Here is a 56,047-nt window from a genome sequence, read left to right as displayed (position 1 = left end):
AGGTGCTCGGCGCGATCCGGGCCGGCGGTGGCCCGCAGCGGGCCTTTCGGCCATATGTACTGACCGTGGTCCGCCGGCTCGCCGCCGGCGACATGGCACGGGAGAAACGCGCCACGCCCACGCCGGAGGTGGAGCTCTACGCGCCGTTGCTCCCCTTCGAGGACCCGGTGCTGGCCGAGCTGGAGGCGTCGCTGATCGGGCGCGCCTTCGCCGCGCTGCCCGAGCGGTGGCAGACCGTGCTGTGGCACACCGAGGTGGAGGGGGAGAGCCCGGCGCAGGTGGCGCCACTGCTGGGGTTGTCCGCCAACGCGGTTGCCGCACTGGCCTGTCGCGCGCGCGAGGGACTGCGCAAGGAGTATCTCCAGGCACACCTGTCCGAGCAGGAGATGGCACGGGAGTGCCGCAAGTGCGCCAGGAAGCTGGCCGCCTATCTGCGCGGTTCCCTGGGGCCGCGGGACCGGCGCCGGGTCGAGGAGCACCTGGACACGTGCGAACGCTGTCCCCGGCTGCTGCTGGAGCTGCGCGAGGTCTCCGGCCGGCTGCGCGCCTTTGTGGCCCCTTTGCTCCTGGGGCCGGCGTTCGGCGGGTACTTCGCCTCGCTGGTCGAGGCTTCACCGGACGGGACGGCGGAGGGAGCGGAGAACGGACCGGCACATGAGCAGGCGGACGGACCGCAGAGTCCGGAGGGGCAACGGCCGGACAGCGGGCACCTCGTGGACGACGATGGCGAACAAGGGCTGCTACGACACGGCGGAGGCGCGTGGAGCTCGGCTCCTGGTGCCGTCGTCGTCACCCTTGCCGTGGTGGGCGGTCTCACCGTCGTGACCCTGGGCGCCGCGCTGACCCTGGCGCCCGAAGACCCTGCACGTCCCCGTACGCATGGCGGGGCGCCCGTCGCGACGCCTGCCCCCTCGTCGGAACAGCCGATGACGTCCGGTCCGGCACCGGCCCCGCCGACAGGGCCCCCGTCGAGCAGCAGGTCGTTCGGGCCGGGGCCCGGCCCGGTGAAGAAGACCCCCGGAGGCGCCTCCGGTCCCGGAGACGGCGGAGCGACCACCCCCTCGGCATCCCCGTCACCCCCGGCATCCCCGTCACCCCCGTCAGCCCCGGCCCCTCCCACCAACTCGCCCCAGCCGACGCCCGGTTCGCTGGTGGCCGACGGAGACTTCGAGTCGCCGGCCGCGAAATCCCCGGTGGTCCTGTACCGCGCGGGCCAAGCCATCGGGCCGTGGCAGGTCGTCCAGAACACCGTGAATGTGGAACGCTCGGATGCCCTGCGGGCGGCGGACGGCCAGCAGTCGATCGACCTGAACGGCGATGCGCCCGGCCCCATCAACGGAGCGATCGCCCAGACCTTCACCACCACGGCCGGCCGGCCGTACACGGTCAGCTTCTACCTCGCGGGCAACGTCACCTGCGCGCCGGTCGTCAAGACACTGCGAGTCCAAGTCGACACGGTGACACGGGACTTCTCCTTCGACATCACGGGGCATTCGGCAACGAACATGGGGTGGCGGGTGGAGACGGTGCGGTTCACCGCGAAGAGCGACCGGACCACGCTGCGGTTCACGAGCACCACCGATCCCAGTAGCCAGTGCGGACCGGAGATCGACAGTGTCAAGGTCGTCAGGGCATAGATAACAGGACGCCACGGCACACCGTCCGGTCAGCAGCCGTTGGCAAGGCCGGGGCCGTCGGTCTCGATGCCGAGCGACGCGAGCATCGCGGCGTACCGGCGGCGCGCCCGCTCCGCGGCGGCGGGTGCGCCGAGGCGCCGGTAGGCACCGACCAGCAACTGCCACCCCGTGTCGTGGAAGGCATCGATGACCAGGCACTTCTCTGCGGCGGCCACCGCTTCCCGAGGATTGCCGGCGGTGAGTTCCGCGGCGGCCAGCTCCGCGGCGGCGTTGGCCGCCTGCCGGCGGTACATCTCCCGGTCGTGCTGGAGCCATTCGGCGGGGCCGTCCTCGGGCAGCAGCTCACCGTTGTACGAGGCGAGCGCGTCCCGCAGGTCCCCCACGGCCGTGTCGGTGTCCCCGACCGCCCTCGCTCGTCTGCTCCGGGTCAGCGCGGTCTGGAACGCGAGGGTGTCGAGGTAGGCGTCGGCAGGCAGATTGAGCAGGTAGGCATCGCCGCTGCGGACCACCAGTTGCGCCTTGCGGCGTTCCCGGTCCGGTTCCACCAGGCCTCGCAAACTGGAGATGGCCACCTGCAAGTTGGCGGTGGCCGACGAAGGTGGGGCGTCCGGCCACAGTGCCTCGATCAGCGCCTCCCTGTGCACCGGCCGACCTGCCCGCATGGCGAGCAGACGCATCGCGGCGCGGGCGCGGGGACGGATCTTCATCCAGTCGACGATCCGGTCCCCGATGGCCATACGGAATCCGCCGAAACACCAGATCGCCACGCGGGGAGCGCGCTCCGCACGGTGCGTGGCGGCCGGCGTCTGCGACCGTCGCGCGTCGGCGGAGGATGCGGGAGCGGTCGGCGTGACCGCACGGTGCTGATACCGGCGGGCGCCGGATTCAACGGCCGTCGGCTGGTCGGCGGCGTCGCACTGGGCGAGGAGGCGTCGGACCGCCGCGCCGAGGGCACCGGCACCGGGTTCATCGCCGTCGGCCCTCTCTGCCCCCTCGGTCCCCTGGATCAGGTGCAAGGCGATCCCGAGCAGCCACAGCCCGACATCGATCGTGGGCATGTCGGCCGGCTCAGGTCCGGTGGTGCGGTGATCGGCCCCCTTGCCGACCAGGTGGTGTCCGGGTCCGTCCGCGGCGGGCTGGGGCGCGGCGGCACTCATCTCTGCGGGCTGGAGTGCGTGACAGTTCGTATCCACGCCTATCAGTGGCGCGAAGCGCCGCCCTATGACGGCAGAACTCCAAGATTTTTTTCGGCGCCGGGTAATCGGCGCCGGCGCCCTGCGGCGCCACGTCGATCGGATACCCACCTTAGAAGCGGGCCCGGTCGCCGACAGCCGACGGGCGGGCGCACTTTCGGGCGGCCCCCGCCACCCCTTGGACCGTTCGGATGACCGCTGTGGAAGCACCGCCCGGTCGCCGAAGATATCGACAGACGCTCGGTCGGCGTGGTCCGGTGACCGCGGAGGCGCGATGACCGGGCGCGGACGACTTCGACCAAGCCGTACCAGACGTCGGTCCAGCGCGGGCCGCGTGGGTGAGAGGACGATCCGCTGTGCTTCTTGCAACCTCCCGGCGCTCCGCCCTGCCGAATGCGGTGGACTGCTCGTTACTGGCGGCCGGCATCGACTGGGACGCCGTCCGCGTGCCCCGCAGCGTGGGCGAGTGCTGCCTGGACCTCCTCGGCGGGAGCTGCGCCGCCGTGGTCGAGGATCCCCGCGAGGCGGCCCTCTATTGGTTCATCGCCGCGGGCGCGTCCGCTGGTTGGGATGTCGCCCAGACCCGTCCGCTCGGCATGACCCAGTACCTGGTGGTCCCGCCGCTGCACCGGGTCGCAGGGCCTGGGCTGCACTGGCGGATCCGTCCCCTGGAGGGACGGCTGATCACTGATGTGCGGGCACTGCGAGCGGCCGTCGAGGGTGTGATCGGGCAACCCGGCCACTCCCGGCACGCTGCCCGCTGACCGCTCCCCCGCCGGCTCCGCGCGTCTCGCCGCCCGAGGCGCCCGGAGCGCCCCGAGCGCCGTCCCAACCCCCGGGGACGGCTGGTCTGCCCGAATCCGGGCGGGCGGACCGGAAGGCCGTCCCGTCCCGCTTCCCCCGCCTCCACAGGGGAAGCGGGACGGGACGGTACGCGGTTGCTCGGCTCCGGCGCATCGAAGGGGATACGGCACCGCCCGCCGACGAGCAGTGCCACCCGCCCGGCATCGGGCAGGTGCTGCCGGCGCGCCTGCCCGCAGCGCGCTCAGCGCTTTCTGTGGACTCCGCTCGCCCTCGGCAGCCGATGAGCGGTGGCGAAGGCGCCCATGCCCTGTCTGACGGCTTTCCGGTTCGGGCTGCCCCAGGTACGCAGCGGAGGTCGGCCGACGAAGGCGCCGAAAAGCAGCGCGGAGGCCGTGGCGGCGATCACCCCCGGCACCATCTCGTAGAGGCCGGTCCGGAACGGGCCGAGCAGCGGGTCGATGAACTTCCAGAGCGCCACGGTGAGCGCACCCGCCACGATGCCGGCCATGGCTCCGGCCTTCGTCATCCGCGGCCAGTACAGCGACAGCAGGAGCACCGGGCCGAAGGAGGATCCGAACCCCGCCCAGGCGTAGGCGACGATGTCCTGTACGGCGCTGCGGCTGCTGAGCGCGATCACATAGGCGACCAGTGCGACGACGACCACGGTCCCGCGGGCCACCCACACGAGCGCCGTGTCCGAGGCCCGCCGCTTGCGGAACGCGTGGAAGAAGCCTTCGGAGAGGGACGTCGCCGAGACCAGCAGTTGACTGTCCGCAGTGGACTTGATCGCGGCGAGTACGGCCACGAGGAGAACACCGGTGACCCATGGGTTGGACAGCTGAACGGACAGGGCGATGGAGACCAACTCCGGCTCTTTGAGCGCTGGTTGGACCTGCGCGATCCCGATGAGTCCCGTGAGACTGGCACCGGTCAGGGCAACGATCACCCAGCCCACACCGATACGCCGGGCCAAGGGGATGTCGTTGGTGCTGCTGATGCCCATGAAGCGGGCCAGGATGTGGGGCTGCCCGAAGTAGCCCAGACCCCAGGCAAGCATGGAGATCACCGCGATGGCGCCGAGGGGCTGGCCGGCGCCCCACTGGCCGTGGGCGTAGCTTGCCTGTGCGCCCATGTCGAGCAGCGACGGGGTCTTGGCGGCGAGCGCGTGGAACAGCGGGCCGAAGCCCCCGAGCTGCCAGATCCCGATCAGGGGGAGGGCGACGGCCGCGAGGACCATGAGGGTGCCTTGCACCGAGTGCGAGGTACTCACGGCGCGGAAGCCGCCCAGGACGGAATAGGTGACCATCACCACGGCGAAGACCGTCAGCCCGAACGCGAAGCCGGTGCCGAAGAGTTGGCCGACGAGCAGGCCGCCCGCGATGAAGCCGCTCGCCACGTAGACGGTGAAGAACACGACGGTGACCGCCGCCGAGACGGTGCGCAGCACCCTGCTGTCGTCCTCGAACCGTTCTCCCAGGTATGCGGAGAGCGTCACGGAGTTGTTCGCCAGCTGCGTATAGACACGCAAACGGGGCGCGACGAGGCGCCAGTTGAGGTACGTACCGATGGCCAGTCCCACCGCGATCCACGTGGCACCGATCCCTGCCGCGTACACGGCACCGGGCAGGCCGATGAACAACCAGCCGGACATATCGCTGGCTTCGGCGGAAAGCGCGGCTATGAAGGCACTGAGCCGCCGACCGCCGAGGGCGAAGTCGGTGAAGGTCTGGGTCTCCTCGTATACCGCGATACCGAAGACGATCATCACGAGGAAGAAGGTCCCGAAGACGAGCATGACCGGCACCATCTGCGTGAGCTCAAGTTTCATCTTTTCTCCGTCGGCGGAGACCGGTCCTGGCCGGTGCGCGCCGAACTCTCATCGGGTCCTGGGCGGGAAGCATGTCGACAAATCGTGGAGAATGCCGCACTCCATGATTCCGGGACTCTAGGAGCACGCCCGCCCCGCGGCCAGCCTGCGGGAGGGAGCACTTTCGCGCATCGCGGCTGCCCGAAGAACCGCCCCCAAGGCGGGTGCGCGGAGCAGCACCGGACGTGAGCATGTGACGGACCGCGCAACGCGGTGATGCCCTTCCGACGGACCTGCCCGGGAGAACCGCATGACGGACACGAACACCTGCGAGCAGACACCCGGCGGCAGCGACCGTCCGCCCGTACCGGACTCGGCGCGCCGTGCTCTCACCAGCGACCTCATGCGTCTGGGCAGAATCGACGGCCCCCGGGCCGGCGTCTCGCCCGCTGCGGTCGCCAGGGGCTACGAGAAGGCGTGGCGCATCACGGAGCGGTGGCTGCCGCTGGCCGGGCAACGCCGCCTGGCCGCGTCGGGCTCGACGGCGGATCAGGCGCGGTGGGAGCGACTCATCACGGCCACTGCCCGGCCCGTCCGGCCGGCGGGGCGCCCCTCGTTCCTCGGCCTCGTGGAACTGGCAGGGAACGCCCGCGACCTGCTGCGCAGCCTGCGCGACACCGAACCGCCCTACGTTCCGGTCGTGGACGTCGCGGCACGGATCACCGAGGCCATCGAGGACGGCCACTACCTGGCCGGTGCATCGCTCAGCCCGGCCACGATCGCGGCGGACCTGCATCTCCCCGTCGGCAGTGTGAAACTCGCGCTGACCGACATGGCCGAGCAGAACGTCGTCGAGCTGAGCGCGACCGGCCGCGCCCGCCTGGCCGGGTCCGGCCGTACCGACCGCCCGCAGCAGATCGCGGACTGGCTGCGGGAACTGATCGCCGTGGGCGCCTATCCCCCCGGGACACAGCTGCCGATCCGGTCGGTACTCGCCCGCAATCTGGTCTCCGCCGAACCACCGATCTCCGCCGCGATCCGCCTCCTCATCGACGACGGAACCCTGATCTGCTACCCGGGACAGCGACCCATCGTGCGACCGGGGCACCCCCACGCGGGGACAAAGGTAACCGCCTTCGCCCGCGCGTTCGCTCAACTGCCGGGCCCCGGCGGGCCGGTGGATCCGAGCGACACCCGCATCCGCGAGGTCGTCCGCGTGGCCCAGTCCTGGTGGAAAGCCCGCCTCTCCCCGCATCCCACCACGCTGGAGCACTACCTCGCCCAACTCATCGGCATCGCCCGCCACCTCATGACCCGGGCCGGTGTCCCGGATCTGCGCATACCGGCGTACGGCGACCGGCAGAGCCCCCTGGATCGCCGGGCAACCCAGGAACGCCCCGACTCCGTGATCGTGCGCATCATCGTCGGCGCGACCAGTGCCACCCAGGCCGGCCCCGAGCACCGCGTCTGGCACACCGCGTGTCTCGCGGCGGCCGTCCACGACCTGTTGAAGCTCACCGAGGCCACCGGCGACGACGCCCCGCGGTCCTCATTTGACGGCGCCGAGTGACAGACCCTGGACGCGCTTGTCCTGGGGGCGAACCCGGCGGCGAGCACCGGGAGGGGGATGACGGTAGAAGCCGCGCAGACCTTGGCGAGGAACAGACCTTGACCGGTGACGAACCCGGTCAGGAACACCGCCTCGTCTGCGGGCCGGTGACGCCCCCTCAGACGCGGTGCGTTGCGGGCTGCGGGGGCGGGGGTCCGCGGAGCGCTCATTGCTTCCGGTACTTCTGGGCGACGTTCTCGGCCCATTCCTGTGAGTTGTGCAGGGCCTCGTCGACGGTTTCGGCTCCGGCGATGGCGTTGCTGATCTCATAGGAGACCTTGGTGCCGAGATCGGCGAACTCCGGGATGTCGACGAACTGAACGCCGATCGTGGGCCGCGGCTGGCGACCGGGGTTGCGGGGATCGGTGCCCTTGATCGCACTGCGGGTGACATCGGCGAACGCGGATGCCGCGGCACGGTAGTGCGGGTTGACGTACATGGAGGCGCGGGTACCGGCGGGCACATCGGCCCATCCGCTGGTCCGCCCTACGAGCTGCTGGTACTGCTTGCCCGAGGCCCAGGAGAGGAACTGCCAGGCGTCGTCGGGGTGTGCGGACGTCTTCCGCACACCCCAGGCCCAGGTGTAGAGCCAGCCCGAACTGGTGGTCTTCTCGACCGGGGCGGGAGCGTAGCCGATCTTGCCCTGCACCTGCGAGTCCGCGGCCTCCAGCGAGCCGGCCGCGGCCGTGGAGTCGTACCACATGGCGGTCCCACCGTGCGTGAAGTCCTTCAGGCACTCGGCGTACCCGGCCTCGGCAGCACCGGCCTCACCGTGCTTGCGGACCAGGTCGACGTAGAAGTCGGTGGCGGATTCGAAGGCGGGGGCGCTGAGTTGCGCCTCCCAGTCCTTGGTGAACCACGTTCCGCCGAAGGTGTTGACGACGGTGGTGAACGGAGCGACCAGCTCGCCCCAACCCGGCTGGCCACGCAGGCAGATGCCTTTCATACCAGGCCGGGCGCCGTCGGCCTGAGCCGCCAGATCGGCGACCTGTCGCCATGTGGGATGGGCCGGCATGGTCAGCCCCTTGGCGGCGAACACGTCCTTGCGGTACATCAGGAAGGACGACTCGCCGTAGAACGGTTCCGCGTACAGCTTGCCGTCGTCCGCCGTCAGCGACTCCCGCATCGGCACGAGAATGTCTGCCTGGTCGAACGCCGCATCCTTCGACGCCCGCCCGTCGAGCGGCAGCAGCCACTGGTTCTTGGCGTAGAACGGCACCTCGTAATTGCTGATGGTGGCGACGTCGTACCTCCCGGCCGGACTGGAGAAATCCTGACCGACCTTGTCCCGGACATCGTTCTCCGGCAGCACGGTGAAATTGACCTTGATACCGGTCTCTTTGGTGAAGTGCTCCGCGGTGAGCTTCTGCACCTCCAGCATCTGCGGATTGTTCACCATCAGCACGTTGATGACGTGGTCCCCCGACGAACCACCGGCACCCCCGGCACCGGCACACCCCGCAACAAGCGCCCCGACTGCTAACGCCACGACCGCGGTGCGTACCCGGAGTTCCCTGCGAACGGTTCGGCTCACCCTGATCGGCTCCTCTGATCGGCCCACCTGATGGTGACCGCCCCGTCCCTCTCCGTCCGTACGGAGAGGGAAGACGCCCGGGGCAGCCTTGAGAAGACTTGCCCGTTCGCCCCACCACCACAACCGGGCAGAAACCGCCGTCCCCCTCGGGGGAGAGGGACGGCAGTCGGGGCAGGGCATCAGCGCGCGCCGCAGTCGCTCCCGCTACGGCCGCCCCTCAGCCATGCCCCAACAGCATCGACCTGGCGGGCGCTGCCGGAAACGGCCGTGCGGGCGGCCGATCGGGCAGCTCCGTGCGGACGATCGGGCGGCAACGCAGGCAGGCCGACTCGACCGCCGAGGCCTGTTGCGTCACGCCCCCTAGTTGCCCTCGTGCGTCCGGCATACACCCGCGGGCGACCAGAGCCGGGCATGCAGCACCACGGCGGCCAGAACTCCCGTTCGCCATGCCCTCGTCCGAGTGAGAGTGCCGCTCGCGGTGGCAGGTGGCTGATAGGGGTGTCGCCGACAGAACACTTCAAGGGAGGCTGACATGGCCGCAGGCCGGTGGACGGACGAACAGCTCAACGCGTTGCGGCGTACGGGAGACCCGTTGGCTGACGCCGCGATCAGCGAGACCTACGCGCTGGGGCGGCAGGAGCAGGTGCGTCAGACGCTGCTCGGCTTCGGGCGCAACAGCGACGCGATCCCCGACGGCCTGCCCCCGCAGTTGCAGCGGTACTTCGAGGAGAGCGCCGTGCTCCCGGGCTGGGCCGATGCGGCACTGCTGGACCGCAGTCATGTGCTGCTGGGCCGCTACCAGTCGCAGATCGTCTCCACGCTGCTGTGCGGCTCGCTCCCGCTGTGCTACGGGTGTGGCAACGGGGCCCAGGTGCTGGCGCGTTCACAGCGGTTGACCTCGGGGGTGTACCGGCGGCTGATGGAAACCGCGCAGTTCGTCGTCGATGTGCTCGACAAGGGCGGACTGGGCCCGGACGGCCGGGGGCTGCGCTCGGCGCAGAAGATCCGCCTGCTCCACGCCACCATGCGGTACCACACCAGTCAGTTGGGCGACTGGGACGCCGACACGTGGGGCCTCCCGGTCAATCAGGAGGACCTCGCCGGAACGCTGATGAGCTTCTCGGTGGAGATCCCGCGCGGCCTGGCACGGCTGGGGGTCGAGCTGCCGCGCCAGGACCGGGACGCCCTCTTCCACACCTGGCGGGTCATCGGGCACGTGCTGGGCGTCACGGGGGAGGTCAATCCGGCGACCTTCGACGACGGCACCCAGATGTTCGACACCATCCTGGCGCGGCAGCAGCGCCCGACCGAGGCGGGGACCGCACTCACCAAGGCCGTGCTGGACTTCATCCGCGACGTGCTGCCCGGCCCGGCGTTCGCGGGTGTCGGCCCGACACTGATCCGCCATCTGATCGGCGACGAGGCGGCCGACCTCGTACAGGTCCCGGCAGCCGACGCCACCAAGGCGCTGTTGCAGGCGCAGTCCGCGTTGAACCTCGGCTACAGCAAGGGAAGCGACGCGGTGCCGGTAGTCGCGAACGCGGCCGGCGAGTTGGGCACGGTGATCTTCAAGTCGGGCCTCCGGCTCACCAACAAGGGCCGCCGCCACGAATGGCAGGTACCTACCGGACTCACCGCCGCTACCTGACCGGTCGGGGGGAGGCACACCGGTGCTCGTCCCCTGACTTTCAGGTGCCTACGAGTGGCCAGGCGATTGCGGTTGGGGCGCACCGGTCCAGGCCATGCTCGATCCGGAAGGCAACGAGTTCTGCTGCGTCACCGCCTGACCAGCGGGCGGCCTACGGCCACTCCCCTTTCATCGGACACCGAACAGCAACTTGGGTTTTCCAAGTAGTTACTTGGAAAACCCAAGCGCGATGGGTACGCTACTTCTTCATGACCATCAGCAGGGAAGACGGATACGAGCTGTCCACGGACCCGGACCGCCTCGATGTCGACCTGGTGCATCGCTGGCTCTCGACGGACGCGTTCTGGGCGTTGGGCCGCAGCCGGGAAACGGTCGAGCAGTCGGTACGCGGCTCCGTGAACTTCGCCGTCCATGACGCCGCCGGATCCCAGGTCGCTTACGCACGCGTCGTCACCGACCGGGCCACTTTCGCCTGGCACTGCGACGTCTATGTCGCTCCTGCGCACCGCGGCAAGGGCCTCGGCACCTGGATAGCCGGCGCGGTTCGCGACCACCTCGCCCCCTACCAGCTCAAGCGCGTCCTGCTCTCCACCCGCGACGCTCACGAGGTCTACGCGAAGGCGGGCTTCGCGCCCGTCCCGAACCCCGAAGACTTGATGATCTTGAATCGGCGCCGTGAACCGACCGGACACAGGGCCAACTGATGGCTGCGCAAAGGCACTCAGTCGGCCGGCTCGGGTTCGGGTTCGGGTTCGGGTTCGGGTTCGGGTTCGGGTTCGGGTTCGGGTTCGGGTTCGGGTTCGGGTTCGGGTGCGAAACGGTGCGAAGAGGGGCGAGGAGTCAGGTATGCGAGTGGTGATCCTGTGTGGTGGGGGGAGCTCCGAGCGGGACGTCTCCCTGGCCTCGGGCCGGTCCGTAACCCGGGCTCTGCTCGATCGGCGGCATGAGGTGGTGCTCGTCGACCCGGCTGCTGCGGTCCCGGACCTGGCCGGGCCGCTGTATCCCGGTGATGTGGTCGACGGGCTCACGGTGGGGAGGGAACCACCGCCCCGCTCGGACCGGCATCGGTTGAGGCGGCGCATGCACGCCGCCCTGACCGGCGGTACGGTCCTGAAGCTGCTACGCGGCGCCGAGTTGGTGTTCCTGGCGTTGCACGGCGGCTGGGGCGAGGACGGGCATGTACAGGCACTGCTCGAAATGGCGGGCGTGCGGTTCACCGGTGCGGGCAGCGGGGCCTGTGCGGCGGCCTGGCACTAGGGACGGGCGCGAGCGTCGGTGGGTGCGGCCGGTGTACCGGTCGTCGAGCGGGTGCTGTGGCGGCCTAGGGCTTGTGAGGTGCCGCCGGACGTCGAGCGGCTGGTTGCGGACGGGCCGGTGGTGGTCAAGCCGGTTGCGGACGGTTCGAGCGTCGCGGTCCACCGTGTCGACTCGCTCTCACAACTGGCGAAGGTGACTGCCGGGGCGCGCTCCCGGGACGTGGAGCTACTGGTGGAACCGTTCCTTCCCGGGCGGGAGTTCACCGTGGGCGTGGTCGGCGGCCACGTGCTCCCGGTGGTCGAGATCGAGCTGACGACTGCGGTGTTCGACTACACGGCCAAGTATCAGCCCGGGGCGGTCGGCGAAGTGTGCCCGGCGCGGGTGCCGGCCGACTTCGCCTCCCGACTCCAGGAGTTGTCCCTGCGCGCGCACCAGGCACTCGGGTTCGGCGAGGACGCGTACTCACGCACCGACTTCCGTTGCGACACCGGCGGCGAGCCGATGTGCATCGAAGTCAACGCGCTCCCCGGCCTGACGGCGACGAGTCCGCTGCCGCTCGCGGCGACCGGAGCCGGCTGGACCTACCCCGACCTGATTCAGCGCATCATGGACCTCTCGACCTGCTGAGCACGGACGGACATCCCGAACCGTCGGCGTGGGCTGCCGGCGCTGCCAACGCCGTACACGTGGCCGAAGGCGCCGAGGCTGCCTGCCGTAGGCCATCCCCCGGCGCATTGCCCCTCCGCGGCCCGTGGTCGTGCCTGGTGTCCTGTCCGCCCGTTCGCACCAGGCCGTACCGACCTGCCCGTCGTGCTGTCGAGTTGGGCCCACTGCCGTTCGGCGGCTGCCCGGCGGTCCTCCGCGATCACCTGGATCGTGAAGTCGGGGAGCAGTGAGATCTGGTGCAGAATGCCGTCGCCGCCGCCCAGTTGAGGGAAGTCCTTTGTCAGCTCCTTGTCGGTGCACAGTTCCATGAGCACCTGCTTGGGCGGCGCGCCGTTGAAGTCGTAGTAGCCGAACGTGGGCCCGGCGTTCCTGCCGGCGTTCGGGCCGCTCTTGATGGGCGCGCTGACCAGGATCTTGGCGACGGGAGAGAGGACTCCCTGCATGGCGGCGATGAAACCGCGTTCGAGGCCGTACCGCTCGGACGTCGGTTTCGGCAGATGCTGCGAGGGGTCGGGGTCGTCCGCCGGGGCCTGGTAGAGCGCGTCCAGCAGCGCCAGCACGTAGCAGCAGGCCGCGTCGGAGAGTTGAGCCGGCTTCCCGAGCGATCCGGTGAAGTCGCTCGCCTTCGGGTCCGTCATCACCGGCCAGACGGCCTCCGAGCTGTCGATGGTGTACTTCTCCTGTCCGGAGGCGTCGCACACCACACCGATGCCGTCGACGTGGTCGCGGATGCGTGTGAACTTCTCGTAGTGGGAGTCCTCCTGCTCGTCCGGGGCGCCTTCGCCCTGGGACACGATGATGTAGCAGGCGTCGAGGGCGCTGCTCTGGTCCACGACGGCGAGGGGCGGGGCGCGCCTCCCCACTGAGTGTCCGGCGGGTGGCCCGGCGGCGGGCGCCGGAGGGGAACCGCCGGTGCGTTCACCTTTGCCGGCGGTGACGGTCCGCAACCTCACGAGGGTCCCGCCACCGACCGCTCCGCTTGGGCATCCGGTCCGGGAGTAGCCGCTCGTTTTTGTCCTCGACCGTTCGCCGAGCCGCTGGACATCATCGCCCGCGCCCCCCGCTACCATTCCGTCTCGGCGCGGGTCGGTGGATCTTGCCGTGCACCGTCGGCCGGCCAGGTCGGCCGGGAGCGCCTCGGCCGGGATGCCGACCGGCCCCGGCCGTCGAGGATTCGCCGAGGCCGCTGACGAGCCGTCCGCCCGTGGCGGCACGCTCGTTCACGCGGACCCTCGGTCGGAGAGCAAGGTGACTGTGGTGCGGGTATTGCTGGGTATCGCCGGTGCCGTCGTCGTGCTCGGGATCTTCTCCTCGGTACTGCGCACCCTGGTGATCCCCCGGCCGACGCGTTCCGGCTTCACCCAGGTCGTGCAGCGCCTGGTCCACCACGCGTTCCAACTGGTCGCCGACCGGTCGACGAACGCGGAGACCAAGGACCGGGTGCTCGCGCCGGTGGCGCCGCTGGCCATCGTGGTGACTCTGATCAGCTGGCTGGCGTCGTTCCTGGTCGGCTTCGCCCTGCTGGAGGCCGCCGTCAGCCAGCTCGGCGCACGGGAGGCACTGACCGAGTCCGGTTCGTCGCTGCTCACGCTCGGCTTCGCCAGCGGCAACCGGGCCACGTTGACCGTCATCGACTTCTGCGCCGCCGCCACCGGCCCCATCGTCATCGGCCTCCAGGTCGGGTACCTGCCCACCCTCTACAGCGCCTACCAGAGCCGCGAGACCGAGGTCACCCTGCTCCAGGCCCGTGCGGGCTCGCCGCCCTGGGGGCCGGAGATCCTGGTGCGATACGCGCAGGTCGAGCTACTGGACAGCCTCATCGAGCTGTTCCGCAACTGGGAGCGGTGGAGCGCCGCGGTGAGCGAGAGCCACACCACCTACCCGGTCCTGATCCACTTCCGGTCACCCAAGGCCACCCGCAACTGGCTGATCGCGCTGCTCGCCGTCATGGACGCCGCGGCGCTGCGGATGGCCTTCAACCCGTCCCAGCCGAAGTCGCAGATCCGGCTGGCGCTGCGGGCGGGCTTCGTCTGCCTACGCGACATCGCAGACATACGCGGCATCCCGTACGATCCCGATCCGCGTCCCGACGACCCTGTCCAACTCACCTACCAGGACTTCCTGATGGGGGTCGAGCGACTGCGGGAGCGTGACTACCCGATGGAGCGCACCCCCGAGGAGGCGTGGCCGCACTTCCGCGGCTGGCGGGTCAACTACGAGTCGATCGCCTACCGGCTGGCTCAGGACATCGACGCGGTTCCGGCCCCGTGGTCCGGGCCGCGCCGCACCCCCGTGAGCATCCGGACCCCGCGCACCCCGATCGACCGGCGCCCCGTCGCCTAGGCAGTTTCGTTTGGATCGGCAGGCCGTCATCCGGGTGCGCCGTTGACCGGTGTGCGGTGGGCGCGGAGCGAGCCGTGGTTCCCGGACCGGACGCCCGAGCGGGATGGCCGGTGGTGGGACCACCGGCAGGCGATCGAGGAGGAGAGGCTGCACCGTGCCTGGACGGCCCGCGACCGGTACGGCCCGGCGCGCGCCTCGGTGCGCACCTGGCTGTACCGGATGGCCGTACTCGTTCATGCGTGAGGTGTGGGAGTACGACGCCGACGAGTAAACGTCAACGCTACGGTGTCCACCCCCGAACCCGGGGCGGACGCCGTGCTGTTGCCGTACCGGTACGCGACCGCCGCTACTTCGACGGGGCGGTGGTCCTGGGCGCCGTCGTCTCCGTCCCCTCCGCCCACCGGTTCAGGCCCTTCCCGGTGGACGCCTCCGGAGACATCGATGACGGGCGGTGACCGTCCTGCCATCGAGGGGCCAGGACGGTGATGGTGGCGAGACCGATCGCAAGAGGAAGTTCGCACACGGCGGCCATGGCCACTGCTTCGAGATGGTCGGTGCCCTTGGCGGCGGTGGTCACATCGAACCAGGCATCCACGGCGAAGAGCGTGGCGGTCACCGCAGCGATGGGACCTGCTGCGGCGCGCCGGTGCCATATCAGGAGGCCGGTGAGCAGCAAGCCGACCACTTCCATGGCGTCCAGCCCGATCCAGGCGGTGTCCCAGTGGCGAACCCTGGCATGGCTTTTCAGGGTCAGTCCAAGGAACACCATCCAGACGGCCAGCGCCACCGCCACGCCGACCAGGCCCCAGACCACTCGCCGCCGGTTACCCCCCACGCGCCCGAACACGATCGCTTCCTGCCTTTCCCCTGTGCGTCGCGGCACCGCCGTCGCGACGTCTGCCCTTGCCGGCCTCATGGGCCGGGAGCAGATCACGCACGGTACCTCCCGTTTCCTGTGGAACGGACGGCCTCCCCGCGCCTTCCGCACCATCGTGGGGAGAACATAACCAGACATCTTGTGGGTTGTCTGTGGAAATGCTGGGTGCGCCGGCAGGGCCGGCCGGCACGGGCGCAGCGTCGTGGGTCGGGCGCGGCGACTCCCGGAACGCCGCGGCGGCCGGTCGCTTCGCCTACCGCCTGGAAAGTCGCCGGAAGCAGGAGCGCGTCAGGTGAGTGCAGGGACGAGCTGCCTTGTCGTTTCGGCGATCAGGTCGTCCCGGGATGAGAGGGAGTCGACGTCGACTGCGGTGTAGGTGACGCACCGGTCCCGGCCGCCGAGTGGGGTGCGGTGCAGGACCGCCACGGCGGCGAGGGGCTTGAAGGTGGAGCAGCGTGAAGGGGCCGGACGTCACTCGCCCGGGGCGAGAGTGCGCGCGACGATGCGCGCTGCGGCGGCGATCGGCGCGTTGTCGACCGGAGCGTCCCGGGTGGGCTTCGACGTCAGTACGGCCAGCACGATCGGTGTCTTCCTGGTCGTCCAGGCAACGCCGACGTCGTTGGCGCTCGCGTAGTCGCCGGTGCCCGTCTTGTCCCCGACCGTCCAGCCCTTCGGCAGCCCGGCGCGGAACCGTTCTCCGCTGGTGGTGTTGCCCTTGAGCCAGGTGACGAGTTGCGCGCGATCGGCATCTGCCAGTGCCCGCCCCACCGTCAGCCGCTCGTAGCTCCCGCCGATCGCCTCGGGGGTGGTGGTGTCGCGCAGGTCGCCGGGGACGGCGAGGTTCAGGTCGGTCTCCCAACGGTCCAGTCGGCTGACGTGGTCGCCGATCGAACGGAAGAACCGCGTGAGGCCGGCCGGGCCCCCGATCTGGCGCAGCAGGAGGTTCCCCGCCGCATTGTCGCTGTACTGGATCGCCGCCGCGCACAGGTCGCCCACCGCCATGCCGGTGTCCACGTGCTGTGCGGTCTTCGGAGAGTGCGGCAGGATGTCCGCGGGCGGGTAGTGGATCACCTTGTCCAGTGGCGCGCAGCGCGCCTGATCCCGCAGGACCGCTGCGGCGGCGACCGTCTTGAACGTCGAGCACATCGCGAACCGCTCCTGCGCGCGGTGGGCGACGACCTGCCCGGTGCGGACGTTGCGGGCGTACACGCCGAGGCGCAGCCCGTACCGCTGCTCCAGTTCGCGCAACTCGCCCTCGGCGCCCCGCCGTTGGGAGGCTGCGGTCGCCGAGGCGGCCGGCGATGTCGCGGCGGTCGTGAGCAGGGCGGTGGACACCACGAGGCCGGCCTTCAACAGGCCGCGTCGCGGCAGGGGGGTGGCACTGGTCATGTGCAGAGGTCTCCCGTACTCGTCGTCGGTTCCCCGAAGCTCCGCCTCCGCGGAGTTCGACGAGGACAGCGAAACAGCCGGACTCCACCCATGTCCAAGAGTGAACTTTGAAGGACTCATAACTTCTTGATATGACTGCTGCGTGGACCTACTCGCGCACCTTGAGGCCTACGTCGCGGCCGTCGACGAGGCGAGCTTCTCGCGCGCGGCCGAGCGGCTCGGAATAGCCCAGCCGCTCCTCAGCCGGCGCATCAAGACGCTGGAGGAGCACTTCGACGGCCAGCTCTTCGACCGTTCGCGGCGCCAGGTCACGACCACCGAACTGGGTCACCTCCTCCTGCCCTACGCCCAGGACGTGCTGGACCGGGCACAGCGGTTGGGCCATGTCGCACGGTCGGCACGGCAGTCGGCGGTACATGGCGTCGGGGTGCCTGCGGACTGCGGGCCTGCCGCCCTGGCACGGGTCATCCGCGCCGGGGCCGAGCGCGGCATCACGTTCGGTGTGCAGGAGCTCCCGCCGGACGAACGCGAGGCGGGCCTGGCCGACACCTCGCTGGCGTATGCGCTGGTACGCGTCCCCCCGGAGCACGCCGCGCTTCGGGTACCGCTCGGCCTGGCGTCCGCACCGCCGCCCGCACCGGAAGGTGCCTGTGCCGACCGGCCCGAGGTCCGGCAGCGGACTCGTCGCCGCGCGATCCATCTGGAGGATCTGCGGCCCCCGCGCGGTAGCGGTGCGACCCGCGGGCGGCCGGCTGCGGTGCCGCTCCTCACCATGATCGAGGACCAAGTCCCCTTCGCGCAGGACCGGTTGCGTCGCGCGGTCGCGCGGGCCGGGCTGCCGGAAGGTACGGTCCGGCCGGCCGGACCGATGGCGACCGCCCTCGCCGAGATGCTCGCGGGACAGGTGACGCTGCTGTGCACCGAGCCGTTCGCGCGGCGGCACGGGGCGAACTGGGCGCCGCTGGGAGACGCCTCGCTGCACCGGGGGTACGACGCCGGCGCGGCACGCCGCCGCGGGGACGAGGCGAACGTACCGGACTGGCTGGCCGCACTGCTGGCCGCCGCGGTCGGCGCCGCGGCGACCGCGCCCACCACGGCACCCGATGCCGCGGGCGAGGACGCCCCGTCCCGACTGGCGGCGCGCGGATGAGCGCCGCCCCGGCAAACCGCCCGGTCTGTGTCGCCGACGACGTGGACCTTCTCGACGTGGCCGAGGCCATCGCCGCCGACTGGGCCGCCCTCGGTGTCCGCGGATCGTTCCTCGCCCGCCACATCGACACCGGCGAGCAACTCGGCTTCGCCGTCGACGAACCGGTACCGCTCGCGTCGGTGGTCAAGGTCCCGCTCGCCCTCGTCGCGCTGGACCGGATCGCGGCCGGGAAGCTCGACGCGGCGCAGCCCGTGTTCGTCGACCCGTCCACGAGCAGTGTCGGACCCACCGGGCTTGCGGCGTTCCGCCACCCGGCCACCGTGGCCGTCGGCGACCTCCTCCATCTGATGCTCTCGGTGAGCGACAACGCCGCCGCCGACGCGTTGCTCGACCTGGTCCCGGTGGTGGACGTCGACGCCCGTCTGCGCGCCTGGGGGTGCTCCGGCATCCGGATGCGGCACCGGCTCAACCGCATGTACGAGTGCGCCGCCGGCGCCGCGGGCAAGGACTTCTCGCTCGCCCTGGAACTGGCCATCCGCGACGACCACTCGGGGCGGCACACCATCGAGACCCTGGACCCGGAACACGCCAACCTCGGCAGCGCAGCGGCTCTGGTCGACCTCCTCCGGCGCGTGTGGCAGGACGACATCGCCCATCCCGAAGCGACCGCGGAACTACGACGGTTGATGGGACGGCAGGTCTTCACACAGCGCCTGGCGAGCGAACTGCGCGCGGACACACTCCGGTTGCACGGCAAGACCGGAACCTTCCTGCACCTGCGACACGAGATCGGCGTGGTCGAGGCCGCCGGCGGCGACCGGGTGGCGATGGCGGCCCTCACCCGCTCCGACCGCCGGGCCAACCTGGCGCCCGACATCGACCTCGCCATCGGCACAAGCGCACGACACGCCTTCGAGGCCCTTCGCCGCTGACCGCGTCAGCACGGTTCGGCACCGAATCGCCCCGCCGTGGCAGAGTTGCCCGCATGTCTCTCTCCACCGTTCGACAGCGAAGACATCTCGCCGCTCTGCTCCTCCTCGGCGCCGTCATACCCCTGACCGCCTGCGGTCAGCAGCGCGTCGCCGCCGGCGCCCCCAGCGCACCCCACAGCGCCGGCCCCGCCGGCCCCGGCGCCTCCCCCTACAGGGAACCCGGAGCGCACGACGGAGCCCCCCACTACCGCGAGAACAACGCCGGCCGCCAACCCCGCGACATGTCCCCCGGCAGCAAAAGGGACGCCCAACGGGAAGCCGACCGCATGGAACCCGTCCTCAAAAACCTCTGGAATCAGGGGAAATGGGACCCCGACAGCGTCCGCTCGGCGATGCTCGCACTCGGATACCAGCAACAGCGGACCGGTCCCGAAGGCGAGCACCTCGGCGGACAACTCGACGTGCGGAGCATGGAACCGCGCTTCGAAAGCGACCACTACGTCACGGCTCCAGGTGCCCGAATCGGTCTCCGCGTGCACAACGACGCCTGCGTCACCGCATTCATCCAGAAGACCAACTACCAGGTCCAGGTCAACGGTCCGTACCTGGAAACCGGCTGTTTCGAACCGCCCTTCGCGCACTGACAACCACGCCGGGCCGGGTCGGCGGCAGCCGGTCCGGGGATGTCAGACGCGGCCCGCGGCCAGGTCCATCAGGCGGGCGAGGACCCGGTCGCCGGAGGCGGCGAGCCCGTCGTGTTCCCATTCGTTGGTGACCCAGGCGCGCGCGGTGCCGATGGTGCGGGCGGTGTCGAGGGACAGGCCGGCGTCCACATAGATGTCGTCGTGGTAGACGACTGCGGCGAGCGGGACGGTGTTGGCGGCGAGGCGGGCCGGGTCGTACAGGGGCGGCCAGTCGGTGCGGCGCGCGAGCCTGTCGGCGGCGTCCGCGAAGGGGCGCAGGCCGCGGATGTCCTCGAACATCCAGGGGTAGATCATCTCGCCGGTGAGCAGCAGGGGATCGGCGTCCTCGGCGAACTCGGGGAGGGCGGCGTGGGTGCGGGAGGCCGACCAGCCGGTGGGGCCGGCGCCCTGTCCGTAGAGGGTTTCCTGGAGGACGGCGTAGAGCGGGTTGTCGGTGAAGCCGGTCAGGGCCATCGCCTGGTACAGGAAGGTGTCGGTCAACTCACCGTTGCCGTCGAGGGCTTCGTCGAGGAGCCAGTGCAGGCGCTCGAACCCGTCGCCCATGCCGAGGACCATGCCGAGGGTGCGCAGGCGGCGGACGGTGAGGCGGTCGCCGTCGGGCAGCCGTATGTCCTGGGACGCGAGCAGGTCGGCTATGTGGCGCAGGCGCGGGGCGTCGTCGGGGTATCGGGCGTAGTGGTCGCGGACCCGGTCCCGTACCCGGGGGAAGGTGCGTGCGTAGACGTCGTCGGCGGTGGCGGTCAGGCCCGGCAGGCCGCCGGCGACGTAGCACGCCCTGAGCCCTTCGGGTGCCTGGGAGAGGTAGGTGAGGGTGAGGAAGCCGCCGTAGCTCTGACCGAGGGTTTCCCAGGGTTGTCCGTCGGACAACTCGCGGCGTATCAGTTCGGCGTCGGCCACGATGGAGTCGGCCCTGAAGTGGCCGAGATGTGCGGCGAGTCGGTCGGGATCGGGGAAGCGTGCGGCGGCTCGTGCGGTGAGCGGGGTGGAGCGGCCGGTGCCGCGCTGGTCGAGGAGGAGGACGCGGTGTGTCTTCAGAGCGTGGGCCAGCCAGCCGGGCGACTTTCCCGATGGGCGGGGGGACTTGCCGCCCGGGCCGCCCTGAAGAAAGAGCAGCCAGGGCAGTTGCTCGCCGGCGCGGGACGGGTCGGCGATCTCGCGGGCGAAGACCTGGAGGGTGTCGCCGCCGGGGTCGGTGTGGTCCAGCGGGACGGTGAAGACGTGGTCGACGGTGGCGTATGCGGGGTTCATGGCTCTCGCATTCGGTCAGCGGGGCTTCAGGCGGGCGTGCAGGCCGCGCCGGGCGGGCTTCTGTTCCTGGGCACTCTCGGCCCACAGGGAGCGGACGTGGCCGAGGTGGCGGGTCATGCACGCCTCGGCGGCCTCGACGTCCCCGGCCACCATCAGGTCGAGGAGTTCGAGGTGCTCCTCGGCCGAGGGGAGCAACTGGTCGCGTTCGTCCAGGGCGGTCAGGCCGTAGAGGCGGGAGCGTTTGCGCAGGTCGCCGACGGTCTCGACGAGCCGGTCGTTTCCGGCCAGGGCGAGCAGGGAGAGGTGGAACCGGCGGTCGGCTTCCAGGTAGCCGATGAGGTCGTGGTCGCGGGCGGCGCGCACGATCTCCTCGGCGACCGGGCGCAGCTCCTCCAACTCCGCGCGGGAGTCGGTACGCGTGATCCGGCCGACCATCGGGACCTCTATGAGGGTGCGGATCTCCGTGTACTGGTCGAGGTCGCGTTCGTTGACCTCGGTGACCCGGAACCCCTTGTTGCGGACCGGCTCGACCAGTCCCTCCCGGGTCAGGTCGAGCATCGCCTCGCGCACGGGGGTGGCGGAGATCCCGAAGTCCTCGGCCAGGACGGGCGCCGAGTACACCTCGCCGGGCCGGAGTTCACCCGAGATCAGAGCCGCCCGCAGGGCGTGGGCCACCTGGTCGCGCAGGCGCTCCCTGGTGGTGTTGAGGTTGCGCTGCTCCAGATGGCCCATGGTCGCGGTGTTCCCTTCGTGCCGGTCGCCCGTGGCCGAGCGGATGACCAGCGTACAATGTCACGTTGTTTTCGCAGGTGGCTATGGGTGTGCGGGGACGAGAGCGTAGGTCCGGGTCGAGGTGTAGAAGTCCAGGGCGGCGCGGCCCTGTTCGCGCGGTCCGCGGCTGGATGCCTTGGTGCCGCCGAACGGCAGATGGAAGTCCACGCCGGTGGAGGGTGCGTTGAGGCGGATCATGCCGGTGTCGAGCTGGTCGAGCCCGTTCAGGACCGCGTCGAACGATGCCGTGTGCACCGAGGTGACCAGGCCGTACGGGACGGAATTGGCGATCCGTACCGCCTGGGCGAGGTCGTCGGCGGCGAGCAGCACGGCGAGCGGGCCGAAGACTTCCTCGCGCAGCAGCCGGTGGCCTGGGGGCACGTCCTCCACCAGGGTCGGCGCCGCGAACCAGCCGCCGCTCTCGCCGGGCACGCGGGCGACCGCGACTTCCGGGAGTCCCTGGGCCACCTCGACCACCCGGCTGCGGGCCGGTTCGCCGATGAGGGGGCCGCAGACGGTGGCGGGGTCGGCGGGGTCGCCCACCGGCAGCGCCCGCAGATGCTCGGCCAGTGCCTCGCGCAGCGGGCCGCGGGCGGCGCCCACCGCGATCACGCGGCTGGTTGCGGTGCACTTCTGACCGGCGTATCCGGCGATCGCGGCGGAGAGGTGGGCGGCGGCGGTGTCCATGTCGGCGTCCGGCAGGACGATCGCCGCGTTCAGCCCGCCCATCTCGGCCTGTACGGGGATACCGCGTGCGGTGGCGGTCCGTGCGACGGTCTGGCCGACCACGGTGGAGCCGGTGAACGAGACGGCGTCGGCGGCCGAGGCGACGGCGTCGCCCTCGATGGCGCCGCCGGGCAGCACCGTGAACACCCCCTCCGGGAGGGCCTGTTGGACGATCTCGGCGAGGCGCTGGGCACAGGCGGTGGCTTCGGGTGCGGGTTTGAGGACGACGGTGTTGCCGGTCGCGAGCGCTGGGGCGGCCTTCCAGCTGGGGATCGCGAACGGGAAGTTCCACGGGGTGATCAGGCCGGCGACGCCGTGCGGACGGCGGCGGGTGAGCAGCAGTCCGGGGCCGGCGGCCGGCTCGTGGACGGTGCCGGTGGAGTCGTAGGGAGCGGCGGCGTAGTAGCGCCAGATCGCGGCGGTGCGGGCGACCTCGGCGCGGGCTTCGGTGACGGGCTTGCCCACCTCGCGGACGGCGAGGGCGGCCAGTTCGTCCGCCGCTGCCTCGACGGCGGTGGCGATCGCGGCGAGCGCGGCCGAGCGGGCCGCGGCGCCGCCGCGCAGCCAGCCGGACTGGGCGGTGCGGGCGCGCGCGACGGCGATGGCTACGCCGGACACGCCGGTCGCGGGGGTCTGTACGAGGAGGTCGGAGGGGTCGGCCGGGTTGCGGGAGACGACCGGGGCCAGGTCGGTGGTCACAGGAGGAAGCCTCCGGGGAAGGGGTCGTCGGGGTCGAGGAAGTACTGGGCGGTGCCGGTGATCCAGGCGCGTCCGGTGATGCGGGGCACGACGGCGGGGATGCCGCCGGTCTGCGTCTCGGCGACGAGGCGGCCGGTGAACCGGGTACCGATGAACGACTCGTTGATGAAGTCCCGTTCCAGCGGCAGCTCGCCGCGGGCGTGCAGCTGGGCCATCCGCGCGCTGGTGCCGGTGCCGCACGGGGAGCGGTCGAACCAGCCCGGGTGGATGGCCATGGCGTGGCGTGAGCGCTGGGCGTCGGAGCCGGGAGCGGCGAGGTAGACGTGTTTGACGCCGGCGATCTCCGGCTGGGTGGGATGCACGGGCCGGTCGGGCGAGGCGTTGACCGCGTCCATGATGGCGAGTCCCGCGGCGAGCAGGTCGTCCTTGCGGGCGCGGTCGAACGGCAGCCCCAGCGCATCGAGTTCGACGAAGGCGTAGAAGTTGCCGCCGAAGGCGAGGTCGTAGGTGACCGTGCCATGGCCCGGTACCTTCACCTTGCGGTCGAGGCCGAGGCAGAAGGCCGGCACGTTGGTGAGCGTGACCGCCGTGGCCTGTCCGTCCTCGACCTGCACCTCGACGCCGACCAGGCCGGCGGGTGTGTCGAGGCGGACGGTGGTGACGGGCTCGGTGACCGGGACCATGCCGGTCTCGACGAGGACGGTGGCCACGCCGATGGTGCCGTGTCCGCACATCGGCAGGAGACCGGAGACCTCGATGAACAGGACGCCGTAGTCGGCGTCGGGGCGGGTCGGGGGCTGGAGGATGGCGCCGCTCATCGAGGCATGGCCCCGCGGCTCGTACATGAGCAGGGTGCGCAGGTGGTCCAGATGCTCGATGAAGTGCAGCCTGCGTTCGGCCATGGTGGTGCCGGGGATCACCCCGACACCGCCGGTGATCACGCGCGTGGGCATGCCCTCGGTGTGCGAGTCGACCGCGTGGAAGACGTGGCGGGTGCGCATGGGTCTCCCTCCGGGTCAGTGGTGGCCGGCCGCGACGGCCTTCTCGGTGATGGCCCGTACCTCGGCCGCGATCCCCGCGGGCAGCGGCAGACGCGGCGGCCGGGTGGGACCCCCGTGGCGGCCGACGATGTCCATGGAGCACTTGATGGCCTGCACGAACTCGGTCCTGGAGTCCCAGCGCAGCAGGGGGTGCAGGGACTTGTACAACGGCAGGGCGGTGTGCAGGTCGTGGGCCACGGCGGCGCGGTAGAGCTCGGCGCAGGCGGCGGGGAAGGCATTGGGGTATCCGGCGATCCAGCCGACGGCACCGGCCAGTGCGAGCTCCACCAGTACGTCGTCCGCGCCGATCAACAGGTCGAGTCCAGGGGCGAGTTCGGCCAGTTCGTATGCCCGGCGGACGTCTCCGGTGAACTCCTTGACCGCGACGATGCTGCCCTCGCCGTGGAGGTGGGCGAGGTGCCCGGGGGTCAGGTCGACCTTGGTGTCGATGGGGTTGTTGTAGGCCACGACGGGCAGGCCGGCCTTCGCGACCTCGGCGTAGTGGCCGCGCACGGCGGACTCGTCGGCGCGGTAGGCGTTGGGCGGCAGCAGCAGGACGCTGCCGCAGCCCGCTTCGGCGGCCTGCTCGGCCCAGCGGCGCGCCTCGGCACTGCCGTACGCGGCCACGCCGGGCATCACACGCGCACCGTCGCCGGCCGCCTCGACGGCGGTGCGCACCACACGGGCACGTTCCTCGTCGGTCAGCGTCTGGTACTCGCCGAGGGAGCCGTTGGGCACGACCCCGTCGCAGCCGTCGTCGACGAGGCGGCGGACGTGTGCGGCATACGCGTCGTAGTCGACGGACAGGTCCTCCCGCAGGGGGAGGGCGGTGGCGACCATGATGCCGCGCCAGGGGCGCTCTGCGCTCCAGTCGGTGACGGCGGAGGTGGTGGTCATGGAGGGAGCCCTTCTTATGAGGCGGATGCGGTGGGGCGGGGCGGTTCCTGTGGTGGGTGGCAGTTGTTCTGTGGTGTGTGGCAGCTCATCCAGGAGGCTGTGGTGCCTTCGAGGGCGGGTTTTCCCGGGCGGCCGTTTCGGCGAGGGCGGCGAGCATCTCCAACCGGACCGGTACGGCCAGCGGCCGACGCTCCGGTGACGGCGGCAGCTGCGCGCCCTGCCCCTCCCCCACCAGGCAGGCCACGGCCGTCCCGCACATCCGGCCCTGGCACCAGCCCATGCCGGCGCGGGTGAGGAGTTTGACGGTGCGGGCGTCCCGGGCGCCGTAGTCGGTCACCGCCTCGCGGATGCGGCCCGCGGTGACTTCCTCGCAACGGCACACGTCCGTCGCATCGTCCAGCCACCGGCTCCATCCGGGGCCGGGTGCGTGTGCGGCGGCCATCACGGCCGCGAAGGCGCGCATCCGGTCGCGGCGGCGGCGCAGCGCACGGACGCGCCCGCCGGCGGTGAGCGCAGGCCGCTCGCGCAACCGGGCCGCAATCGCGACACCCGCCAACTCACCCTCCACGCAGGCGAGTCGGACGCCACCGACGCCGCCCGTCTCGCCTGCCGCCCAGATGCCGGGGACGGAAGTCTGCTGGTCCGCGTCGAGGTCGAGGGCGGATGTGCCGTCCTGGGTACGCCGGGTGGCACAGCCCAGGCCGGTGGCGAGTTCGAGCTGCGGGACCAGGCCGTGCCCCACCGCCAGGGCGTCGCAGGCGATCCGCCGGCCGGTCCCCGGTACGGGCCGCCAGTCACGGTCGAGCCGGGAGACCGTGACGGCCTCCACACGGTCGGCCCCGTGCACCTGGGTCACCGCGCTGCGGGTGCGCAGCCGCACCCGGTGCCGCAGCAGCGCCGTGCCGTGCACCGCGGCCTCAGCCAACTTGTGCACGTCGGCGGCGAGGGCGCGGGGGTGGCGGGCGTAGCCGAGGTAGCCGGACGCCTCGACCACCGCCGGGACGCGGGCCCCCGCCGTGGCGAGCGACGCGGCGACGGCCAGCAGCAGCGGACCGCTGCCCGCCACCACCACCCGCCGTCCGGGCAGCACCAGACCGGACTTCAGCATCGCCTGCGCTCCCCCGGCACCCACCACTCCTGGCAACGTCCAGCCGGGGAAGGGCAGTTGACGCTCGTACGCGCCGGTGGCGAGCAGGACCGCGCGGGCCCGCACCCGGACCGGGCGCTCCCCGTTGCCGTCCGCTCCGGTGGCGGCGTGCACCTCCCACCGGTCCCTCCTCGGCTCCGTCCGGACGACCGTCCAGACATGGTGTCCGGCCAGATACCTCGCGTCACTGTCCGCCAGGCGGCGGCGCAGCTCGTCGAAGGTGGACCAGTCGTGGTGCAGGGCCTCGGGACGGGTGGCGCCGAGTGCTGGGGCGGGATGCCGGTAGAACTGCCCGCCCGGGTGTGCTGCGGTGTCCAACAGGGCGACGGACAGGCCGAGTTCAGCGGCGGTGACGGCACCGGCGAGGCCCGCGGCGCCGGCACCGATCACCGCGAGGTCGTACTCCGGTTCGTCAGACGGCGAGCTCGTCATGGCCGTGTCCTTCCTGGGTGGTGACGGTGTCGCCGGGATGCGCCGGGACCAGGCAGGCCCGGCGGTTGGGTTGCCCGTTGACGGTGGCGAGGCAGTCGAAGCAGTGCCCGATGCCGCAGAAGGCGCCGCGCGGCCGGCCACCGGCGCGGGTGGTGCGCCAGGCGAGAATGCCTGCGGCCCACAGTGCGGCGGCCACGGACTGGCCGGGCAGTGCGGTGATCGGCCGCCCGTCGAAGGTGATCTCGAATGCGGTGTCGGGCGCCGCACCCACGAGCTCGGCGGGGCTGCGGTCACGCGCCATGGCGCGGCTCCTTTCGCGGGACGTCGGGGCGAGGGCCGGGGGCAGAGGTCATCGGGCCTCTCCCCCGCCGAACCGGTCGGGACGGAACGGTGCGATATCCAACGGGAGTTGTCCGTCCGTCAGACTCTCCGCGATGATCCGGCCGGTGGCCGGGGCGAGACCGATGCCCGCTCCTTCGTGGCCGCAGGCGTGCAGCAGCCCCGGTCTGCGCGGGTCGGGACCGATCGCGGGCAGGTGGTCGGGCAGATAGGGGCGGAAGCCCGCGTACGTGCGCAGGGCCCGCACGGTGGCGAGGACCGGGAAGAGCCGTACCGCCTGCCCGGCGAGGCGGCGCAGCGCCTCCACCGACAGGGAGCGGTCGAAGCCGACGCGTTCGCGACTGGCACCGATCAGGACGGGGCCGGCCGGGGTGCCTTCGACGACGGCCGAGGTCTGGAGGGCCGCGGAGTCGCTGGCGACGTCGGCGACATAGTCCGCGGCGTACACCTTGCGCCGCACCACGCGGGGCAGCGGCTCGGTGACGAGCACGAAGCCGCGCCGGGGAAGCACCGGCAGTTCCACGCCGGCGAGCCGGGCCAGTTCGCCGCCCCAGCTCCCGGCCGCGTTCACGACGTACGGGGCGTGCAGTTCACCGGTGGATGTCCGCACTCCCCGGACCTCTCCGGAGGGCCCGGTGAGGATCGCGGTCACTTCCTCGCCGAGCCGCAGTTGCAGCCGGTCGCCGGCCGCGCGGAGCAGGTGGGCGGCGGCGAGAGCGGGCTGCACCTGCGCGTCCTGCGGATAGTGCACACCGCCCATGAGGTCCGGCGCCAGGTGGGGTTCCAGTTCGCGGAGCCGTTCGCCGGGCACCGTTTCGGTCGAGACCCCGTGCTGCGCCTGGCGTGCGGCGAAGTCCCGCAGGGCGGCCATGGCCTGTCCGTCGGAGGCGACGACGAGGCCGCCTTTGGCCTCGTACTCGATCCGCGGCGGCAGGACCTCGGCCAGTTCGCGCCACAACTCCGCTGAGAACAGGGCGAGTTCGAGTTCGGGGCCGGGCTCCTTGTCGGACACCAGCAGGTTGCCCTCGCCGGCACCGGTGGTTCCACCGGCGACGGAGCCGCGGTCGATCACGGTGACGGTCAGGCCGGCGCGGGCCGCGTAGTACGCACAGGCGGCGCCGACCACGCCGGCACCGACGACGATGAGATCCGGGGGGTTTCTCATGGGCACGTCAGTAATATTTCACATTGCACTGCCGTTGCCAAGGGACCTCGCGGCGCCAATCCCCTTGCGTCCGAGCCGATTTGACCCTTGAGCACAGCTGGGTAACGGGAGCGGTCGACATCTTGTCAGTGCAATTTCACATTACTATTTTACGGGCTTCCGGCCTGCGCGGCTGTTCGACTGCTCACGGAGTGGACTTGCTCATGAACAAGCGCACCTGCACCGCCCTCGCCGTCCCACTGACGGCCGTCCTCGTCCTCGGCACCGCCGGCTGCTCCGGCGGCAAGCGCTCCGCGGACGGCAAGAACCCCGCTCTCGCCAACCAGGGCGCGGTCGTCGGCGGCACCCCGAAGCGGGGCGGCACCCTCACCGTCCTGTCCGACCAGGACTTCGACCACCTCGACCCGGCCCGCAACTGGGTCGTCAGCACCATGGACTTCGGCACCAGGCTGCTCTACCGCACCCTGGTGACCTACCGAGCGTCCCCCGGCACCGCGGGCGGCACACTCGTCCCCGATCTCGCCACCGACCTCGGCACCTCCTCCAACGGCGCCCGGACCTGGACCTTCCATCTGAAGAAGGGCGTCAGATACGAGGACGGGACGCCCGTCACCGCCCAGGACGTCAAGTACAACGTGGAGCGGTCCTTCTCACCCGACCTGCCCGGCGGCGCCGACTACGCGGCCCGCTACCTGGTCGGCGCCGAGGGGTACAAGGGGCCCGCACAGGGCGGTCACCTCGACTCCGTCAGGACACCGGACGACCACACGATCGTCTTCGAACTCCGCAAGCCCTTCGCCGAGTTCCCCGACGCCACGGTGCTGCCGACCTTCGCCCCCGTGCCCACGTCCCGGGACAGCGGACCGCGCTACGACAACCGGCCGTTCTCCTCGGGCCCGTACAAGATCGAGTCGTACGGGCGGGGCAAGCGGCTCGTGCTGGTCCGCAATCCGTACTGGGATCCGAAGACCGACCCGGTCCGCAAGGCATACCCGGACAAGCTGGTCGTGGTGATGGGACTGAAGGCCAACCAGATCGACGACCGGCTCATCGCCGGCCAGGGCGCGGACGCCTCCGCTGTCCCCTGGTCCGCGCTGCGGCCGGAGAGCGCGGCCAAGGTGCTGCCGCACCCCGAGGTCCGCAACCGCCTGCTGGCGGAGTCCCAGAACTGCACGGACATGCTCCAGATGCACACCGGGCGGGCCCCGTTCAACGACGTGAAGGTCCGTCAGGCGGTGCAGTACGCCCTCGACAAGGACTCCGTACTGACCGCATCCGGCGGCCCGGCCTTCAACGACCTGTCCACCGCCTACATGCCCGCCACGCTCTTCGGCGGCAAGCAGCCGGACACCCTCGGTATCCCCGCGACCGGAGACACCGCCAAGGCCAGGCAACTGCTCAAGGAGGCGGGCAAGCCGGGCGGCTTCGCCACCGAGATCACCGTCTCGACCGGTGACAAGGGCCGTGCCGAGGCCATCCAGCAGTCCCTGGCCAGGGCCGGCATCAAGGTCACCATCAACACCGTCGACCCGTCGGCGTTCTACGCCACCATCGGCGACACCACCAACCGCACCGATCTCGTCTATACGGGGTGGTGCCCCGACTACCCCTCCGGATCGACCTTCCTCCCCTTCGTCTTCGACGGCCGCTACATCAAGGAGAAGGGCAACTCCGGAAACCACTCCCTCTTCCGCGACCGTCCGACCATGCGGCGGATGGACGAGATCGCCGCGATGACCGACACCCGGCAGGCCAACGACGCCTGGCGGCAGCTCGACGGCGAGATCCTCAAGAAGGCCCCCGCCGTCCCGGTCCTGGTGCGCCGCTGGCCCCTGGTACTCGGCAGCAACATCGCGGGCGCATACGGCCAGACCTCCTTCGGCGGGCAGCTGGACTACGCCTCCGTGGGCCTCAAGGACCCGTCCAAATCAGCGAACTGAGGGGAGTTCGGTCCCATGCACCCGTCCGCACCCGCACCGCCCGCCGCGACGGCGGCGGCGGTCCCCACCTCCGCCGTGCCCAGCAGCCCGTGGCGACTGGCCCGCCGTGAACTGAGCCGGCGCACCTCCGTCAAGATCTCCCTCGCCGTCGTCGGGCTGTTCCTGTTCATGGCAGCCGCCGCCCCGCTGCTGAGTGCGCTCGCCGGCTGGTCGCCCGACGACTTCGACAGAACCGCCGTCGATCCCTACCTGGGCGGCACCCCCGTCGGGCCGCTCGGCGGGATCTCCGCACAGCACTGGCTGGGCGTCGAACCGGTCACCGGGCGCGATCTGTTCGCCCGCGTCGTGCACGGCGCCCAGGTCTCCCTGCTCATCGCCCTCACGGCCACCGCGATCGTCGTGATCGCCGGGACGGCGGCCGGGATCGCGGCCGGCTACTTCGGCGGCCGTACCGACGCGGTCCTGAGCAGGGTCATGGACCTCACCATGTCCTTCCCCTCCCTCATCTTCATGATCGCCATGATGTCGGTGGCCAAGGACGTCAACCGGATCGTGCTGATGACCGCGGTCATCGGCCTGTTCGGCTGGCCCGGCGTCGCCCGCGTCGTCCGTGGCCAGACACTCTCGCTCAGACACCGCGAATACGTCGACGCGGCCCGGGTCGGCGGCGCCGGCTCCTGGCGGATCCTCACCCGCGACGTCCTGCCCGGCGTCGCGGGACCCGTCATCGCCTACACCACCCTGATCGTTCCCGGAATGATCGCCACCGAGGCCGCCCTGAGCTATCTGGGCGTCGGCGTCCGCCCGCCCACTCCGTCCTGGGGCCAGATGATCGCCGAGAGCGTCTCCTTCTACGACACGGACCCCATGTACTTCGTCATCCCGAGTGCCTGTCTGTTCCTGACCGTGCTCGCGTTCACGCTGCTCGGCGACGCCCTGCGGGACATCCTCGACCCGAGGGGAAGCCGGACATGATCCTCTACACCCTGCGCCGACTGGCCGGCGTCATCGGTGTGCTGATCGCCGTCGCCGCGGTCACCTTCACCATTTTCTACGTCCTGCCCTCCGACCCGGCCGCCGCGGCCTGCGGCAAGGCGTGCAGCGCCGACCGCCTGGCCGCGATCCGCTCGCACATGGGGCTCGACGAGCCCCTGTGGCGGCAGTTCTGGGACTTCCTCTCCGGCATCTTCACCGGCCGCACGATGGGCAGCGGCCACTACGCCCTGCACTGCGGATTTCCGTGCCTGGGCTACTCGTACGAGAACAGCGAGGCCGTCTGGGACCTCCTCATGGACCGCCTGCCGGTCTCCGCCTCGCTCGCCCTGGGGGCCGCGGTGCTGTGGCTGGCCCTCGGCCTGAGCGCCGGGGTGGCCGCGGCGCTGCGCAAGGACACCCTCACCGACCGGGTCCTGATGGTCGGCGCGGTCGGCGCCGCCTCACTGCCCGTCTACTTCACCTCGATGATGCTGATCTACGGCCTCATCCGGGTGGCGGGCCTGCTCCCGTACCCCAGTTATGTGCCCTTCACCGACGATCCCGCACGCTGGGCCTCGAACCTGCTGCTGCCGTGGCTGGCACTCGCCATCCTGTACGCGGCCATGTACGCCCGCCAGAGCCGCAGTTCGATGATCGAGACGATGGCGGAGCCCTACATCCGCACCGCCCGCGCCAAGGGCCTGCCCCGCCGCACCGTCGTCGTCAAGCACGGCCTGCGCTCCGGCATGACACCGATCCTCACCCTGTTCGGCATGGACCTGGGCGGACTGCTCGCGGGCGCGGTGATCACCGAATCCATCTTCGGGCTCCCCGGCATCGGGCGACTCTTCTACGGCGCCCTCTCCACCGGTGACCAACCGGTGATCCTCGGCGTCACCCTCCTCGCCGCCACCTTCATCGTCGTCGCCAACCTGGCCGTCGACCTCCTCTACGCCGTCGTCGACCCCCGAGTGAGACTGTGATGCCCGCAGACACCGAACCCCTGTTGTCCGTAAGGGACTTGACGGTGACGTTCGCCACCAAGGACGGCCCCGTGCGGGCCGTCGACGCGCTCTCCTTCGACATCCACCGCGGCCGGACCCTCGGCATCGTCGGGGAGTCCGGCTCCGGCAAGTCCGTCACATCGCTGGCCGTGATGGGGCTGCACAACGGGGCCGAGGTCACCGGCTCGGTCGTCCTGGACGGCCGGCAGCTGGTCGGGCTCGCCGAGCGCGACCTGAGCCGGCTGCGTGGCCGCCGGATGGCGATGGTCTTCCAGGACCCGCTCTCCAGCCTCCACCCCTACTACACGGTCGGCGAGCAGATAGCCGAACACCACCGGGTGCACTTCGGCTCGCGCCGCTCCGCCGCCCGGAGCCGGGCCATCGACATGCTCGCCGAGGTCGGGATCCCGGAGCCGCGGCGCCGGGCCGGCGCATACCCGCACCAGTTCTCCGGCGGTATGCGGCAGCGGGTGATGATCGCCATGGCCCTGGTCTGCGAGCCCGATCTCCTCATCGCCGACGAGCCGACGACCGCCCTGGACGTCACCGTCCAGGCCCAGATACTGGAGCTGATCGCCCGGCTCCAGGAGGAACGCTCCCTCGCCGTCGCCATGATCACCCATGACCTCGGCGTGGTGGCCCGGGTCGCCCACGACGTCCTGGTCATGTACGGCGGCCGGGCTGCCGAACAGGCCCCGGTGGACGCCGTGTTCGCCTCTCCGGCCCACCCCTACACACGTGGTCTGCTCGACTCGCTCCCCCGGCTCGACGACCCCGAGGACACCCCGCTGCGCGCGGTTCCCGGCAGCCCGCCCTCGCTGCTCACCCCCGCCCCGGGCTGCGCCTTCGCGCCCCGCTGCCCACGTGCGGCAGCCGCCGTCGAGGAGGACCGGGAGCGCTGCGCACACCTCAGACCCCGCATGGCCACCACCTCCGGCAGCCACACGGTCGCCTGCCACCTGCCCCTCGGCCCGGCCACCGCACCCGGGCGCCCACGTCCCGAGCACCCGGACCAGATCCGAAAGGCCACTTCCCCATGACGTCGACCAGCACCTCCCCTCCCGCGGCCGCCGGCTCACCACGCCAGGACGCGGCACCGCTGCTCGCCGTCCACGACGTGACCAAGACCTTCCCCGGCAAGCGCGGCCGGACGGCTCCGGTCCGGGCCGTCGACGGCGTGCGCTTCGAGGTCGCGGCGGGCGAAACCCTCGGTCTGGTCGGGGAGTCGGGCTGCGGCAAGACCACCACCGGCCGCATGATCGTGCGCCTCCTGGAGCCGACAAGCGGCTCGATCACCTTCGGCGGACGGGACATCAGCCACCTCGGCCCTCGGGAGCTGCGCCCGCTGCGCCGCCACCTCCAGATGGTCTTCCAGGATCCGTACTCGTCCCTCAACCCCCGCCAGACCGTGGCCAGGATCATCTCCGACCCCCTGCTGGTGCAGGGCAGTTCGGCGGCCGACGCGCGCTGCCGGGCCGCCGAACTCATGGAACTGGTCGGGCTCATCCCCGAGCACCTCGACCGCTATCCGCACGAGTTCTCCGGTGGGCAGGCCCAGCGCATCGGCATCGCCCGCGCCCTGGCCACCCGCCCCCGCCTGATCATCGCGGACGAACCGGTCTCCGCACTCGACGTCTCCGTACAGGCACAGATCGTCAACCTCATGGAACGCCTGCGGAACGAACTCGGCCTCGCCTATCTCTTCATCGCGCACGACCTGTCGGTGGTCAAGCGGGTCTGCGACCGGGTCGCCGTGATGTACCTGGGCCGCATCGTCGAGATCGGGCCGAAGCACCAGGTGTACACGGCCCCCGCGCATCCCTACACCCGGGCGCTGCTGTCCGCCGTACCGCTGCCCGACCCGGTCGCCGAACGGACCCGGGAGCGCATCACGCTGCTCGGCGAACCTTCCCCCAGCTCTCAGCTTCGTTCGAGCAGGGGAGACCCCGGTCGTCCTGCCGCACCCCCGCCCGGCTGCACCTTCCATCCGCGCTGTCCCAAGGCCCAGGCCCGCTGCCGGACCGAGGCCCCGGTCCTGACGGACACGGTGCCCGCGACCGGACGCCGCGTCGCCTGCCACTTCCCCGAGCCGGCCTGACCCGCCGAAGCCGGCGGACGTGGTGGTGCCCTGGAGCCGCAAGCCGCTCCAGGGCACCACCACGTGACGTACCGGGCGGGTTACGTCTTGGTGATGCGTACGGTGTCCGAGTGGCCGTCCGCGCTCAGCACGTCGATCCGCACCCCCGCGCCCGCGTCGGTGAACGACTGGCCGGCCTTGTAGGGCGCATCGTCCAGGGGCCGGCATCCGCTCGGCGGGGTGGTGCCGGGGTGGGCGTCCATGACCCGGATCGGGCCCTTGCCGGTCTCGACGGACGAGTCGACCTTGTAGACGAGTGCCCCGGTCGCACACAGCCCGGTGTCCGCGAGCGCCGCCCGCCTGGACTCGACCACATACGCCGTCGTCGGACCGGTGCGGACCACGGCCAGTTTCGTGCCGCCGCCGTACTCGACGGCGGAGAGCCGGACGGTGTCACTGCCCGCCGACGCCCGGCAGACGACCTGGCTGTCGCCGGTCCAGCCGAGCTTCCACGACTCCCAGCCGAAGTACTGCGGCCCGGCCCCGCTGATCAGGCCCATCACATCCCAGCCGCCGACGAAGCGGTGGGTGTCGCTGCCCGCGTCGAAGGCGTACAGGTCGGGCAACCCGAAGGTGTGCGCGGTCTCGTGGCCGACCAGTTTGGGCCCCCAGTGCCACATGTCCTGACCGAAGGTGACGGCCCACTTGATGCGCTTGCCGTCGGCGACAACACCCTTCGTACCCGGCTCGTACACATACGTCGGCGTGAAGGAGATGGCCGGAGCGTTCCTGGTCGCCACCACGTACACCATGTCGTACCGGGAGAAGTCCACCTCCGGATCCGCGGCGGCCACCGCGTCCTTGATGTACGCCTCGTGCGTCTCGTGGCTGAAGCCGCGCTGGAAGTGGTAGTCCGTGGACTTGTGGGGCATCCGCACCCAGCGCCGATGCTGGGTGATGGCCAGCCATGCCTTGCCGTACGACGACCGCCACACCCAGTCCGCGCCGGGCGTGATCTGAGCCGCGTCGTCGGCCGGGGACTCGGTTGCGGGGGCGTCCGGGAAGTCCACGAAGATCATGCCGACCCTGATGGTCCCGGCGGGTCGCTGGAAGACGGAGTAGTCGGTGCGGTGGCCCTCGTCCGTCCAACCGGTGCGCCCCGGCAGCGCACAGGCGTCCGCACGGTCTCCCGCCTTCGGCCTGTCCGCCGCCTTGCGACCGTCGGCCGTGTGGGAACTCCCTGCTGCGTCGGGACCTCCCGCCGCCCTGGATGCGAGGGATGCCTGGGCGGACGGGATCCCGACAAGAGCCGGCAGCAGGACGGCGAGCACCCCCGATATCAGCGCCGCACGCCTACCGCCGGCGACAAACCGCAAGAGCTTCATAGGGCGTGAACCTCCATCTGAACGACGTGTGACATGTCACATAAGACTGAGGGGCGCCGGCCCTGTAAGGAACCTCCCGCCGGTCCATAACATCCGCGCCATGGATCTGGAGATTCGGCACCTGCGGGTGGTGTGCGCCATCGCCGAGGCCGGCAGCCTCACCCGGGCCGCCGCAGCGCTGAGGACGACCCAGCCCGGCCTGAGCGCCCAACTACGGCGGATCGAAACCCTCCTGGGCGGCGCGCTGTTCGACCGCAGACGGGCGGGCACCTCACCGACGCCGCTCGGTGAGCTGGTACTGTCCCGCGCCCGCGCCATCCTTCCGGGAGTCGACCAACTCCTCGTCGACACCGATCGCGCCACGCGTCCCACCGCGGCACCCACCCGCGTACGCGTCGGCTCGGTAGGAGCCCCACTCCTCGGCCATCTCCTGCTCGCCATACGGGAGTTGCTCCCCGCATCGAGCGAAGTGACCGCACGCTGCCAGTACGCCCCCGGCCCCCTCCTGGACGATCTCTGCGCCGGCCGCCTGGAGGCCGCGGTCCTCGGCAACCACCCCGGCCAGGATCCGGCGCCCCGCCACGGCGTGGTCCTGCACCCACTCGTCACGGAGCCCGTCTTCGCGCTGCTGCCCGCCGGCCATCCCCTGGCCGCCCTGGAGGAGGTGAGTCTGGCCCGGCTCGCCGAGGAGGACTGGGCCGCGCCCCGCCCGGACAGCGACCGCACCCGCGAGTACTGGTCATCCGTCCTCTCCCTGACCATCCGTCACCCCCGAATTCCCTACGAGGCCGAGGGGCGGCAGCTGATCGAGATCGTCCGCGCGGGCCTGGCCGTGAGCCTGTGCCAGGCCACCTTCATCGACGTGCCGGGCATCGCCGTACGCCCGCTGGCCGGCAACCCTCTGTGGTATCGCCACGTTCTTGCCTGGCACCGCGACGGCCCACTCGCCGGGCACAGCGAGGCGCTGCTCCGGCGCGTCCGCGACGGCTACCTCAAGGTCTGCGCCGCCAGCCCCGCATACGCGCGCTGGCGGCAACGGCATCCGGACGCGGCACAGCCGTCGCTCTGAGAGGAGAGGGCGGCTTCGCCGGTGCGGCCCACACCGCTTTCCCGCCACCCGTCATACGTCACCCGGCACGACTCAGCGTGGGCATCACCCGGCACCGGCTACCCCGACCCCTCCCCGAATCCCTCGGGAATATCCCCGCCCACCAGGGAATTTGAGACGGAGTCGGACCGTTGATCAACAGACCTGGAGGCACACATGGCGAACGAACGCGCACTGGTACTCGGAGGCGGCGGCGTGGCCGGAATCGCCTGGATGACGGGCGTACTGGCCGGCCTCGCCGACGCCGGGGCCCAGGTCGGCGACGCGGAATACCTGCTCGGCACCTCGGCGGGTTCGGTGGTCGCCGCGCAGATAGCCAGCGGCGCCCCGCTGGCCGCGCTCTACCGCACCCAGGTCGAACCGGCCCTCCAGAGCCGCGAGTTGCAGCCCCGGGAGGGAGCGCTCACAGAACTCTTCGAGTTCGGCGAAAAGCTCGACACGGAGGTCTTCGACCCCAGGGAACGACGCCGGCGCATGGGCGAGATGGCGCTGGCCGCCGACACCGTCCCGGAGCCCGACCGCCTGGCCGTCATCGAGGCCCGGTTGCCGTCCCACTCCTGGCCGGAACGCCCCCTCGACATCATCGCGTTGGACGCTTCCACGGGTGAGACCCGACGCTTCGACCGCGCCTCGGGCGTCTCCCTGGTCAGCGCGGTGGCCGCGAGCTGTGCGGTCCCCGGCGTCTGGCCCCCGGTGACGATCGGCGACGCCCGGTACATCGACGGAGGCATCCGCTCGCTCACCAACCTCGACCTCGCGGCCGGCCACTCCCGCGTCCTGGTCATCGCCCCGATGCCCGACCCGGTGCTGGAGGCCGACGCCGCGGCCATCGCCGAGCACGGCCGTATCGAGGTCATCACCCCCGACGAGGCCGCTCGCGCCGCCTTCGGCACGGACCCGCTGGTCCCGACCACGCGAACACCGTCCGGTCACGCCGGTTTCGCCCAGGGCCGCGCGCTCGCCCGGACGGTGACCGCGCTCTGGAACGGCGCATAGCCCCGGTCGCCCCGGGGGAAGCACCATCAGCTCCGCTTGTCGAGGCATCGTGAAGCCACGCGGCACCCGTCCTCCCCGCTGCCAGACAGTCGGCCAGTGCCTGTTCATCCGACGGCACATGCAACGAGAAACGGGGAACACGCAATGGCGCCTTCGAAGTTGACGATCCCCACGATCGCCGCGGCCACAGCGCTCTCAGCCGGACTGACCACCGACCGGCGGTAGCACCGACCCACCGCACACGGCTGCCCCGCTCTGTCCGGCACCCCCTGCCTCACACGGACATGCCCATCATGCCGTCGCGCCCGTCATCTCGTTCATGCCATTCCGGGCTGTGACTGAGGTCCTCGCGCGGGGCTTCGTCCCAGGGCAGGGGCCTTACGGGCGTAGCGCCCGGGGGTGATGCCCACATGCCGCTTGAAATGCCGGGTGAGGTGCGACTGATCGTGGAAGCCCACCGCGGTCGCCACCTCCGCGGGCGGCCGGCCGTCGAGGAGCAGCCGTCGGGCCCGGTCGATACGGCGGGCCATCAGGTACTGATGGGGAGCGATACCGAACGCACCGCTGAAAGTCCGCACGAGGTGCGCAGGGTGGGCGTGCACCAGCTGCGCCGCCTCCTCCAGCGTGATGCCCTGGAGCAGCCGTTCGTCGAGGAGTTCCCGCAGACTGTGGGCCAGGCCGCGGCGGGTCCGTGGTGCCTGGGTGACGAGCCGGGGCCGCAGATGACCGCGCAGCCGTTCGCCGATCAGGGCGAGGCGGCTCTCCGCTTCCAGCTCGTCGCCCCGGTGCGCCAGGGCCGAGTGCAGCTGCCCGACGCGCCGGCGCAGAAGCGGGTCGACCAGGTCGGGGCCGTCCACTGCCGGGCCGATGAAGCTCTCGTCCAGCTGCGTCAGGTCGAGGTAGAGCACCCGCTTGCGGAAGCCCTGCGAGGTGGCGGGTGAGCCGTTGTGCGGTACCTGCGGCGGAAGAAGGGAGACCGTGTCGTGCGGGGTGCAGCGCTCGCGGCGGTTCAGGTCGTAGCGCACCGCACCGTCGTCGACGATCAGCAACGTCCACACGTCGTGCACGTGCATCGGGTATGCGTGGTCGGTGAAGTGGGCATGGAAGACCTCGACGACACCCGGTACCTGCGGGCGCCACGCGGAAATCTCCTGCCGGCAGTCCATGCAAGGAAGGTACAAGACGGTCCGGCGGCGCGTTCGGCAGGCTCGGAGTCATGACGACCGAGACCACTCCCGTACGTTTCGACACCAAGATCGCCGTTCTGCTGCGTGAGGACCTGGCGCCCTGGCAGCGGCTGAACGTGACCGCGTTCCTGGTCAGCGGGCTCGGCACGGAGCTTCCTGAAGTGATCGGCGAACCGTATGCCGACGCCGACGGCACCGCGTACCTGCCGATGTTCCGCCAGCCCGTCCTGGCCTTCGAGGGCACGAAGGAGACACTGACCGCCGCCCACGGCCGCGCCCTGTCCCGCTCGCTTCCCCGGTCGGTGTTCACCTCCGACCTCTTCGCCACCGGCAACGACCATGACAACCGCGCGGCTGTACGGGCCGTGCCGAAGGACCAGCTGGATCTGGTGGGGCTCGCCGTCCACGGACCCCGCAACGCGGTCGACAGGGTGCTCAAGGGCGCCCGCATGCACCCCTGAGCCCCGTCTCCCGCCCCCGCCGGCGTCCCGGTCGGTCTCGCTCCCAGGGCGCGGCGGCCCGGCGGACGGCATGGGTAACGCGCCGCCGCCGGCCGGAAGATCATGTGGAGAGCGCAGCGGATGGCCTGTGCGGACGGAACACGCCGAGACCTGCGGCGGACCGGGCACCCGGCGTGACGCGTCCTGATGAGTCGTCGAGACCGACTCTCCCGGTGAAGGGCCGTCAGTCGAGCGGAGGCATGGTGCCGAGTGTGTCCGACCCGGCGCCTCGCCGCCGGGCGCGGTGCACTGCACAGCCGAGAAGCGCTGCCAGGGCGGCGAGTCCGGCGATCGTGGTCAGCGCGGCCGGCAGCCCGAACTCCTCGGCGAGGAACCCGATCGACGGCGGTCCGAGCAGGATTCCGGAGTAGCCCAGGGCCGACGCGGTGGCCACACCGCCGGCGCCCCCCAGCGCCCCGGCGCTGCTGATCGCGATGGGGAAGACGTTGGCGAGACCGAGCCCGGTCAGGGCATAACCCGTGAACACCAGCCAGGTCTGCGGTGACAGGGCTCCGCACAGCATCCCCACCGCAGCGACGACAGCACCGGTGACCAGGACGGGAGTATTGCCCAGCCGCTCCAGGAGCCGGGTGCCGGACATCCGGGAGAGTGTCATGGTGAGCGCGAACCCCGCGTAACCGGAGGCCGCCACGCCTGGTCCGGTGCCGAGATCTTGTGCGAGGTGCAGGGATCCCCAGTCGGCCAGCGCGCCTTCACCGTACGCGGTGCACAGGGTGATCAGCCCGTACACCGTGATGAGCAGGCGGGTCCGGCCCGTCGTCGCCCGGCTGTTGCGGAGGGCGGCTGCCGCACCCCCGCCGGTACCGGGTGTCGGGGCGCGCAACAGCACCCGTCCTGCGAGCGCGGTGGTCAGGAGTCCGGACCCGGTGAGGAGCAGCAGATGGGGCAGCGGGGCCAGGTGTGGGGCGAGGACACCGCCGATTCCCGCGCCCGCCAGTCCGCCCGCGCTGAAGGCCGCATGGAACGACGGGAGGATCGGGCGCCCGATCACCTCGGCCAGGTCCACAGCGGCAGCGTTGAAGGCGACGTTCAAGCCGCCGTAGGCAACCCCGAAGACGAGGAGCACCAGGCCGAGTTGGAGGGCCGATCGGGTCAGCGGGGGCAGGGCTACGGATAACGACAGCATGGCCGCCGTCACCACCGTCACCTGGTGATTGCCGTATCGCCGACACAGCCGCCCGGCCAGCAGCATCGTCGTGACCGAGCCCACCGAGACGCCCAGCAGGGCGAGCCCGAGCATGCCGGCCGATGCATGGATCTGCTCCTTGATCGCGGGGATGCGTACGACCCACCCGGCAAAGACAAAACCGTCGAGCCCGAAGAAGAGGCTGAGGGCCCAGCGCAACCGGGCGACGGGCAGCGATGTGCCGGAGGGGCGGTGCCGACCGGAAGCCATGTCGCGGTCCGTTCCTCTCCGGGCCGCACCGGCGAGGGAATCTTCAGCTTCAGAGGGTGCGGGAACCACTGATGCGGGAACCACTGATGCGGGAACTACTGATGCGGGACCCACTGACGCGGAAACCATGGGCGCCGAATCCACTTCTTTCACCTGGTCTGACCTCGGCTTTCTGCATGGATGTACATGTCGTCCTTGAACTGCTCCCCTGCGAACCGTCATTGCGCCTGCCGCGCACACCGATCGCGGGACTGCGAGGCGCAACGGCCGTGACTCCTACGGCATGTGCGAGCCCTCAGGTTCCCCGCTTCTCCCGGTGTGGCGCGCGCAATGCGCGCCGTACGCGGAAGACCGTCCCGGCTAAGGGAGTTGACGAGGCAGTTGAGGCCGATGGTCCGGAGTGCCCGGCGCTGCCGATCGTTCCGTTCGTGGCGGGGGCGCAGCCGGCGGCTGGGAGCTGTGCGGGCCGCATCGTGCGCAGGGCTGCGGGCCCGGCTCAGTTCCGTATGCGATGGGCGAGCATCGTGCCCGCTGTGGCCATGACGAGCCCGGCGAGCATGAGCGGGCCCAGCCGCTGGTGGAGCAGGAGGGCCGCGAACACCGCGGTGACCATGGGTACCAGATAGAAGAGACTGCTGATCTGGCTGGTGCCGTGCCGTTGCAGCAGCGCATACAACAGACCTACGCCGACGATGGAGTTGATGGCCGCGGCCCATATCAGGGCCGGCCAGTAGCCGGCGGTGAAGGTCACCTCGAAACCCTCGGCGAACAGCGCGGGCAGCAGTGTGGCGACCGCAGCGGCCAGCAGTTGCACGGCGTTGCCGGTCACCGGCTCCATCCCGCGACAGAACCGCTTCTGGTAGACGGTGCCTGCGGAGATGCCTGCCAGGGCGAGCAGGAGAAAACCGAGCCCGGCCACATAGCCGCCGTCGAGGTGGAGGTTCTCGCTCACCGCGAGCGCCACCCCGCCCAGTCCGAGCACAAGCCCCACGTATTGACCGCGGGTGACGCGCTCATGGAGTACCGGCACGGCCAGCAGGGAGGCGGTGAGCGGGTAGAGCGCGATGATCAGGGCCGCCAGGCCGGACGGCACACCGAGATCCATGCCCACGTAGATGCTGGAGAACTGCACGGCCTGGACCAGGACCCCGGCAACCGCGAGGTGGCCCAGCCGGCGCCATCCCGGCCAGGCGTCGCGGCGTACCAGTGCGACGGCCAGCAGCAGGGCCCCGGCGACGGCGAACCGCAGTGTCGCAAAGGTGTAGGGGGCGGAGTGACGCAGGCCGAGCTTGCCGGAGATGAATCCGGAGCTCCACACGATCACCAGGACGGTGCGGAGCAGGAGGTCGCGGGCTCCGTGGCCGCGGCCCTTGCCGCTTCCCGGGTCGTTGCCGGACCGGAGGGCGGTTCCGACTCCCGCGGTTCGCACGATGGCATGTGACTGCATGGCACTTCCCCGTTCCGTTGAACGTGCGCTTGAGACAGCGCGCGTGCACTAAAAAGTACGTGAGTGCAAAATACCGCACACGCTCACCGTCGTCAGCTCACGAGCGGGAAATCGCCGGGTTTCCGGCGGCAGGAGGCAGCCCGACCGGTCACAACGGCGGGTGGAAGAGGCGCGGTTCAGGAAAGGCCCGAGGCGGCTACGGGCCGCAGGTCAGTACAGGCTGCTGAAGAGCATCGCGACCATGCGCGCCGGTTCGTCGGTGTCATTGCGGAAGGTGTGCGGATGCCCCGCGGACCACCGGACGCAGTCCCCTCTGTGCAGGGTGTGGTCCAGCCCGTTGTACCGGGCCACCAGCGTCCCCTGGGTCACGATGATCAGGTCCGTGCCCTCGTGCTGGAGGTCCTCGCCCAGCGCCGAGTGCGGCGCGAAGTCGCCCTGGACCACCTGGTATCCCAGTTCGGGCGCGCGCAGCACGCGGTAGGTGACGCCTGGCGCCCGCTCGATGACCGCCTGGTCCCGGAACGGGAAGACCGACGGCGCGGCCCGGCCCTGCGTGAACCCCAGGAACGAGCCGACGTCATGGCCGAAGACCCTTGCCAACCGCGCCAGTCGCTCCAGTGCGATGTCCGTCTCGCCCCGCTCCAGCGCCGCCAGGAACGAGACCGAGAGCCCGCACTCGGCGGCCACCTGGCGCAGCGACATACCCCGTTGCGTACGAAGCCTGTGCAGCACTTCACCCGGGGAGGGAAAGCCCAGTTCCGGATCCCGGCGGGCCGCAGCGGGACGTGTCGAGGAGGCCGGGTCGGTCATGAAGCGCATTCTAGTTCGCCGGGCAGCGGCCACCCGCCCGGCGGGTCTCCGAGGGCCGGCGGCCTTCGCCACGGGTGACGGTTCCGCCGCTTCGGCCGCTCACGGCGCGGCGCTCCCCATCGACGGCGGCAATCCGCAGCGGGCACAGGAGGCCATCGGCCGCAGAACCAGCGACGTCGGATGCCGCGGGATGGGGGCCGGGTTCACTCCTCGACGAGGGTGGCGAACGCCGCACACATCAGGCGGATGCTTCGCCGGAACTTCTCGCCCTGGCTCAGCCGGGGCATCCGCTCGATGACCAGCGGGAAGCGTGCCCGCAGGTCGGCGTAGACTTCGGCGGTCACAGCCGGGGCCGGGGAGTCGCCCTCCTCCTGGAGTACGAAGCCGGTGACGTGGCTGAGCAGGGTGTCGGCCGCGATACCGCAGTGCGCAGTGGGCACACCGGCGCCGAGGAGGGTCTGAAGGAGGCGCTCCATCAGGGACAGCGCGCCGGAACTCAGCGTTCTGGGACTCTCCGCCAACAACATGGCGCCGCCTGGGTGCTGTTGGATGCTGCGGCGTAGCGCCTCGGCCTGCGCTTCGATCTCGTCCTGCCAGGTCGCCTCGGGCGGCAGGGCGGCCAATGCGGTGGTACCGGCGTCGTATGCCTGCCGGCAGACGCGGTCGGCCATCAGCGCCAGCAACTCGTCCTTGCCGCGCACGTGGTAGTAGAGGCTGCCCGCATGCGTGCCGAGCCGCTGGGCCACCTGACGCATGGACAGGCCGTGGTAGCCGACCCTGGCGAAGGTGGCCATGCCCGCGTCGACGATCCGCTCTTTGGTGAGCTTCATGCCCACCACCGTACAACGGCTTTCCAACACCGTTCAAAACCTGTGCTAGCCTCCCCCTGTCATTTTCGAACAGTGTTGGAAAAAGGGGGGCGGACATGGGGGAAGTACTGTTCAACGTGACCACGGCCGCGCTGATGGTGCTGATGGTCAACAGCGGCCTCGGGGCGGTCGGGCGCGACTCGCTGCGCGGGCGCCCGATCCCGTGGGTCGCGGTCGGTTTGACCGTGCTGACGGTCGGCGGCGTAGCGCTCCAGCTGTGCTGGTCGGGCGCGATGGCCGCACTCGACCACGACCCCGCCAAGACCGGTTGGTGGCGGGTGTTCACCTCGGTCTTCATGCAGAACGGCGGCATCGCCGGCGCGGCCTGGAACATCGCCACCCTCGCCGCGGTGGCCGCACTCGCGCAGTGGCTCTGGGGCGGCCGGCTGACGGTGGCCTTCTTCCTCGCCGGCATCCTCCTGCCGGAGTGGATCGACACCCTGCTCGGCCTGGGTGGGGGTCCCAGCACCGACCCCCGGAATTTCGCGGGCAGTTCCGGCGCCACCTACTTCCTCGGCGCCGCCCTGGCGCTGGCCCTCCTCGCACACACGCGAACCACCAAGGAGCGGATCCTCGCGATCAGCGTGCCGGCGCTCGGCCTGCTGATGTGGATTCTCCAGGAGAACGGCCACGGGCTGGTTTCCGTGGATGGATTCGCACTCAGCGCCTTGGTCTGGGCGACACGCCGCCGCCTGTCACGCCCGGCAACCACCCCACAGCAGTGAACCGCGGCACAGCAGTCACTGCCACAGCCACAGCCACAGCCACAGCCACAGCCACAGCCACAGCCACAGCCACAGCGTGACGATTCCATCAGGGGCTCGCGGACGCCACCGCCCGGACATCGCGACGCTCATGTCGCGGCACCTGGAGCCGACGCGCTCGCCCAGGCGCGGCGACACACCAACGAGAAGAGGTTCCTCCCCGTTCGGGAAGGAACCTCTCTCCTGGAGCGCCTGGCCGGCCTTGCACCTGCATCTCCCACCGGCTGGTGGACGTCTTTCCTTGGACCACAGACGCGCGACTCCCGCCCGCAGGGCCGGAGTTGCGTCGTGATCATTCCTGAACTGCTGGACAGCCTCCGCATGTCCCACTCCTCGCCGGCACGCAGTGCACGGCCGGCACCACCGCGGTGGCCCCGCCCGGGAGCACAAGGGGCCGAAAGAGACGCGCCCTGCGATCCGACGGCCCGTCGGCCCATCGGCCCCTCAGCCGGGCGCATGTCACGCTTCGCCGTGCCGTCCCGTCCTGAGGGCAAGAATCGATGCACACGAGGCACCTTCGCGACGCCGTCTACGGCGTGGCCGCGCCGGTTCGCCCGTCACACCGCCGTGCCAGCACTGGGCCTCCTGCTCGGCCTGCTCGGCGTAGGCGTCGCGATCCCCGTCGCCCTGCTCGTCATCGCCTCCCCGAGGAAAGACAGCCTGACTAGGCAGTAGCGGCTCTCGTCCGTCCCAGGAAGAGGCTTGTGACCACCTTCACGTGGGCGCGTCCGCCGTGTTCGTCCACGATGCGGGCCATTCTGTCGAAGACCCGCTCCCGGGGCTCGGGCGGGAGCGCCCGGTAGCCGCTGTAGGAGGTGAGCAGGCCGATGAGTGCGGACGTGGACCGTTCGTGTACGGAGGTGTAGAGGCGGTGGTCCGGGTCGACGAAGCCGGTCGCCGTCATCTCGCGCCACTGGCGGGACTCGGGGCCCCGGCGCGCGGGACGGGGGCGGGGGTCGAGGAGGGTGTCCTGCGGAATCTCGATGCCGAGCCGGGTGTGGGCGGCGGTCAGCCGGTCCGCCAGCTCGCCGCACTGGAGAACCCAGTGGTTCCAGAAGAGGGCGATCGCTCCGCCGGGAGAGAGCGCGGCCTGTGCCCTCGCCCATCGCACGTCCGGGTCGACCCAGTGCCATGCCTGCGCGCAGTACAGCAACCCGTACTGCCGCGTGGGATGCCAGGCTTCGAAGTCGGCGACCTCGATACCGACACTGCCATCGGGCAGTTCCGCACAGCGGCGGCGTAGTACCCGGGCCATGCGGACGTCCGGTTCGACGCATGTCACCGGTACGCCGGACCGTGCGAAGGCCAGCGTCGCCTTGCCGGTGCCGGCCCCTACTTCCAGTGCCGGTTCGCCCGCGGCGAGAGCGGAGAACTCCAGGACGTCGTCGAGGAGTTGCCGGGGGTAGCCGGGCCTGGCTGTGTCGTACTGCTCGGCGTCGTTGCCGAAAATGTGGCGGCGCGACTGCGCCGGCGCCGGGTCGTTGCTGGAATTCCCGTACGGCATGGACGTCACGGTAGGTCACGCGCGCGGCCACCGGGAGGGCGCCTTCCGTGAGTCGGCCATTCTCCGATCTGCCCGCACCGGACCTTGCCGGTCCGCGGCACCACCTGCCCCGCCGGTCCACGCTCCCGTCGATGTCCGGATGGTGGGTGGTGTGTAGGCCATGTCGAGCATCCCTATGAACGCAGCGGCACCGTGCTCCCGTCCGCGGCCACCAGAGCGGCGGCGCCGGCCGGTTGCTCGTCGAGGCCGGTCACCTGGAGGACGACGGCGCCGCCGCTCTTGCGCAGCACAGTTGCCACCCCGATCCGGATGGCCGAATCCACGGCGCCGGTGACCGGCTGCGGGCCAGGGCCGGCCACCGTCTCCGGAGTGCTGCTGCGGACCCCCGGCGCCCGTCACGGCATGGGGACGGGGCCGTGGGTCGTGCCTCGTGGGTCGTGGATCGTGGGCCGTGGGTCAGGCGAGGGCGACCAAGTCTCGGTAGTCCTCGCTCCACAGGTCCTCGTCCGCGTCCGGCAGCAGCAGGACGCGGTCCGGGCGCAGCGCGTCGATGGCGCCCTCGTCGTGGGTGACCATCACGATCGCGCCGGGGTAGGCGCCGACCGCGGCCAGGACCTCGCCGCGGGAGGCGGGGTCGAGGTTGTTGGTCGGCTCGTCCAGCAGCAGCACGTTCGCCCCTGAGTGGACCAGGCCGGCCAGGGCCAGGCGGGTCTTCTCGCCGCCGGAGAGCACCCTGGTGGGCTTGTCGGCGTCGTCCCCGGTGAACAGGAACGCGCCCAGCACTCGCCTGGCCTCCCCTTCGGTCAGGTGCGGCGCCGCGGCTGCCAGGTTCTGCCGCACCGTGCGGGCGGCGTCGAGGGTGTCGTGCTCCTGGGCGAAGTAGCCCAGCCGCAGCCCGTGCCCGTGCACCACTCGCCCGGCGTCCGGCTGCTCCACGCCTGCCAGAAGGCGCAACAACGTGGTCTTCCCTGCGCCGTTGAGGCCGAGGATCACCAGGCGGCTGCCGCGGTCCATCGCCAGATCCACGCCCGACAGCACCCGGTGATCGCCGTAGGACTTGGCCAGGCTGACCGCGCCCAACGGCACCCGCCCGCACGGCTGCGGCTCCGGCAGCCGAATCCTCGCGACCTTCTCCGCCCGGCGGGCCGGCTCCAGTTCGGCGAGCATACGGTCGGCGCGGCGCGCCATGCTCTTGGCCATCACCGCGGTCGACGAGCGCGCCTTCATCTTCTCCGCCTGGGCGTGCAGCGACGCCGCCTTGCGCTCGCCGTTCGCCCGCTCGCGGGTGCGGCGCCGCTCGTCCGCCTTCCGCTGGGCCAAGTACGTGTCCCAGCCGGTGTTGTGGATGTCGATCGTGGCGCGTGTGGCATCCAGATGGAAGACCCGGTTGACGATGTCGGCGAGGAGGCGACTCTCGTGACTGATCATCACCAGGCCGCCCTGATAGCTTTGCAGGAACGTCCGCAACCAGGCGACCGAGTCGGCGTCCAGGTGGTTGGTCGGCTCGTCCAGCAGCAGCGTGCCACCGTGCCCGGCGAACAGGATGCGCGCCAGCTCCACCCGGCGCCGCTGCCCGCCGGACAGCGCGCCGACCGGTTCGCGCATGACCCGGTCCGGCAGCCCCAGTCCGGCCGCCACCCGGGCCGCCTCGGCCTCGGCCGCATAGCCGCCGCCGGCCTGGAACGCGGCCTCGGCGCGTGCATAGCCGGCCATCGCCCGTTCCAGCGCGCCGTGTCCGTCGGCCTCGGCCATCGCCACCTCGGCCGCCCGCAGGCGACGCAGTGCGGCATCCAGGCCACGGGCGGACAGGATCCGGTCGATGACGGTCACCGCCGGGTCGGCGGCCCGGGAATCCTGCGCGAGGAACCCCACCGGACCTGTATGCGTGATCACGCCGCCGGCCGGCTTCGAGCGGCCGGCAAGAGCCGTCATCAATGTCGTCTTACCCGCCCCGTTGCGGCCCACCAGGCCGATACGGTCGCCGGGAGAGACGGTGAACGAAACGTCGGACAGCAGCAGGCGGGCGCCCGCGCGCAGCCCAACACCGCGAACGGTAATCATGGAATTACGCTCCGAGATAGCAAAAGGACACACTTCTGACGTGGAAGCGGGTCCTCGCTAGGAAACTCGGGGCGTAGACATACGCCCACCATACAAGGCGGGGCGAGCAGGCCCTTCATCCTTTTCCTGCATACCCGACAGGACCGACTGGGCCCGGCCGCCCCTGCCATGGTCTTCCCGGCCACCTGCCCGGCGCCGAGCCCGTGAGCGATCTCCGGTGCACCCAGGCCTTTTTGCCCGTCGACAGGCCACTGCCGCCGCCCGATGAGCTGAGCCGGCGTCGTTGTCGGCGGCTGGGCAGCCTGTCCGTTGGGAGGCAGGGAGCTGGCGGAAGTCGGACGCACACGCCGGTGTCGGCGGTGCTCCGTGGACGCCTCGCCCCCGCTCGCCGGAGATGATGCGCGCCCCTGTCGGCGGCGGCTGAACATCAGCCACCGCCGACAGGTCAGTGACGGCGCGGAAGGCATCGGACGTCACACATGGCTCAACCCAGCACCCGTCACGGTTACTTCTTGACGTACAGGTACTGGACGAGCATCGGGAGATCGGTGACCTGCACCAGCTCCTCGTGGCACACATACTGGTGCCAATTTCCGGCAGTCACTCCCTGGTCACCTATCTTTCGACAGGAGGCAGCGTCGCCCATGAACGAGCGCTCCAAGGTGTATCCGGCCGGCGGGGTCCAGTCCGCCTGAGGCGAGCGGGGAGCGGCTGCTTCGCTCGCCGGTACCGCAGTCTGGACATGCGTCTTCAGGGACGCGACCTGAGGAGTTGTCGCAGCCTGCGCGATGCCCTGGGTGGAGATGGCGACTGCGGCACCGGCCACAACGACACCCGCAGCAGCAATGATCTTTTTCATCTTCATGACGTGCTCCTTTGCCAGCGAAGCGACGAGATTCTGCCCGGGGACGCCCCCGCACACGAAGGGCGTCCCCCTCGAACGAACGAGGAGTCAGAACCTCATGAGATAATTTCGGCAACCACACAGGGGACGAAGGCAATTCAACCCTCGGGGCAAAGGCCAGAATTCCGTCGCGCGCACGCCAGCCATGACGTACAGCGCGGCGCTCTGCGCCCGGTCACCCCACCAGGAAAGTCGCGTCAGGCCGCGCATTGAATCCCTGCAACACCTACGGCCTGTCCCAGCCTTCCCCTGCCCTTCACTCTCGAAGGTCCCTGTAGTGCGCTAGAGACACTTTCACGGATTCACGGCGACAGTCGACGCCGTAAAGTGAGAAGCACTTGATCTTGAGTGGCCTGAAACGGTGGGCCCGCAGGGAAGAGCCCCTCCTGCGGGACCTCAAGAAGCGGAGAACGGCATTCCCATTCACCGCCCAACTGCCCGTCTCACCCTGTGTAGTTGCCGCACCGGTCGGACCCGTCTCGGCACCGCTCCCCCGCCGCAGGGCGCAATTAAGCCACGCAGCCTGAGCTCCACCACTAATTACCCGGACTCAAGATTCCTCGAAACTTCGGGCAGTTGGGCGCGAACAGGCCACGGTAGCGTGAAGTGGCACGATCACGGTCAGCGCGCCTTGGGTAGCGTCGCGCGCACCAGAAATCCATGAGGAAGGCAGCGGCTTCGACCACGAGGGCGCATGGAGCCCGCATCCGCCGCGTGGCGTGCGCTGCGATTCGCCCGCATCTCAGCGAACGCCGTTGACCTGGCCACTCCCGACCCGCTCCGCGGGTCCGCAACGCCGGTCCTTGAATTCAGTCAATCAACGCCCTCCCCCCTCCACACGCCTGATGGAAGGGTGCCCATCACTGCACTCCACGAAGCGGCCAGGGGAATCAACCGGCCGGCCTAAACGACCGGTGGTTGGGCGACCGCGCGCTCCCCTTGCGTGCTCCCCACGCATGCCCGTCTTCGCACCGCACGCGTAGCGCGTCGGCTTGCGCTGGGAGCGCCGCAGCCCGGAATCACCCGAGAGGAAGTCCGGCACCCAACCGGCAGGCGAATCCGGCAAAGGCTCTCCTACTCCGAGCCTTCCGTGCCGGCCGTGGCGCGGCTGGCCAGTCGTTCGTATCGCTGCCTGGCGGCTTGCGGAGTGCCGAGCCCGAGTCCGAAGGCGATCTCCTGCCAGGTCATGCCACGGCCCCGCGCCATCTGGAGGAGCCCGGTCTCCAGTTCGTCCATCTCTCCGCGAACCAGCGGGACGAGGCTCAACGCAGCAGTGACATCGGCGTGGTCCACGCCCGGTTCGCCGTCGCCCAACTTCGCTGCGCCGCTCAGCAGGAACGACACGAGCCTGACGGCCTCGTGCGGCCCGATGACCGAAGGGTGAACCTGCCGTTGGCGTTGCTCATCGGTGGCCGCGTGCCGCTCGGCGATACGCAGCAGGGACGCGTAGACGCGGTGCGCTCGTGCCTGCTCCGGCTGCGGCGGCGTGAAGGGGTCGATGTGCTGTTCAGGAGTCGACGACATGAGATGAGGATGCAGTGCACACAACATGATGTCAACCAATCGTTGTAAACAATCTGTTCACACACTCCCGTTTCATCGGCGCGGCACGGTCTTCACCGAACGGGTTGGGTTGGTTGGGTTGGTTGGGTTGGTTGGGTTGGTTGGGTTGGTTGGGTTGGTTGGGTTGGTTGGGTTGGTTGGGTTGGGCTCGCCTTGAGCTGGATCGGCCGCCCCAACCTCCCCTCCACTCAGGCATCGGCGAGAGCTGTGACCCTCCGTCACGCGTGCCCAGCCGATGGCTGCGCGCCCAGGAACTGGGGCTTGAGGAACATCGGAACGGAAACTGGCGCTAAGCCTCCGTCGGCCCTGGTGGGCGGCTGACGGGGCGCCAGCAGCGGCGCGGCCTGAAGTCTTCCCGCAGATAACGCCCTATGAACTGCGGTATCACTGAGCGCGACCTGCGGGAACGTCTTCCGCACGCTGCGTGAAGCGGCCCTGTTATCTGTGGCACGGGAGATCCCGTGTCCGCCGTCGTGCTACTGCCGACTGGGAAGGCGCTGACGGTCCGAACGGCGGCCGACGCCTTCCTCGACTCGCTCGCCAACCCGAACACCGTCCGGAACTACGGCATCGCCGTCGGGAAGACCGCCGAGCGGATCGGCGAGGGCCGGCCGCTCGTCTCGGTGGCGGACGACGAGATCGGCGAGGCGCTGGAGCTGCTGTGGGGCGGCTCGGCGGTGAACACCTGGAACGCCCGTCGGGGCGCGGTGCTGTCCTGGACCGGCTGGTGCTCCGAGCGCGGCTACGACGGGCCGAGCGTGCCGGTGTGGGCGAAGCGGTTGGCGGCGCCGGACTCGGACACCCCGGTGCGCTCGAAGATGGCGATCGACCGGTTGATCGCCCGCCGCGACGTCCACCTGCGGGAGAAGACGCTGTGGCGGATGCTCTACGAGACGTGCGCCCGCTCGGAGGAGGTTCTGGACGTCAACATCGAGGACCTGGACCTGGCCGGCCGCCGCTGCCCGGTGAAGGCCAAGGGCGCGCAGCCGAAGGTGCGCCGCCGCGGCGTCACCCGCGCCGACTTCGTGCTGGAGACGGTGTTCTGGGACGCTGGCGCCGCCCGGCTCCTGCCCCGTCTACTCAAGGGCCGCACGCGCGGGCCGGTCTTCGTCACCCACCGCCGCCCCGGCCCCGGCAAGGTGCTCTCCGCCCGGGGCGTCTGCCCCGACACTGGCCTGGCCCGCCTGTCCTACGGCCAGGCCCGCGCGCTGCTCGACCAGCACACCGCGCTGGCCGGGCCGGGCACCGGCTGGGACCTGCACGAGTGGCGGCACTCTTCACTGACCCACCTCGGGGAGCGGGGTGCGTCCCTCCTGATGCTGATGGCCAAGTCGAGGCACAAGAAGGCGGAGAACGTCCGACGGTGCTTCAAGCCGTCGGCGGAGGCCATCGCCGAGGTGACCAGCCTGCTCGCGCCGGGGGACGCGCGGCGCTGAGCGGGCGTGAGGTTCGGGCGCTGCCCTCGGGTGTGCCGACCGGGGTTCTCTTGCGACGGAGGCCGGCCGGCACACCCGCCGATTCAGCCCTGGAGGGAAGCGAGCCAGGCGGTCAGCAGGCGGTTGACCTCCTCGGGACGCTCCTGCTGGATCCAGTGCCCGCAGCCGTCCAGGATGTGGGTGGAGGCCAGGGCGGGGAGGGTAGCTGGGTAGGCGTCGATCGCGTCGGCCATCCAGGTCGTGGAAGCGTCCAGGGCGCCGCCGATGAACAGGGACGGCTGCTTGATCGGGGCTCCGCCGTACTGGGCGAGGTCCTCCCAGTCGCGGTCCATGTTGCGGTAGCGGTTGAGGGCCCCGGTCATGCCGGTACGCTCGAACTCCCCGGCGTACACGTCGAGGTCGTCCTCGGTCAGCCAGGCGGGCAGCTTGCCGCCGGGGAAGCGGTCGCGCAGCCGGCCGCCGGTGCGGGCCACAAAGTGCGGGTCGGGCTCGCCCTGGGCGGGCATGGTGTCGGCGGACATGGCCGCGTAGAAGCCCGCGAGCCAGCCCCGGAGGTCGGGCTCCATCTCTGCTTCGGCCCGGCCGGGCTCCTGGAAGTACGAGACGTAGAACTCCTGGTCGCCGCCCATCTGCGCGAAGACGTCGGTGGGGCGGGGGCCGCCGGGCGGCGCGTAGGGGACGCTCAGCAGTCCGACGGCGCGGAAGACCTCGGGGTGGAGCAGGGCGGAGGCCGCCGCGATGCTGGAGCCCCAGTCGTGCCCGACGACCACCGCCCTCTCCTCGCCCAGGGCGCGCACCAGGGCGACGTTGTCCTCCACTAGGTCGAGCATCCGGTAGGCGTCCGTCGCGGCCGGCTTGGAGGAGCGGCCGTAGCCGCGCACATCGAGCGCCACGGCCCGGTACCCCGCCGCCGCGAGGGCCGGGAGTTGGCGGCGCCAGGAGTACCAGGACTCGGGGAAGCCGTGGACGAGCAGGACCAGCGGTCCGGTGCCCTGCTCAACTAGGTGCAGGCGCCCAGCGGGTGCCTCGATGGTGCGGTGGCGCAGGTCGGCGGACGGCGCGGGCTGGTGCATCGCTTCTCCTCGGTTCACGGGCGGCCGCGGCTACCCACCGATCATGCGGCGCGGCGGCCGCGCGACGCGAGCACTCTTGCCATCCTGGCAAACTGGCAGGACAGGGCGGTGGAGGCGGCACGGCCGGAGGGAGCGGGGCGACGGTGACGGACGACGGCATAGCCGACACGCTGGCGGCCATGGGCCCCCGGCTGCGGACCGCGCGCGAGCAGCACGGCGCCACACTCACCGGCGTCAGCCGCGCGACCGGCATCTCGCCGAGCACGCTGTCGCGGATCGAGACCGGCCGGCGCAAGCCGACCCTGGAGGTGCTGCTGCAGCTCGCGAAGGCGTACGACGTCTCCCTGGACGAGCTGGCCGGCACCGCACCCGCCGCGGCGGCCGGACCGCGCACCCCGGTGCCGCAGCGTTCCGGCAGCGACAAGGCGGTGCTACCGCTGACCCGGTACGTCGGGGGCCTGCACGCCCACAAGCACGTCCTGCCCGCCATCGACGCGCCGCCGGCGCGGCCGCGGCAGGTCTCCCATGACGGGTACGAATGGCTGTGCGTCCTGTACGGGCGGCTGTGGCTGGCGCTCGGCGAGCAGGACCTCGTGCTGAGCGCCGGGGACGTGGCCGAGTTCGACACCCGCACCGCCCACGGAGTCGCGAACGCCGGACCCGGCGGGCCGGTCGAATACCTGATCATGTTCGGGCCGCAGGGGGAGCGCCTACGATCGCGCACCCCAGCCCCCGACCGCTGGGCCCGGTAGTGCGGAGCACAGCGTCCGGGCCCCCGCGACGGTGCCTGCGGCTTCACGCCTCGGCGGCGTCCGGATCACGCAGTGGTCGCAGGCCGCCGGGCAGGTCAGGGAGCTGGAAGGAGTACCGGCCGAGCATGTTGATGTGGTGCCGCACGAACGGGGAGAGGCGAGCCACGTCCTCTTCACGGACGTCGAAAACGTCCATCCGCAGCTGCTTCACCGCAGCGTCCATGTACCGCGTGTTGAACAGCACGAGGGCGTTGAGGACCAGCCCCAGCGCCCCGATCTGGTCCTCCATGCCGTCCTGGTAGCGCTGGTAGAGCTGCCCGGGCCTGCCATGGAAGACGGCTGAATGCCGTAGATGACCAGGTTGCCGGGATCGGGCAGATGGTGGTGCCGGGCACCCCGCGCGACTCGCTGCACATCCTGGACGCCCTGCTGAACCTGGACGCCGGCGTGCGGCAGGAGATGGTGGCGACCGACAACGCCTCCTACTCCGACATGGTGTTCGAGCTGTTCTCGATGCTCGGCTACAACTGCTCGCCGCGCTTCCGGGACCTGGCCGACCAGCGGTTCCGGCGGGCCGAGCTTCCCGGGATGGCGGGCGGCGACTACGGGGTGCTTGAGCCGCTGGCCCGTAACCGGGTCAACCTGGGCAAGGTGGTCACGCACTGGCCGGACATGCTGCGGGTGGCCGGCTCCCTGGTGACCGGTCAGGTGCGCGCCGACGACCTGCTGCGGATGTTCGGCCGCGAGGGCCGTCCCACCCCGTTGGGCACCGCGTTCGCCGAGTACGGGCGGATCGCCAAGACGCTGCACCTGTTGCGGGTGGTCGATCCGGTGGACGACACCTACCGGCGGCAGATGAACCGTCAGCTCACCGTGCAGGAGTCGAGGCACAAGCTCGCCCGGGACATCTGCCACGGCAAGCGCGGGCAGATCATGCAGGCGTACCGGACGGGGCAGGAGGACCAGCTCGGCGCACTCGGCCTGGTGCTCAACGCCGCCGTGCTGTGGACGACCCGCTGCCTGGACGCCGCCGTCGATCAGCTGCGCGCGCTGCCCACCGAGGAGCGCGAGCACCAGGTACTGGACGAGGACATCGCCCGGCTGTCCCCGCTCAAGCACCGCAACCTGAACCTGCTCGGCCGCTACAGCTTCACCGCCAGCGTCCCGGCCGCCGGCGCCCTGCGCCCGTTGCGCGACCCGGACGTGCCGGAGCTGGACGAGGATGACGACGGGGACGGGGACGGGCCGGACTAGTCGTGGCCGATCAGGGCGGTGAAAAGCTTGCGGGCCCTCGCCTTGGCCGGCCTCCGGTGTCCTGTCAGCGGCTAGCACCGCCGCCCGGTCACCGCCGCCCCGAGTCCCATCGCTTCGGAGCCCCGTTTCCGCAGGCTGCCGGTTTCGCCCTCCAACAACGACGGGCCCGGCCTTCAGGTCGACTTCTGAAGTTCCCAGGCCCGCCACCGACGTTGTCGCCCGGACGTCCTCCGCCTGCAACGAGGGAGCAACGGCCCGGCCGGAGACCCCTCTCATGCCTCAGCACGCGGTACCAGGGGGTCTCGGCACCACCAACGACCTGCGCACCTCCATAGTCACGGTGCGGTCGCGGGGCGTCCCTGTACACGGCCTTCGTAGGCCCCGTAGCGCCCGGGTGCCGGCCGATGAAACGCATCACGGCTCCTTGCAGAGGCGTTCCGGACTCGGCTGCGGCCTCCTTGGACGCCTGGATATGGCGGCCCACAGCCAAGATCAGGCCAGCGAGCTCGAAAACCTGTGAGGTCTGCTTCTCGTCCACCGCACCAGCGCTGGACGATGCTCGTCCGGTCAGCCCAGCGATGCGCTCGCCGCACGCAGTTCGTCCAGGGCCGCCAGGGTGTACCCGGCGAGCTCGTCCTCGGCGCCACGGTCGTCCTCGGCCCATTCGGCGTACCCCCGTTTGAAAGCGAGGACGCCCAGCTCGCCCGCGAGAGCCGCAGTCGGATCGGGTACGCCGCGGGCGACCAGAGCGGTTGTCATCGCGGCGGCGAGGCTGACGGTCTTGAGGGCGTCACGCTCTTGCAGCTCGGCGCTGGCGGCGACGGCCGCCTTCAGGCGCGGGGCGAGCTCGCGGTTCATGGGGCCCATCGCGCTTGACGCGCGCTCAAGACCGGCGGCGACCGCCTCTAGCGGGGTTGCGCAGCCGGGAGCCTCGGCGATCCCCTCGGTCAGCAGCCGACTCAGCGTCTCCTGTCCGGCCACCAGCAGCTCACGCTTGTCGGGGAAGT

The 56,047-nt window shown here is 70.8% G+C and carries 50 protein-coding genes and 3 pseudogenes (1 of these 53 cut by a window edge); 24 read left to right on the top strand and 29 right to left on the bottom strand.

All coding sequences use genetic code 11. The features are described from left to right. On the top strand, positions 1-1,637 hold the 3' portion of the coding sequence (locus tag IEZ17_RS15925; RefSeq protein ID WP_189300599.1) for a choice-of-anchor C family protein. It extends 229 nt beyond the left edge of the window; 1,637 of the gene's 1,866 nt are visible here — the last part of the coding sequence; its start codon lies off the left edge, out of view; its stop codon occupies positions 1,635-1,637. Positions 1,638-1,666: 29 nt separating this feature from the next. Here IEZ17_RS15925 and IEZ17_RS15920 read toward each other — a convergent pair whose 3' ends face one another. Next, on the bottom strand, positions 1,667-2,794 hold the full coding sequence (locus IEZ17_RS15920; RefSeq protein WP_189300598.1) for an AfsR/SARP family transcriptional regulator: 1,128 nt from the start codon (positions 2,792-2,794) through the stop codon (positions 1,667-1,669). A 392-nt stretch (positions 2,795-3,186) separates the two neighbouring features. On the opposite strand from IEZ17_RS15920, the gene IEZ17_RS15915 reads away from it, so the two are divergent. Next, positions 3,187-3,594, top strand: a complete 408-nt coding sequence (locus tag IEZ17_RS15915) for a hypothetical protein (RefSeq protein ID WP_229852299.1) — start codon at positions 3,187-3,189, stop codon at positions 3,592-3,594. Positions 3,595-3,875: 281 nt separating this feature from the next. Here the strand turns inward: IEZ17_RS15915 and putP are convergent, their stop codons facing one another. Further along, complete coding sequence (gene putP, locus IEZ17_RS15910; protein ID WP_229852298.1) at positions 3,876-5,462, bottom strand: sodium/proline symporter PutP; 1,587 nt, start codon at positions 5,460-5,462, stop codon at positions 3,876-3,878. 289 nt (positions 5,463-5,751) lie between these two features. Here putP and IEZ17_RS15905 point away from each other — a divergent pair, with 289 nt between their 5' ends. Beyond that, the gene (locus IEZ17_RS15905) at positions 5,752-7,011 is read left to right on the top strand and encodes a helix-turn-helix domain-containing protein (RefSeq protein WP_189300596.1); all 1,260 of its coding nucleotides are present in this window, start codon (positions 5,752-5,754) and stop codon (positions 7,009-7,011) included. Here IEZ17_RS15905 and IEZ17_RS15900 read toward each other — a convergent pair. Next, positions 6,991-7,139, bottom strand: a pseudogene (locus IEZ17_RS15900) (carbohydrate ABC transporter permease); the annotation flags it as partial. The gene IEZ17_RS15905 and the pseudogene IEZ17_RS15900 overlap by 21 nt on opposite strands. Before the next feature lie 77 nt (positions 7,140-7,216). Beyond that, a complete protein-coding gene (locus IEZ17_RS15895; protein ID WP_373299833.1) occupies positions 7,217-8,539 on the bottom strand; it encodes an ABC transporter substrate-binding protein in 1,323 nt (440 codons plus the stop codon). Between the two features lie 577 nt (positions 8,540-9,116). Here IEZ17_RS15895 and IEZ17_RS15890 point away from each other — a divergent pair. From IEZ17_RS15890 to IEZ17_RS42360, 4 genes are all read left to right on the top strand, one after another. Next, positions 9,117-10,232 (top strand): oxygenase MpaB family protein, encoded by a 1,116-nt coding sequence (locus IEZ17_RS15890; protein WP_189300592.1) that lies wholly within the window; start codon positions 9,117-9,119, stop codon positions 10,230-10,232. Positions 10,233-10,480: 248 nt separating this feature from the next. Beyond that, positions 10,481-10,936, top strand: a complete 456-nt coding sequence (locus IEZ17_RS15885; protein ID WP_189300591.1) for a GNAT family N-acetyltransferase — start codon at positions 10,481-10,483, stop codon at positions 10,934-10,936. A 142-nt stretch (positions 10,937-11,078) separates the two neighbouring features. Further along, on the top strand, positions 11,079-11,489 hold the full coding sequence (locus tag IEZ17_RS42365; protein ID WP_229852296.1) for a hypothetical protein: 411 nt from the start codon (positions 11,079-11,081) through the stop codon (positions 11,487-11,489). An 18-nt stretch (positions 11,490-11,507) separates the two neighbouring features. Continuing rightward, positions 11,508-12,116 (top strand): D-alanine--D-alanine ligase family protein, encoded by a 609-nt coding sequence (locus IEZ17_RS42360; RefSeq protein WP_229852295.1) that lies wholly within the window; start codon positions 11,508-11,510, stop codon positions 12,114-12,116. On the opposite strand, the gene IEZ17_RS15875 is transcribed toward IEZ17_RS42360, so the two are convergent. Beyond that, on the bottom strand, positions 12,086-12,988 hold the full coding sequence (locus tag IEZ17_RS15875) for a hypothetical protein (RefSeq protein WP_189300590.1): 903 nt from the start codon (positions 12,986-12,988) through the stop codon (positions 12,086-12,088). The genes IEZ17_RS42360 and IEZ17_RS15875 overlap by 31 nt on opposite strands. 424 nt (positions 12,989-13,412) lie before the next feature. Here IEZ17_RS15875 and IEZ17_RS15870 point away from each other — a divergent pair, with 424 nt between their 5' ends. Both IEZ17_RS15870 and IEZ17_RS42355 read left to right on the top strand, forming a co-directional pair. Beyond that, complete coding sequence (locus IEZ17_RS15870) at positions 13,413-14,498, top strand: hypothetical protein (RefSeq protein ID WP_189300589.1); 1,086 nt, start codon at positions 13,413-13,415, stop codon at positions 14,496-14,498. Between the two features lie 42 nt (positions 14,499-14,540). After that, positions 14,541-14,741: a hypothetical protein gene (locus IEZ17_RS42355; RefSeq protein ID WP_229852294.1), complete on the top strand. Its 201-nt coding sequence runs from the start codon at positions 14,541-14,543 to the stop codon at positions 14,739-14,741. 103 nt (positions 14,742-14,844) lie between these two features. Here IEZ17_RS42355 and IEZ17_RS15860 read toward each other — a convergent pair whose 3' ends face one another. Continuing rightward, positions 14,845-15,345 (bottom strand): hypothetical protein, encoded by a 501-nt coding sequence (locus tag IEZ17_RS15860; protein WP_189300588.1) that lies wholly within the window; start codon positions 15,343-15,345, stop codon positions 14,845-14,847. 501 nt (positions 15,346-15,846) lie between these two features. Further along, positions 15,847-16,764 (bottom strand): class A beta-lactamase, encoded by a 918-nt coding sequence (gene bla / locus IEZ17_RS15855; protein WP_189300586.1) that lies wholly within the window; start codon positions 16,762-16,764, stop codon positions 15,847-15,849. Positions 16,765-16,906: 142 nt separating this feature from the next. Here bla and IEZ17_RS15850 point away from each other — a divergent pair, with 142 nt between their 5' ends. The 3 genes from IEZ17_RS15850 to IEZ17_RS15840 are packed head-to-tail and all read left to right on the top strand — an operon-like array spanning position 16,907 to position 19,490. Further along, on the top strand, positions 16,907-17,914 hold the full coding sequence (locus IEZ17_RS15850; protein WP_189300584.1) for a LysR family transcriptional regulator: 1,008 nt from the start codon (positions 16,907-16,909) through the stop codon (positions 17,912-17,914). Continuing rightward, positions 17,911-18,846 carry a serine hydrolase gene (locus IEZ17_RS15845; protein WP_189300583.1) on the top strand — a complete coding sequence of 312 codons (936 nt, stop codon included), beginning with the start codon at positions 17,911-17,913 and terminating at the stop codon, positions 18,844-18,846. The genes IEZ17_RS15850 and IEZ17_RS15845 overlap by 4 nt, the downstream gene beginning before the upstream one ends. Positions 18,847-18,899: 53 nt before the next feature. After that, complete coding sequence (locus IEZ17_RS15840; protein ID WP_189300581.1) at positions 18,900-19,490, top strand: hypothetical protein; 591 nt, start codon at positions 18,900-18,902, stop codon at positions 19,488-19,490. A 42-nt stretch (positions 19,491-19,532) separates the two neighbouring features. On the opposite strand, the gene IEZ17_RS15835 is transcribed toward IEZ17_RS15840, so the two are convergent. From IEZ17_RS15835 to IEZ17_RS15800, 8 genes are all read right to left on the bottom strand, one after another. Further along, positions 19,533-20,798 carry an alpha/beta fold hydrolase gene (locus tag IEZ17_RS15835; RefSeq protein ID WP_189300579.1) on the bottom strand — a complete coding sequence of 422 codons (1,266 nt, stop codon included), beginning with the start codon at positions 20,796-20,798 and terminating at the stop codon, positions 19,533-19,535. Positions 20,799-20,813: 15 nt separating this feature from the next. Then, complete coding sequence (locus IEZ17_RS15830) at positions 20,814-21,530, bottom strand: GntR family transcriptional regulator (protein ID WP_189300577.1); 717 nt, start codon at positions 21,528-21,530, stop codon at positions 20,814-20,816. 81 nt (positions 21,531-21,611) lie between these two features. Next, positions 21,612-22,994: an aldehyde dehydrogenase family protein gene (locus tag IEZ17_RS15825; protein WP_189300575.1), complete on the bottom strand. Its 1,383-nt coding sequence runs from the start codon at positions 22,992-22,994 to the stop codon at positions 21,612-21,614. Then, positions 22,991-23,995, bottom strand: a complete 1,005-nt coding sequence (locus IEZ17_RS15820) for a proline racemase family protein (protein WP_189300573.1) — start codon at positions 23,993-23,995, stop codon at positions 22,991-22,993. Before IEZ17_RS15820 ends, IEZ17_RS15825 begins: the two co-directional genes overlap by 4 nt. 15 nt (positions 23,996-24,010) lie before the next feature. Then, the gene (locus tag IEZ17_RS15815) at positions 24,011-24,931 is read right to left on the bottom strand and encodes a dihydrodipicolinate synthase family protein (protein WP_189300571.1); all 921 of its coding nucleotides are present in this window, start codon (positions 24,929-24,931) and stop codon (positions 24,011-24,013) included. A gap of 85 nt (positions 24,932-25,016) precedes the next feature. Beyond that, positions 25,017-26,510 (bottom strand): NAD(P)/FAD-dependent oxidoreductase, encoded by a 1,494-nt coding sequence (locus IEZ17_RS15810; RefSeq protein ID WP_189300569.1) that lies wholly within the window; start codon positions 26,508-26,510, stop codon positions 25,017-25,019. Beyond that, positions 26,491-26,811 carry a (2Fe-2S)-binding protein gene (locus IEZ17_RS15805; protein ID WP_189300567.1) on the bottom strand — a complete coding sequence of 107 codons (321 nt, stop codon included), beginning with the start codon at positions 26,809-26,811 and terminating at the stop codon, positions 26,491-26,493. The genes IEZ17_RS15810 and IEZ17_RS15805 overlap by 20 nt, the downstream gene beginning before the upstream one ends. A 48-nt stretch (positions 26,812-26,859) precedes the next feature. Next, complete coding sequence (locus IEZ17_RS15800; protein ID WP_189300565.1) at positions 26,860-28,014, bottom strand: NAD(P)/FAD-dependent oxidoreductase; 1,155 nt, start codon at positions 28,012-28,014, stop codon at positions 26,860-26,862. A gap of 203 nt (positions 28,015-28,217) precedes the next feature. Between IEZ17_RS15800 and IEZ17_RS15795 the strand changes: the two genes are divergently transcribed. Genes IEZ17_RS15795 through IEZ17_RS15775 form a run of 5 tightly spaced genes read left to right on the top strand, consistent with a single transcriptional unit; the run spans position 28,218 to position 34,031 of the window. Next, a complete protein-coding gene (locus IEZ17_RS15795) occupies positions 28,218-29,954 on the top strand; it encodes an ABC transporter substrate-binding protein (RefSeq protein ID WP_189300563.1) in 1,737 nt (578 codons plus the stop codon). A 15-nt stretch (positions 29,955-29,969) separates the two neighbouring features. Beyond that, positions 29,970-30,929, top strand: a complete 960-nt coding sequence (locus IEZ17_RS15790; RefSeq protein WP_189300562.1) for an ABC transporter permease — start codon at positions 29,970-29,972, stop codon at positions 30,927-30,929. Next, positions 30,926-31,912 carry an ABC transporter permease gene (locus IEZ17_RS15785; protein ID WP_189300560.1) on the top strand — a complete coding sequence of 329 codons (987 nt, stop codon included), beginning with the start codon at positions 30,926-30,928 and terminating at the stop codon, positions 31,910-31,912. The genes IEZ17_RS15790 and IEZ17_RS15785 overlap by 4 nt, the downstream gene beginning before the upstream one ends. Further along, positions 31,912-32,973: an ABC transporter ATP-binding protein gene (locus IEZ17_RS15780; RefSeq protein ID WP_189300558.1), complete on the top strand. Its 1,062-nt coding sequence runs from the start codon at positions 31,912-31,914 to the stop codon at positions 32,971-32,973. Before IEZ17_RS15785 ends, IEZ17_RS15780 begins: the two co-directional genes overlap by 1 nt. Further along, positions 32,970-34,031 carry an ABC transporter ATP-binding protein gene (locus IEZ17_RS15775; RefSeq protein ID WP_189300556.1) on the top strand — a complete coding sequence of 354 codons (1,062 nt, stop codon included), beginning with the start codon at positions 32,970-32,972 and terminating at the stop codon, positions 34,029-34,031. Before IEZ17_RS15780 ends, IEZ17_RS15775 begins: the two co-directional genes overlap by 4 nt. Before the next feature lie 80 nt (positions 34,032-34,111). Here the strand turns inward: IEZ17_RS15775 and IEZ17_RS15770 are convergent, their stop codons facing one another. After that, positions 34,112-35,395 (bottom strand): M6 family metalloprotease domain-containing protein, encoded by a 1,284-nt coding sequence (locus tag IEZ17_RS15770; RefSeq protein ID WP_229852293.1) that lies wholly within the window; start codon positions 35,393-35,395, stop codon positions 34,112-34,114. 100 nt (positions 35,396-35,495) lie between these two features. Here IEZ17_RS15770 and IEZ17_RS15765 point away from each other — a divergent pair, with 100 nt between their 5' ends. Both IEZ17_RS15765 and IEZ17_RS15760 read left to right on the top strand, forming a co-directional pair. Then, complete coding sequence (locus IEZ17_RS15765; RefSeq protein ID WP_189300554.1) at positions 35,496-36,464, top strand: LysR family transcriptional regulator; 969 nt, start codon at positions 35,496-35,498, stop codon at positions 36,462-36,464. Positions 36,465-36,659: 195 nt separating this feature from the next. Beyond that, positions 36,660-37,499, top strand: a complete 840-nt coding sequence (locus tag IEZ17_RS15760) for a patatin-like phospholipase family protein (RefSeq protein WP_189300553.1) — start codon at positions 36,660-36,662, stop codon at positions 37,497-37,499. A 317-nt stretch (positions 37,500-37,816) separates the two neighbouring features. Here the strand turns inward: IEZ17_RS15760 and IEZ17_RS15755 are convergent, their stop codons facing one another. Next, positions 37,817-38,665 (bottom strand): helix-turn-helix transcriptional regulator, encoded by an 849-nt coding sequence (locus tag IEZ17_RS15755; protein ID WP_189300551.1) that lies wholly within the window; start codon positions 38,663-38,665, stop codon positions 37,817-37,819. Positions 38,666-38,715: 50 nt separating this feature from the next. Here IEZ17_RS15755 and IEZ17_RS15750 point away from each other — a divergent pair, with 50 nt between their 5' ends. Next, positions 38,716-39,147 carry a DUF2000 domain-containing protein gene (locus IEZ17_RS15750; protein WP_189300549.1) on the top strand — a complete coding sequence of 144 codons (432 nt, stop codon included), beginning with the start codon at positions 38,716-38,718 and terminating at the stop codon, positions 39,145-39,147. 223 nt (positions 39,148-39,370) lie between these two features. Here IEZ17_RS15750 and IEZ17_RS15745 read toward each other — a convergent pair whose 3' ends face one another. From IEZ17_RS15745 to IEZ17_RS15730, 4 genes are all read right to left on the bottom strand, one after another. Further along, complete coding sequence (locus IEZ17_RS15745; protein WP_189300548.1) at positions 39,371-40,603, bottom strand: MFS transporter; 1,233 nt, start codon at positions 40,601-40,603, stop codon at positions 39,371-39,373. Between the two features lie 496 nt (positions 40,604-41,099). Continuing rightward, positions 41,100-42,032, bottom strand: a complete 933-nt coding sequence (locus IEZ17_RS15740) for a DMT family transporter (RefSeq protein ID WP_229852292.1) — start codon at positions 42,030-42,032, stop codon at positions 41,100-41,102. 228 nt (positions 42,033-42,260) lie between these two features. Then, complete coding sequence (locus IEZ17_RS15735) at positions 42,261-42,860, bottom strand: cupin domain-containing protein (protein WP_189300544.1); 600 nt, start codon at positions 42,858-42,860, stop codon at positions 42,261-42,263. Positions 42,861-43,063: 203 nt separating this feature from the next. After that, positions 43,064-43,690 carry a TetR/AcrR family transcriptional regulator gene (locus IEZ17_RS15730; protein ID WP_189300542.1) on the bottom strand — a complete coding sequence of 209 codons (627 nt, stop codon included), beginning with the start codon at positions 43,688-43,690 and terminating at the stop codon, positions 43,064-43,066. 95 nt (positions 43,691-43,785) lie between these two features. Between IEZ17_RS15730 and IEZ17_RS15725 the strand changes: the two genes are divergently transcribed. Next, complete coding sequence (locus IEZ17_RS15725; protein WP_189300540.1) at positions 43,786-44,454, top strand: hypothetical protein; 669 nt, start codon at positions 43,786-43,788, stop codon at positions 44,452-44,454. A 703-nt stretch (positions 44,455-45,157) separates the two neighbouring features. Here the strand turns inward: IEZ17_RS15725 and IEZ17_RS15720 are convergent. The 5 genes from IEZ17_RS15720 to IEZ17_RS15700 all read right to left on the bottom strand — a co-directional run bounded on the left by IEZ17_RS15720 (position 45,158) and on the right by IEZ17_RS15700 (position 50,486). Next, a complete protein-coding gene (locus IEZ17_RS15720) occupies positions 45,158-45,997 on the bottom strand; it encodes a class I SAM-dependent methyltransferase (protein ID WP_189300538.1) in 840 nt (279 codons plus the stop codon). A gap of 173 nt (positions 45,998-46,170) precedes the next feature. Further along, on the bottom strand, positions 46,171-46,356 hold the full coding sequence (locus tag IEZ17_RS15715; RefSeq protein WP_189300536.1) for a hypothetical protein: 186 nt from the start codon (positions 46,354-46,356) through the stop codon (positions 46,171-46,173). Positions 46,357-46,453: 97 nt separating this feature from the next. After that, complete coding sequence (locus tag IEZ17_RS15710; RefSeq protein WP_189300534.1) at positions 46,454-48,058, bottom strand: ABC-F family ATP-binding cassette domain-containing protein; 1,605 nt, start codon at positions 48,056-48,058, stop codon at positions 46,454-46,456. Between the two features lie 505 nt (positions 48,059-48,563). Further along, positions 48,564-48,923, bottom strand: coding sequence for a hypothetical protein (locus IEZ17_RS15705; RefSeq protein ID WP_189300532.1), 360 nt, complete (start codon positions 48,921-48,923; stop codon positions 48,564-48,566). Between the two features lie 1,113 nt (positions 48,924-50,036). Further along, a complete protein-coding gene (locus IEZ17_RS15700; protein WP_189300530.1) occupies positions 50,037-50,486 on the bottom strand; it encodes a DNA-binding protein in 450 nt (149 codons plus the stop codon). A gap of 500 nt (positions 50,487-50,986) precedes the next feature. On the opposite strand from IEZ17_RS15700, the gene IEZ17_RS15695 reads away from it, so the two are divergent. Next, positions 50,987-51,961: a site-specific integrase gene (locus IEZ17_RS15695; RefSeq protein WP_189300528.1), complete on the top strand. Its 975-nt coding sequence runs from the start codon at positions 50,987-50,989 to the stop codon at positions 51,959-51,961. 83 nt (positions 51,962-52,044) lie between these two features. On the opposite strand, the gene IEZ17_RS15690 is transcribed toward IEZ17_RS15695, so the two are convergent. After that, entirely contained in the window at positions 52,045-53,034 is a 990-nt protein-coding gene (locus IEZ17_RS15690; protein WP_189300526.1) for an alpha/beta fold hydrolase, read from the bottom strand. Positions 53,035-53,177: 143 nt separating this feature from the next. On the opposite strand from IEZ17_RS15690, the gene IEZ17_RS15685 reads away from it, so the two are divergent. Continuing rightward, positions 53,178-53,786 carry a helix-turn-helix domain-containing protein gene (locus IEZ17_RS15685; RefSeq protein WP_189300524.1) on the top strand — a complete coding sequence of 203 codons (609 nt, stop codon included), beginning with the start codon at positions 53,178-53,180 and terminating at the stop codon, positions 53,784-53,786. A gap of 43 nt (positions 53,787-53,829) precedes the next feature. On the opposite strand, the pseudogene IEZ17_RS15680 reads toward IEZ17_RS15685, so the two are convergent. Beyond that, positions 53,830-54,123, bottom strand: a pseudogene (locus tag IEZ17_RS15680) (Tn3 family transposase); the annotation flags it as partial. A gap of 5 nt (positions 54,124-54,128) precedes the next feature. Here IEZ17_RS15680 and IEZ17_RS15675 point away from each other — a divergent pair. Then, a pseudogene (locus IEZ17_RS15675) lies at positions 54,129-55,040 on the top strand (Tn3 family transposase); the annotation flags it as partial. 567 nt (positions 55,041-55,607) lie between these two features. Here the strand turns inward: IEZ17_RS15675 and IEZ17_RS15670 are convergent. Further along, positions 55,608-56,047: TetR family transcriptional regulator (locus IEZ17_RS15670; RefSeq protein ID WP_189300522.1), on the bottom strand; the 440-nt coding region annotated here is incomplete at its 5' end.

The sequence above is a fragment of the Streptomyces albospinus genome (assembly GCF_014648695.1).
Lineage (GTDB): Bacteria > Actinomycetota > Actinomycetes > Streptomycetales > Streptomycetaceae > Streptomyces > Streptomyces albospinus.
Note: the sequence above shows the minus strand (reverse complement) of the source record. Positions and strands in the feature narration are given on the sequence as shown.

What these genes read in the sequence shown, in the direction of transcription:
- bla (WP_189300586.1), bottom strand. Translation starts at nt 16,764, where the DNA reads ATGACCAGTGCCACCCCCCTGCCGCGACGCGGCCTGTTGAAGGCCGGC.
- IEZ17_RS15700 (WP_189300530.1), bottom strand. Translation starts at nt 50,486, where the DNA reads ATGTCGTCGACTCCTGAACAGCACATCGACCCCTTCACGCCGCCGCAG.
- IEZ17_RS15795 (WP_189300563.1), top strand. Translation starts at nt 28,218, where the DNA reads ATGAACAAGCGCACCTGCACCGCCCTCGCCGTCCCACTGACGGCCGTC.
- IEZ17_RS15820 (WP_189300573.1), bottom strand. Translation starts at nt 23,995, where the DNA reads ATGCGCACCCGCCACGTCTTCCACGCGGTCGACTCGCACACCGAGGGC.
- IEZ17_RS15810 (WP_189300569.1), bottom strand. Translation starts at nt 26,510, where the DNA reads ATGACGAGCTCGCCGTCTGACGAACCGGAGTACGACCTCGCGGTGATC.
- IEZ17_RS15920 (WP_189300598.1), bottom strand. Translation starts at nt 2,794, where the DNA reads ATGAGTGCCGCCGCGCCCCAGCCCGCCGCGGACGGACCCGGACACCAC.
- IEZ17_RS15755 (WP_189300551.1), bottom strand. Translation starts at nt 38,665, where the DNA reads ATGGACTGCCGGCAGGAGATTTCCGCGTGGCGCCCGCAGGTACCGGGT.
- IEZ17_RS15780 (WP_189300558.1), top strand. Translation starts at nt 31,912, where the DNA reads ATGCCCGCAGACACCGAACCCCTGTTGTCCGTAAGGGACTTGACGGTG.
- IEZ17_RS15760 (WP_189300553.1), top strand. Translation starts at nt 36,660, where the DNA reads ATGGCGAACGAACGCGCACTGGTACTCGGAGGCGGCGGCGTGGCCGGA.
- IEZ17_RS15890 (WP_189300592.1), top strand. Translation starts at nt 9,117, where the DNA reads ATGGCCGCAGGCCGGTGGACGGACGAACAGCTCAACGCGTTGCGGCGT.
- IEZ17_RS15800 (WP_189300565.1), bottom strand. Translation starts at nt 28,014, where the DNA reads ATGAGAAACCCCCCGGATCTCATCGTCGTCGGTGCCGGCGTGGTCGGC.
- IEZ17_RS15785 (WP_189300560.1), top strand. Translation starts at nt 30,926, where the DNA reads ATGATCCTCTACACCCTGCGCCGACTGGCCGGCGTCATCGGTGTGCTG.
- IEZ17_RS15745 (WP_189300548.1), bottom strand. Translation starts at nt 40,603, where the DNA reads ATGGCTTCCGGTCGGCACCGCCCCTCCGGCACATCGCTGCCCGTCGCC.
- IEZ17_RS15840 (WP_189300581.1), top strand. Translation starts at nt 18,900, where the DNA reads ATGTCTCTCTCCACCGTTCGACAGCGAAGACATCTCGCCGCTCTGCTC.
- IEZ17_RS15770 (WP_229852293.1), bottom strand. Translation starts at nt 35,395, where the DNA reads ATGAAGCTCTTGCGGTTTGTCGCCGGCGGTAGGCGTGCGGCGCTGATA.
- IEZ17_RS15725 (WP_189300540.1), top strand. Translation starts at nt 43,786, where the DNA reads ATGGGGGAAGTACTGTTCAACGTGACCACGGCCGCGCTGATGGTGCTG.
- IEZ17_RS15765 (WP_189300554.1), top strand. Translation starts at nt 35,496, where the DNA reads ATGGATCTGGAGATTCGGCACCTGCGGGTGGTGTGCGCCATCGCCGAG.
- IEZ17_RS15835 (WP_189300579.1), bottom strand. Translation starts at nt 20,798, where the DNA reads ATGAACCCCGCATACGCCACCGTCGACCACGTCTTCACCGTCCCGCTG.
- IEZ17_RS15845 (WP_189300583.1), top strand. Translation starts at nt 17,911, where the DNA reads ATGAGCGCCGCCCCGGCAAACCGCCCGGTCTGTGTCGCCGACGACGTG.
- IEZ17_RS15705 (WP_189300532.1), bottom strand. Translation starts at nt 48,923, where the DNA reads ATGAAGATGAAAAAGATCATTGCTGCTGCGGGTGTCGTTGTGGCCGGT.
- IEZ17_RS15750 (WP_189300549.1), top strand. Translation starts at nt 38,716, where the DNA reads ATGACGACCGAGACCACTCCCGTACGTTTCGACACCAAGATCGCCGTT.
- IEZ17_RS15690 (WP_189300526.1), bottom strand. Translation starts at nt 53,034, where the DNA reads ATGCACCAGCCCGCGCCGTCCGCCGACCTGCGCCACCGCACCATCGAG.
- IEZ17_RS15805 (WP_189300567.1), bottom strand. Translation starts at nt 26,811, where the DNA reads ATGGCGCGTGACCGCAGCCCCGCCGAGCTCGTGGGTGCGGCGCCCGAC.
- IEZ17_RS15790 (WP_189300562.1), top strand. Translation starts at nt 29,970, where the DNA reads ATGCACCCGTCCGCACCCGCACCGCCCGCCGCGACGGCGGCGGCGGTC.
- IEZ17_RS15720 (WP_189300538.1), bottom strand. Translation starts at nt 45,997, where the DNA reads ATGCCGTACGGGAATTCCAGCAACGACCCGGCGCCGGCGCAGTCGCGC.
- IEZ17_RS15830 (WP_189300577.1), bottom strand. Translation starts at nt 21,530, where the DNA reads ATGGGCCATCTGGAGCAGCGCAACCTCAACACCACCAGGGAGCGCCTG.
- IEZ17_RS15735 (WP_189300544.1), bottom strand. Translation starts at nt 42,860, where the DNA reads ATGACCGACCCGGCCTCCTCGACACGTCCCGCTGCGGCCCGCCGGGAT.
- IEZ17_RS15885 (WP_189300591.1), top strand. Translation starts at nt 10,481, where the DNA reads ATGACCATCAGCAGGGAAGACGGATACGAGCTGTCCACGGACCCGGAC.
- IEZ17_RS42365 (WP_229852296.1), top strand. Translation starts at nt 11,079, where the DNA reads ATGCGAGTGGTGATCCTGTGTGGTGGGGGGAGCTCCGAGCGGGACGTC.
- IEZ17_RS15905 (WP_189300596.1), top strand. Translation starts at nt 5,752, where the DNA reads ATGACGGACACGAACACCTGCGAGCAGACACCCGGCGGCAGCGACCGT.
- IEZ17_RS15730 (WP_189300542.1), bottom strand. Translation starts at nt 43,690, where the DNA reads ATGAAGCTCACCAAAGAGCGGATCGTCGACGCGGGCATGGCCACCTTC.
- IEZ17_RS15710 (WP_189300534.1), bottom strand. Translation starts at nt 48,058, where the DNA reads ATGATTACCGTTCGCGGTGTTGGGCTGCGCGCGGGCGCCCGCCTGCTG.
- IEZ17_RS15815 (WP_189300571.1), bottom strand. Translation starts at nt 24,931, where the DNA reads ATGACCACCACCTCCGCCGTCACCGACTGGAGCGCAGAGCGCCCCTGG.
- IEZ17_RS15775 (WP_189300556.1), top strand. Translation starts at nt 32,970, where the DNA reads ATGACGTCGACCAGCACCTCCCCTCCCGCGGCCGCCGGCTCACCACGC.
- putP (WP_229852298.1), bottom strand. Translation starts at nt 5,462, where the DNA reads ATGAAACTTGAGCTCACGCAGATGGTGCCGGTCATGCTCGTCTTCGGG.